The 57,293-nt window shown below is 55.0% G+C and carries 55 protein-coding genes (2 of these 55 only partly in view); 26 read left to right on the forward strand and 29 right to left on the reverse strand.

Annotation, left to right across the window (positions count from 1 at the left end):
- On the reverse strand, window positions 1–308 hold the 5' portion of the coding sequence (locus HV127_RS24610; RefSeq protein ID WP_182239439.1) for a NarK family nitrate/nitrite MFS transporter. 1,081 nt of this gene lie to the left of the window's left edge; the window shows 308 of its 1,389 coding nt (coding positions 1–308); its start codon is at window positions 306–308; the stop codon falls past the left edge of the window.
- A gap of 310 nt (window positions 309–618) precedes the next feature.
- Between HV127_RS24610 and narX the strand changes: the two genes are divergently transcribed.
- Window positions 619–2,397 carry a nitrate/nitrite two-component system sensor histidine kinase NarX gene (gene narX, locus HV127_RS24615; RefSeq protein ID WP_182239441.1) on the forward strand — a complete coding sequence of 593 codons (1,779 nt, stop codon included), beginning with the start codon at window positions 619–621 and terminating at the stop codon, window positions 2,395–2,397.
- Between the two features lie 10 nt (window positions 2,398–2,407).
- Window positions 2,408–3,058, forward strand: coding sequence for a two-component system response regulator NarL (gene narL / locus HV127_RS24620; protein ID WP_110274181.1), 651 nt, complete (start codon window positions 2,408–2,410; stop codon window positions 3,056–3,058).
- On the opposite strand, the gene HV127_RS24625 is transcribed toward narL, so the two are convergent.
- The 7 genes from HV127_RS24625 to nasR form a co-directional block, all read right to left on the reverse strand.
- A complete protein-coding gene (locus HV127_RS24625; RefSeq protein ID WP_182239443.1) occupies window positions 3,055–4,374 on the reverse strand; it encodes a YchO/YchP family invasin in 1,320 nt (439 codons plus the stop codon). The two genes, narL and HV127_RS24625, sit on opposite strands and share 4 nt — an antisense overlap.
- A 161-nt stretch (window positions 4,375–4,535) precedes the next feature.
- The gene (locus HV127_RS24630) at window positions 4,536–7,136 is read right to left on the reverse strand and encodes a nitrate reductase (protein ID WP_182239445.1); all 2,601 of its coding nucleotides are present in this window, start codon (window positions 7,134–7,136) and stop codon (window positions 4,536–4,538) included.
- The gene (gene nirB / locus HV127_RS24635; protein WP_182239447.1) at window positions 7,136–11,206 is read right to left on the reverse strand and encodes a nitrite reductase large subunit NirB; all 4,071 of its coding nucleotides are present in this window, start codon (window positions 11,204–11,206) and stop codon (window positions 7,136–7,138) included. The genes HV127_RS24630 and nirB overlap by 1 nt, the downstream gene beginning before the upstream one ends.
- 10 nt (window positions 11,207–11,216) lie before the next feature.
- Window positions 11,217–12,005, reverse strand: a complete 789-nt coding sequence (locus HV127_RS24640) for an ABC transporter ATP-binding protein (protein WP_182239449.1) — start codon at window positions 12,003–12,005, stop codon at window positions 11,217–11,219.
- Window positions 12,006–12,015: 10 nt separating this feature from the next.
- Window positions 12,016–12,900 (reverse strand): nitrate ABC transporter permease, encoded by an 885-nt coding sequence (gene ntrB / locus HV127_RS24645; RefSeq protein WP_181485866.1) that lies wholly within the window; start codon window positions 12,898–12,900, stop codon window positions 12,016–12,018.
- Window position 12,901: 1 nt separating this feature from the next.
- The gene (locus HV127_RS24650; RefSeq protein ID WP_182239452.1) at window positions 12,902–14,158 is read right to left on the reverse strand and encodes a CmpA/NrtA family ABC transporter substrate-binding protein; all 1,257 of its coding nucleotides are present in this window, start codon (window positions 14,156–14,158) and stop codon (window positions 12,902–12,904) included.
- A gap of 246 nt (window positions 14,159–14,404) precedes the next feature.
- On the reverse strand, window positions 14,405–15,595 hold the full coding sequence (gene nasR, locus HV127_RS24655) for a nitrate regulatory protein NasR (RefSeq protein WP_182239454.1): 1,191 nt from the start codon (window positions 15,593–15,595) through the stop codon (window positions 14,405–14,407).
- 68 nt (window positions 15,596–15,663) lie between these two features.
- On the opposite strand from nasR, the gene HV127_RS24660 reads away from it, so the two are divergent.
- Both HV127_RS24660 and HV127_RS24665 read left to right on the forward strand, forming a co-directional pair.
- Window positions 15,664–16,017, forward strand: a complete 354-nt coding sequence (locus HV127_RS24660) for a DsrE/DsrF/TusD sulfur relay family protein (RefSeq protein WP_110274188.1) — start codon at window positions 15,664–15,666, stop codon at window positions 16,015–16,017.
- A 239-nt stretch (window positions 16,018–16,256) separates the two neighbouring features.
- Window positions 16,257–16,499 carry a DUF1883 domain-containing protein gene (locus HV127_RS24665; protein WP_110274189.1) on the forward strand — a complete coding sequence of 81 codons (243 nt, stop codon included), beginning with the start codon at window positions 16,257–16,259 and terminating at the stop codon, window positions 16,497–16,499.
- Window positions 16,500–16,534: 35 nt separating this feature from the next.
- Here HV127_RS24665 and HV127_RS24670 read toward each other — a convergent pair whose 3' ends face one another.
- Together HV127_RS24670 and chaB are read right to left on the reverse strand one after the other, a co-directional pair.
- Window positions 16,535–17,215: a gamma-glutamylcyclotransferase gene (locus tag HV127_RS24670; protein WP_181485863.1), complete on the reverse strand. Its 681-nt coding sequence runs from the start codon at window positions 17,213–17,215 to the stop codon at window positions 16,535–16,537.
- 150 nt (window positions 17,216–17,365) lie between these two features.
- Window positions 17,366–17,596, reverse strand: coding sequence for a putative cation transport regulator ChaB (chaB, locus tag HV127_RS24675; protein WP_112213375.1), 231 nt, complete (start codon window positions 17,594–17,596; stop codon window positions 17,366–17,368).
- 265 nt (window positions 17,597–17,861) lie between these two features.
- Between chaB and chaA the strand changes: the two genes are divergently transcribed.
- Window positions 17,862–18,962 (forward strand): sodium-potassium/proton antiporter ChaA, encoded by a 1,101-nt coding sequence (chaA, locus tag HV127_RS24680; protein ID WP_110274192.1) that lies wholly within the window; start codon window positions 17,862–17,864, stop codon window positions 18,960–18,962.
- Between the two features lie 86 nt (window positions 18,963–19,048).
- Here chaA and kdsA read toward each other — a convergent pair whose 3' ends face one another.
- The 6 genes from kdsA to hemA are packed head-to-tail and all read right to left on the reverse strand — an operon-like array spanning window position 19,049 to window position 24,370.
- Window positions 19,049–19,903 (reverse strand): 3-deoxy-8-phosphooctulonate synthase, encoded by an 855-nt coding sequence (gene kdsA / locus HV127_RS24685; protein ID WP_110274193.1) that lies wholly within the window; start codon window positions 19,901–19,903, stop codon window positions 19,049–19,051.
- Window positions 19,904–19,942: 39 nt separating this feature from the next.
- On the reverse strand, window positions 19,943–20,755 hold the full coding sequence (gene sirB1, locus HV127_RS24690) for an invasion regulator SirB1 (protein ID WP_112213372.1): 813 nt from the start codon (window positions 20,753–20,755) through the stop codon (window positions 19,943–19,945).
- Window positions 20,756–20,758: 3 nt separating this feature from the next.
- Complete coding sequence (gene sirB2 / locus HV127_RS24695) at window positions 20,759–21,151, reverse strand: invasion regulator SirB2 (protein ID WP_182239456.1); 393 nt, start codon at window positions 21,149–21,151, stop codon at window positions 20,759–20,761.
- A complete protein-coding gene (gene prmC, locus HV127_RS24700; protein WP_182240812.1) occupies window positions 21,138–21,989 on the reverse strand; it encodes a peptide chain release factor N(5)-glutamine methyltransferase in 852 nt (283 codons plus the stop codon). Before prmC ends, sirB2 begins: the two co-directional genes overlap by 14 nt.
- Window positions 21,989–23,071, reverse strand: coding sequence for a peptide chain release factor 1 (prfA, locus tag HV127_RS24705; protein WP_182239458.1), 1,083 nt, complete (start codon window positions 23,069–23,071; stop codon window positions 21,989–21,991). Before prfA ends, prmC begins: the two co-directional genes overlap by 1 nt.
- 42 nt (window positions 23,072–23,113) lie before the next feature.
- Window positions 23,114–24,370 carry a glutamyl-tRNA reductase gene (hemA, locus tag HV127_RS24710; protein ID WP_182239460.1) on the reverse strand — a complete coding sequence of 419 codons (1,257 nt, stop codon included), beginning with the start codon at window positions 24,368–24,370 and terminating at the stop codon, window positions 23,114–23,116.
- 273 nt (window positions 24,371–24,643) lie between these two features.
- Between hemA and lolB the strand changes: the two genes are divergently transcribed.
- The 4 genes from lolB to dauA all read left to right on the forward strand — a co-directional run bounded on the left by lolB (window position 24,644) and on the right by dauA (window position 29,038).
- Complete coding sequence (gene lolB / locus HV127_RS24715) at window positions 24,644–25,255, forward strand: lipoprotein insertase outer membrane protein LolB (protein ID WP_182239462.1); 612 nt, start codon at window positions 24,644–24,646, stop codon at window positions 25,253–25,255.
- Window positions 25,255–26,103 carry a 4-(cytidine 5'-diphospho)-2-C-methyl-D-erythritol kinase gene (gene ispE / locus HV127_RS24720; RefSeq protein ID WP_182240814.1) on the forward strand — a complete coding sequence of 283 codons (849 nt, stop codon included), beginning with the start codon at window positions 25,255–25,257 and terminating at the stop codon, window positions 26,101–26,103. Before lolB ends, ispE begins: the two co-directional genes overlap by 1 nt.
- A 183-nt stretch (window positions 26,104–26,286) precedes the next feature.
- Window positions 26,287–27,234, forward strand: a complete 948-nt coding sequence (gene prs / locus HV127_RS24725; RefSeq protein WP_110274385.1) for a ribose-phosphate diphosphokinase — start codon at window positions 26,287–26,289, stop codon at window positions 27,232–27,234.
- A gap of 124 nt (window positions 27,235–27,358) precedes the next feature.
- The gene (gene dauA, locus HV127_RS24730; RefSeq protein WP_182239464.1) at window positions 27,359–29,038 is read left to right on the forward strand and encodes a C4-dicarboxylic acid transporter DauA; all 1,680 of its coding nucleotides are present in this window, start codon (window positions 27,359–27,361) and stop codon (window positions 29,036–29,038) included.
- Here dauA and HV127_RS24735 read toward each other — a convergent pair whose 3' ends face one another.
- Both HV127_RS24735 and ychH read right to left on the reverse strand, forming a co-directional pair.
- Window positions 29,039–30,085, reverse strand: coding sequence for a MerR family transcriptional regulator (locus HV127_RS24735; protein WP_182239466.1), 1,047 nt, complete (start codon window positions 30,083–30,085; stop codon window positions 29,039–29,041).
- A 204-nt stretch (window positions 30,086–30,289) separates the two neighbouring features.
- A complete protein-coding gene (gene ychH / locus HV127_RS24740; RefSeq protein ID WP_004103160.1) occupies window positions 30,290–30,565 on the reverse strand; it encodes a stress-induced protein YchH in 276 nt (91 codons plus the stop codon).
- Window positions 30,566–30,837: 272 nt separating this feature from the next.
- On the opposite strand from ychH, the gene pth reads away from it, so the two are divergent.
- From pth to HV127_RS24760, 4 genes are all read left to right on the forward strand, one after another.
- The gene (gene pth / locus HV127_RS24745; protein ID WP_182239468.1) at window positions 30,838–31,422 is read left to right on the forward strand and encodes an aminoacyl-tRNA hydrolase; all 585 of its coding nucleotides are present in this window, start codon (window positions 30,838–30,840) and stop codon (window positions 31,420–31,422) included.
- Between the two features lie 117 nt (window positions 31,423–31,539).
- Complete coding sequence (gene ychF, locus HV127_RS24750) at window positions 31,540–32,634, forward strand: redox-regulated ATPase YchF (RefSeq protein WP_110274204.1); 1,095 nt, start codon at window positions 31,540–31,542, stop codon at window positions 32,632–32,634.
- A gap of 858 nt (window positions 32,635–33,492) precedes the next feature.
- Window positions 33,493–34,932: a sugar porter family MFS transporter gene (locus HV127_RS24755; protein WP_182239470.1), complete on the forward strand. Its 1,440-nt coding sequence runs from the start codon at window positions 33,493–33,495 to the stop codon at window positions 34,930–34,932.
- The gene (locus HV127_RS24760; protein ID WP_112213362.1) at window positions 34,929–35,363 is read left to right on the forward strand and encodes a PTS sugar transporter subunit IIA; all 435 of its coding nucleotides are present in this window, start codon (window positions 34,929–34,931) and stop codon (window positions 35,361–35,363) included. Before HV127_RS24755 ends, HV127_RS24760 begins: the two co-directional genes overlap by 4 nt.
- 130 nt (window positions 35,364–35,493) lie before the next feature.
- On the opposite strand, the gene uraH is transcribed toward HV127_RS24760, so the two are convergent.
- Complete coding sequence (gene uraH / locus HV127_RS24765) at window positions 35,494–35,904, reverse strand: hydroxyisourate hydrolase (protein WP_182239472.1); 411 nt, start codon at window positions 35,902–35,904, stop codon at window positions 35,494–35,496.
- Between the two features lie 236 nt (window positions 35,905–36,140).
- Between uraH and HV127_RS24770 the strand changes: the two genes are divergently transcribed.
- Window positions 36,141–36,668, forward strand: a complete 528-nt coding sequence (locus tag HV127_RS24770; protein WP_182239474.1) for a lipocalin family protein — start codon at window positions 36,141–36,143, stop codon at window positions 36,666–36,668.
- Window positions 36,669–36,756: 88 nt separating this feature from the next.
- Here HV127_RS24770 and HV127_RS24775 read toward each other — a convergent pair whose 3' ends face one another.
- From HV127_RS24775 to HV127_RS24785, 3 genes are all read right to left on the reverse strand, one after another.
- Window positions 36,757–38,331 carry a GGDEF domain-containing protein gene (locus HV127_RS24775; RefSeq protein WP_182239476.1) on the reverse strand — a complete coding sequence of 525 codons (1,575 nt, stop codon included), beginning with the start codon at window positions 38,329–38,331 and terminating at the stop codon, window positions 36,757–36,759.
- Window positions 38,332–38,518: 187 nt separating this feature from the next.
- Complete coding sequence (locus HV127_RS24780) at window positions 38,519–39,541, reverse strand: aldo/keto reductase (protein WP_182239479.1); 1,023 nt, start codon at window positions 39,539–39,541, stop codon at window positions 38,519–38,521.
- Between the two features lie 23 nt (window positions 39,542–39,564).
- On the reverse strand, window positions 39,565–40,119 hold the full coding sequence (locus HV127_RS24785; RefSeq protein WP_182239481.1) for an NAD(P)H-dependent oxidoreductase: 555 nt from the start codon (window positions 40,117–40,119) through the stop codon (window positions 39,565–39,567).
- A gap of 128 nt (window positions 40,120–40,247) precedes the next feature.
- Here HV127_RS24785 and HV127_RS24790 point away from each other — a divergent pair, with 128 nt between their 5' ends.
- The gene (locus HV127_RS24790) at window positions 40,248–41,147 is read left to right on the forward strand and encodes a LysR family transcriptional regulator (protein WP_182239483.1); all 900 of its coding nucleotides are present in this window, start codon (window positions 40,248–40,250) and stop codon (window positions 41,145–41,147) included.
- Window positions 41,148–41,302: 155 nt separating this feature from the next.
- Here the strand turns inward: HV127_RS24790 and pckA are convergent, their stop codons facing one another.
- Window positions 41,303–42,943, reverse strand: coding sequence for a phosphoenolpyruvate carboxykinase (ATP) (gene pckA, locus HV127_RS24795; protein ID WP_182239485.1), 1,641 nt, complete (start codon window positions 42,941–42,943; stop codon window positions 41,303–41,305).
- Window positions 42,944–43,253: 310 nt separating this feature from the next.
- Here pckA and HV127_RS24800 point away from each other — a divergent pair, with 310 nt between their 5' ends.
- The gene (locus HV127_RS24800) at window positions 43,254–44,147 is read left to right on the forward strand and encodes a LysR substrate-binding domain-containing protein (RefSeq protein ID WP_182239487.1); all 894 of its coding nucleotides are present in this window, start codon (window positions 43,254–43,256) and stop codon (window positions 44,145–44,147) included.
- A 59-nt stretch (window positions 44,148–44,206) separates the two neighbouring features.
- Window positions 44,207–44,884, forward strand: a complete 678-nt coding sequence (locus tag HV127_RS24805; protein WP_182239489.1) for an RluA family pseudouridine synthase — start codon at window positions 44,207–44,209, stop codon at window positions 44,882–44,884.
- Here HV127_RS24805 and HV127_RS24810 read toward each other — a convergent pair.
- Window positions 44,881–45,657 carry an AraC family transcriptional regulator gene (locus HV127_RS24810; protein WP_182240816.1) on the reverse strand — a complete coding sequence of 259 codons (777 nt, stop codon included), beginning with the start codon at window positions 45,655–45,657 and terminating at the stop codon, window positions 44,881–44,883. The genes HV127_RS24805 and HV127_RS24810 overlap by 4 nt on opposite strands.
- Window positions 45,658–45,835: 178 nt before the next feature.
- Between HV127_RS24810 and HV127_RS24815 the strand changes: the two genes are divergently transcribed.
- The 8 genes from HV127_RS24815 to HV127_RS24850 all read left to right on the forward strand — a co-directional run bounded on the left by HV127_RS24815 (window position 45,836) and on the right by HV127_RS24850 (window position 52,053).
- Window positions 45,836–46,576 (forward strand): AzlC family ABC transporter permease, encoded by a 741-nt coding sequence (locus HV127_RS24815; RefSeq protein WP_182239492.1) that lies wholly within the window; start codon window positions 45,836–45,838, stop codon window positions 46,574–46,576.
- Between the two features lies 1 nt (window position 46,577).
- On the forward strand, window positions 46,578–46,898 hold the full coding sequence (locus HV127_RS24820; protein ID WP_181485848.1) for an AzlD domain-containing protein: 321 nt from the start codon (window positions 46,578–46,580) through the stop codon (window positions 46,896–46,898).
- Window positions 46,899–47,051: 153 nt separating this feature from the next.
- Complete coding sequence (locus tag HV127_RS24825; protein ID WP_182239494.1) at window positions 47,052–48,140, forward strand: ABC transporter ATP-binding protein; 1,089 nt, start codon at window positions 47,052–47,054, stop codon at window positions 48,138–48,140.
- Window positions 48,133–48,762 (forward strand): ABC transporter permease subunit, encoded by a 630-nt coding sequence (locus HV127_RS24830; RefSeq protein WP_181485846.1) that lies wholly within the window; start codon window positions 48,133–48,135, stop codon window positions 48,760–48,762. Before HV127_RS24825 ends, HV127_RS24830 begins: the two co-directional genes overlap by 8 nt.
- Window positions 48,762–49,430, forward strand: a complete 669-nt coding sequence (locus HV127_RS24835) for an ABC transporter permease (protein ID WP_182239496.1) — start codon at window positions 48,762–48,764, stop codon at window positions 49,428–49,430. The genes HV127_RS24830 and HV127_RS24835 overlap by 1 nt, the downstream gene beginning before the upstream one ends.
- 45 nt (window positions 49,431–49,475) lie before the next feature.
- Window positions 49,476–50,372, forward strand: a complete 897-nt coding sequence (locus HV127_RS24840) for an ABC transporter substrate-binding protein (RefSeq protein WP_182239498.1) — start codon at window positions 49,476–49,478, stop codon at window positions 50,370–50,372.
- 61 nt (window positions 50,373–50,433) lie between these two features.
- Window positions 50,434–51,771: an LLM class flavin-dependent oxidoreductase gene (locus HV127_RS24845; RefSeq protein WP_228727536.1), complete on the forward strand. Its 1,338-nt coding sequence runs from the start codon at window positions 50,434–50,436 to the stop codon at window positions 51,769–51,771.
- 111 nt (window positions 51,772–51,882) lie between these two features.
- A complete protein-coding gene (locus HV127_RS24850) occupies window positions 51,883–52,053 on the forward strand; it encodes a hypothetical protein (RefSeq protein WP_182239501.1) in 171 nt (56 codons plus the stop codon).
- A gap of 75 nt (window positions 52,054–52,128) precedes the next feature.
- On the opposite strand, the gene HV127_RS24855 is transcribed toward HV127_RS24850, so the two are convergent.
- The 3 genes from HV127_RS24855 to HV127_RS24865 form a co-directional block, all read right to left on the reverse strand.
- Window positions 52,129–52,929, reverse strand: a complete 801-nt coding sequence (locus tag HV127_RS24855) for a PhnD/SsuA/transferrin family substrate-binding protein (RefSeq protein ID WP_182240818.1) — start codon at window positions 52,927–52,929, stop codon at window positions 52,129–52,131.
- Window positions 52,922–53,905, reverse strand: coding sequence for a fatty acid desaturase (locus HV127_RS24860; protein ID WP_182239503.1), 984 nt, complete (start codon window positions 53,903–53,905; stop codon window positions 52,922–52,924). Before HV127_RS24860 ends, HV127_RS24855 begins: the two co-directional genes overlap by 8 nt.
- A 105-nt stretch (window positions 53,906–54,010) precedes the next feature.
- Entirely contained in the window at window positions 54,011–55,150 is a 1,140-nt protein-coding gene (locus HV127_RS24865) for an MFS transporter (protein WP_182239506.1), read from the reverse strand.
- A 93-nt stretch (window positions 55,151–55,243) separates the two neighbouring features.
- Between HV127_RS24865 and HV127_RS24870 the strand changes: the two genes are divergently transcribed.
- Window positions 55,244–56,011, forward strand: a complete 768-nt coding sequence (locus HV127_RS24870; RefSeq protein ID WP_182239508.1) for a helix-turn-helix transcriptional regulator — start codon at window positions 55,244–55,246, stop codon at window positions 56,009–56,011.
- Here HV127_RS24870 and HV127_RS24875 read toward each other — a convergent pair.
- Window positions 55,996–56,748 carry a proteasome-type protease gene (locus tag HV127_RS24875; RefSeq protein WP_182239510.1) on the reverse strand — a complete coding sequence of 251 codons (753 nt, stop codon included), beginning with the start codon at window positions 56,746–56,748 and terminating at the stop codon, window positions 55,996–55,998. The two genes, HV127_RS24870 and HV127_RS24875, sit on opposite strands and share 16 nt — an antisense overlap.
- Window positions 56,749–56,766: 18 nt before the next feature.
- On the reverse strand, window positions 56,767–57,293 hold the 3' portion of the coding sequence (locus HV127_RS24880; protein ID WP_182239512.1) for a transglutaminase family protein. Its footprint extends 289 nt past the window's final position; only the last 527 of its 816 coding nucleotides appear in the window; the start codon falls outside the window, past its right edge; the stop codon is at window positions 56,767–56,769.

Raw genomic sequence — 57,293 nt, forward strand, 5'->3', positions numbered from 1 at the left:
CGACGCCCGCCAAACAGCGGGACCATAAACGCATAAGGTACGCGCAAAAGCGCGCCGGACAGCGCCGGCAGTGCGGTCAGCATAAATAGCTGGTCGGTGGTGAACTGAAAGCCCACTTTATTCAGGTTGACGGCGACGGCGCTGAATAACATCCAGACGCAGAATGCCAGTAAAAGACATGGAACGGAGATCCACAGATTGCGGCTGGCGACGCGATGACCGCGCTGCTGCCAAAATTCAGGATCTTCAGGACGCCAGTCGGTAATGACTGAGCTGTTAGTCTTCTCCGGGATTGAAGAGTGACTCATAGACACCTCTGATTATTCGTATTAACCCTGGCTACCTTATGGGTTACAGCCTGCGGTAAGTTGATATAAATCAAAGGAAAAGTGGGCGTTAATTTGGCTAAAAAAAAATCATCACCCGAAGTGAGTAGCTATTTCTGCGCAAAAAAGTGTGGTTTTTCACGCGACTGCTGTCTTTACCCCTACCCCTGCCACCAGCTCATCAATGACTGACAATTAAGGGGTAATCCTTTAGGGGTATGGGTATACTCCAGGGGATGTCCGAGAATAAGCGCCACTCCCGGATGATTTGCCGGTCAGGAGCACATACCTCATGTTGAAACGTCTTTTTACGCCGCTAACGCTGGTTAATCAACTCGTGTTAATCGTTCTATTGGCCACAGTGATAGGTGTCGCCGGAATGGCTATCTCCTCTCGCCTGGTGCACGGCGTTCAGGGCAGCGCGCACGCTATTAATAAAGCCGGTTCGCTGCGCATGCAGAGCTATCGACTGCTGGCAGCCATCCCGTTGCGCGAAAGCGATCAAAAGCTGCTGGATGAAATGACCGCCACCGTATTTAGTCCGGAACTCCAGTACGCCGCTCGCCATGACGATCAGCAAGAACAGCTCCAGGCTCTGCAACATTACTGGCAACTGGAGCTCGCACCCGGTATGCGTAAGGCACAAAATCAGGCCACGGTAGCCACGGATGTCGCTGGCTTCGTTGACCGCATCGACCAGCTTGTCACCGCTTTCGATCACACCACCGAGGAGCGGATAAAACACGTCGTCTGGATCCAGCGAATCATGGCGGTCATTATGGCGCTGCTGCTGGTGTTTACCATTATTTGGCTACGCGCACGCTTGTTACGCCCCTGGAAACAGCTGCTGGATATGGCACGCGCGGTGAGCCAACGCGACTTTACCCAGCGTACCCAGATTAACGGACGCGATGAGATGGCGACGCTCGGTATGGCGCTAAACAACATGTCCGAAGAGCTCGCCGAGAGCTATTCGGTGCTCGAACGCCGGGTGCAGGAAAAAACCGCCGGGCTGGAGCAGAAAAATGAGATTCTCGCCTTCCTGTGGCAAGCCAATCGCCGCCTGCACTCCAACGCTCCGCTCTGTGAGCGCATCTCGCCGGTGCTCAACGGTTTGCAAGGGTTAACTCTGCTGCGTGATATTGAAGTTCGGGTTTATGATCTTGAAGATGAAGACAACCACCAGGAGTTTGCCTGCCACTCCGATATTCAGTGCGATGATAAAGGTTGCTACCTGTGTCCGCGCGATCTGCCGCCGCTGCCCGATGCCGGAACCACATTGAAGTGGCGACTGTCTGACGCCCATAATCAGTACGGAATTCTGCTGGCCACTCTGCCCGTTGGTCGGCATCTAAGCCACGATCAACAGCAACTGGTTGATACCCTTGTGGAACAGCTCACCGGCACCCTCGCGCTCGACCATCATCAGGAGCGCCAGCAGCAGCTTATCGTGATGGAAGAGCGAGCCACTATCGCCCGCGAGCTCCACGACTCCATTGCCCAGTCGCTCTCGTGCATGAAAATGCAGGTCAGCTGCCTGCAGATGCAGGGCGAAGACCTGCCGGATGCCAGCCGTCAGCTGCTGGGGCAAATTCGTAATGAACTCAATACCTCATGGGCGCAACTGCGCGAACTGCTAACAACCTTCCGTCTACAGTTAACCGAAACCGGTCTGCGCCCGGCGCTGGAAGCCAGCTGCCAGGAATACAGCGCTCATTTCGGCTTTACGGTACGCCTGGACTACCAGTTGCCGCCGCGTTTTGTTCCCTCGCACCAGGCAATCCACCTGCTGCAAATTGCCCGCGAGGCGCTGAGCAACGCCCTGAAGCATGCCAATGCGACGGACGTCAGCGTTACCGTAACGCTGCGGGATAATCAGGTCCGACTGGTGGTAGCCGATAACGGCCGCGGCGTGCCGGACCACGCGGAGCGCAGTAACCATTACGGCTTAATTATCATGCGCGATCGCGCCCAGAGCTTGCGCGGAGACTGCCAGGTGCGGCGTCGGGAAACCGGCGGCACGGAAGTGGTCGTCACTTTTATCCCTGAAAAATCGTTTTCAATCCAATAAGGAGAACCCTATGAGTCAACAGGAACGGGCAACCATCCTTCTCATTGACGATCACCCGATGTTGCGCACCGGCGTCAAACAGCTCGTCAGCATGGCCCCGGATATCCAGGTTATCGGCGAGGCCAGCAATGGCGAACAAGGTATTGCCCTGGCGGAGTCGCTGGATCCAGATTTGATTCTGCTGGATCTCAATATGCCGGGCATGAACGGCCTTGAAACCCTCGACAAGCTGCGCGAAAAATCGCTCTCTGGTCGGGTGGTGGTGTTTAGCGTGTCGAATCATGAAGAAGATGTGGTTACCGCCCTGAAACGCGGTGCCGATGGCTACCTGCTGAAAGATATGGAACCGGAAGATCTGCTGAAAGCGCTGCAACAGGCGGCGGCGGGCGAAATGGTGCTCAGCGAAGCATTAACCCCGGTGCTGGCAGCCAGCCTGCGTGCCAACCGCGCTACGTCCGATCGCGACATCAGCCAGCTTACCCCGCGCGAGCGCGACATTCTCAAGCTGATTGCCCAGGGCCTGCCGAACAAAATGATCGCCCGCCGTCTGGATATCACCGAAAGCACCGTAAAAGTGCACGTCAAGCATATGCTGAAGAAAATGAAGCTGAAATCACGCGTGGAAGCGGCGGTTTGGGTTCATCAGGAGCGCGTATTCTAGGGCATATGCTGCCAGGATTCGCCCCCGGCCGGTAAGCTCACCAGCGGCTCGGTCAGCGCCAGTGCGATCTCATTGGATGAGACGCGCTGACCCGTTTTATCCTCTACCACCAGCGAAAGATGCCAGCGATTGCTCGCCCCGGCGTCACTGCTCCAACGCGGCATAATGATGCTCCAACCATCCGGACCGTTTGCCTCTAGCGGCGGCGTCAGGCTTAGCGCCTGAGTATCGCCCTGCCAGCTCAGCGACTTTATCCCGTGCAGGCTGCGAATTTGCAGTTTCAACTGCACCGTTTCCCCCGGCTGAAGATCCCACGGCGGCGTCGCCAGATACACTGACAAGGTTTTGCGCTGACGATATTCAACCACCGGCAGATTATCGCGTTCCGGGCTATCGTAACGACTGCCGCGCAGCGAACGGCTTACCGCCACTTCATCGGCCGCCAGTTGCTGTTTTAACGGTACGCCAAAACGATAGTTGAGCTTCAATCCCACATCGTTTTGGCTGACGCCGCTCTCGCCTTGTTTATGTTTAACCGTCACCGTCACCAGCGGAACGGGGGTGTAATTCAGCCCCACCGACACCGCCACTGGATTATGATAACCGGTACCCGAGTGGAACAGGTCAACGTTATCGCCAAAATACTGCTCCACGCTGACGCTGGTATTAATATGCTGATAAAACGGCAGCCGCGCCTGGGCGGTCACATCGTAGCCGCTGGCCATACGCTGCTGCTGGGTCACGCTACTCCTTTGCTGCCAGCCGCTGAGCGGTTGATAGTAGTTCGCCGACAGGCGCATCGATTCCCCCCAGGCCTCAGCTCCAACGCTGCCGCGCGCCAGGCGATCATCCAGGACTTTGTCATAGAACGAGTTATAGCCCAGCAGCCAGGAGCCCATCCGCCAGCGCTGACCAAGGCCAATATTGCCCACCAGCCCGTTATCCCGCTGCGTGACCGAGTACTGGTTCCAGGTGAGATAGTCGCCGTTATCCTGTAACGGGACAAACCAGCTTCCTTTACTACCGGTAAATTGCCCCTCTTTATCGACCAGCAGATCGACATTGGCGTTGCCCCACGGCGAGAGCCAGTTTTCCAGCTGGTGGCTGACCTCATTCCCCAGCTTGCCGATGGCGAATACTCGCGCCTGTTCGCTGGTTGTCAGACCGTTATCGCTCATACTGGCTTCGCCAAATTTTTTCGCCATTTCGGCAAAATGCCTTGCGTCATCATCAACCTGAGGCGCCATACCGAGATCGGGTAACGTATCAGGAGGCCGGGAGAACGCCTGGTTATCCTGCAATGCGCGGGCGGGCATACCTGTCAGCAGCAGGAGAAGGGGCAAATACGGGGTTACGCGGAACGACAAAGAGCTCAAATCGGTTACGTCTACTCAGGAAGGATGGCAGTAAAACGTAAGTTTATCGTTTTTTGCCATCCCTCGCAGCCTTCAGCATGATTCCAGGAATATACTGAATCTCAGGCTTGCGTTAGATTTTCCGCCAGCAGCGCCTTAAGCTCCGGGATACAGGAGCCGCAGTTGGTGCCGCATTTTAGTTGTGCGCCCAGCGCTGCAGGCGTCCGGCAGCCGCTGGCGATGGCTTCATTTATCGCCCGCTCGCCCACGCTAAAGCAGCTACAGATAATACGCCCGCGCGGCACCGTATCGCCGCCCTTCCTGCCGCTCAACAGCGCGTGGCGCTGAGCAGCATCCTGCGGCGGAGTACGAAACGCGGCGTTAATCCACTCGGCGTCAATCACCGGTTCACGGACATCGCTCCACCAGCCAAGCATCAGCTCTCCGTCCTGCCACGCCAGCAGGTTCCAGACCTTGCCGCCCTCGGCGACCTGCATTTGCCATCCCTGCTGCTGACACCAGTCGGTCAGCCACCGGCGAGGGCTGATATCCCCGGCGAGGGAAAGATGGCTTATGCCCTGCGCGGCCCGCCGTCGCCAGTGCAACGAAGCGGGTATTGGAACCGGCTGGCGGGAAAAGAGTTCACCTTTCCAGGCTGGAAGCCAGGCGGCAATTGCTACCGCCACCTGTTTACTCTCCGGCTGCCCGGAGTGGGGGTCGGTGACCGCCATCAGCAGGTTATTCACCCTTCCCTGGCGAGCAAATTGATTATTCCAGTGCATTGGCACGAACAGCGAACCGGGGCGCTGCCCATCGCTGATAATCACTTTTGCTACCATCACCCCATTCGGTGAGCGGACCCGCGCTAATTCACCTTCCAGCAGGTGATAACGCAGCGCATCTTCTGCTGCCACCTCCACCACCGGTTCGGCGATATGCTGCATCAGCCTGGGCACCGAGCCGGTGCGGGTCATGGTGTGCCACTGATCGCGGATCCGCCCGCTGTTGAGGATCAGCGGATAAAACGCATCGGTCGCCGCCCGGGTCGGTTGCGGGGCGACGGGCACCATGCGCAGCTTGCCATCCCGGTGCCAGCCCTTATGCAAACTCCATGCTGCTGGGCTGCGACTCACTGGCCAACGCACAGGTTCCAGCGCATCCCAGGCTTCAAGGCTGAGGTTCGCCAGCCCGCCGATATCAAACGCCCGCTGGCCGTTATTTTCAAAACCCGACAGCGCGGCGTGCTCGTTGAATACGTCATGAGAATGCTGCCAGGCAAAGGCGGAGCCAAAGCCCAGCTCTTGCGCCACGCGAGCAACGATCCACCAGTCGGCTTTCGCCTCCCCAGGCGACGGCAGAAACGCGCGCTGGCGAGAGATCCGCCGCTCGGAGTTGGTCACGGTGCCGTTCTTCTCTCCCCACGCCAGCGCCGGAAAACGAATATGGGCGAAGCGTCCGGTATCGGTATCGGCAACCACATCCGAGACAATCACCAGCGGGCAGGCCGCCAGAGCTTCGCTCACCGCATGACTATCCGGCAGCGACACTACCGGATTGGTGCCCATAATCCACACCGCTTTAACTTCACCTCGACCAATGGCGGCAAACAGATCCACCGCCGTCAGCCCTGGCGTTTGCGCCAGCCGTTCAGTGCCCCAGAATCGCGCCAGGCGCTGTAAATCGTCGGCTTCAAAGTTCATATGCGCCGCCAGCATGGTCGCCAGCCCGCCCACCTCGCGCCCGCCCATCGCGTTGGGTTGACCGGTCAGCGAAAACGGCCCGCAGCCCGGACGCCCATATTTTCCGCTCGCCAGATGAGCGTTAATAATGGCGTTGCATTTATCGCTGCCGCTGGCGGATTGGTTAATGCCCATCGTATAGAGCGTGATGGCGCGCGGTGCGGCAATAAACTGACAATAGAAATCGGCGACCTGCTGCTGCGGCAAACCGCAGAACTGCGCCACTTTTTCGATGCTCCACTCCTGCGCGAGCGTCAGCGCCTGCTGCGCATCGCTGAAATCGTCGGCAATGTCGCCGCTGTCAGCAATCGCGTTAAGCAGGCCGACAAACAGCCCGCCGTCGCTGCCGGGGGCCAGCGCCAGATGTACATCGGCAATATCGCAGGTGGCGGTACGACGTGGGTCAATAACCACCACCCGCATCTGCGGATTATCACGCTTCGCCTGCACCAGCCGCTGATAAAGTACCGGATGCGCCCAGGCGGCGTTCGAGCCGACTAACACCACCAGATCGCTGTTTTCCACATCTTCATAACTGCACGGCACTACGTCCGCCCCCAGCGCACGTTTATAGCCAGTGACCGCCGAAGACATACACAGCCGTGAGTTAGTGTCGATATTCGCGCAGCCGATAAAGCCCTTCATTAGCTTGTTGGCGGCGTAGTAATCCTCGGTCAGCAACTGTCCGGAGGCATAGAACGCCACCGCCTGCGGCCCGTACTGGTCGATGATTTCCCGCAGGCGTGAACCCGCCGCCGCCAGCGCCTGCGGCCACGAGGCGCGTTCGCCATCGACTTCAGGGAACGACATTCTTCCCTGCAGACCGACGGTTTCCCCCAGCGCCGCGCCCTTAACGCACAGACGGCCAAAGTTCGCCGGGTGCCGTTCATCGCCGCGCACGGTCACCTGACCGTTCGTCTCCACGCTGGCGATAACACCGCAGCCGACCCCGCAATAGGGGCACGTGGTTCGGGTTTCGGCCATCAGGAGGCCTCCGCGCGAACAAGCAGTTGCTGGTTGCCAACCCACACCTTGCCGTTCTCAATTTTCACCGGCCAGGCGCGCACCGCCTGTTCACTGCCGTCACAGTGGCGACCGTCGCGCAGGCGGATACGCTGCTTGTACAACGGCGAAATCACAATCGGTTCACCGCCCGCATCGCCAAGCAGCCCGCGCGACAGCACGTTGGCCTCGCTACCCGGCTCCTGGTTATCGAGGGCGTAGACCTGATCGCCAAAGCGGAATAGCGCAATCTGCCGTTCGCCGAGCCGCGCGCCAATGCCCGCCTGCGGCGGAATGGCCTCAAGATCGCAAATGACCTGCCACGGACGGGACGGCAGCGTAGGTTCAGCCAGCGTAGCGAGCGGGGCCAGCTGCGGCTGACCGCGCAAGGTGTGTCGCTGTACCGCTTCGTCCGGCTCATCGCTATTAACGAACGAGCGGAACAGCGCCAGCCGCTGCGGATCGTTAAGGGTGGTTTGCCATTCGCACTGGTAGCTGTCCACCACCCGCGCCATCTCCTGCTCCAGCTCTTCGCCAATCCCGAGACTGTCTTCAAGGACAACTTCTCGCAGATAGTCGACTCCGCCCTCAAGGTTATCCATCCAGGTACTGGTGCGCTGCAGGCGGTCGGCGGTACGGATATAGAACATCAGCAGGCGATCAACGGTGCGAATAAGCGTGTCTTCATCAAGGTCGCTGGCGAACAGGTCGGCATGACGCGGCTTCATGCCGCCGTTGCCGCAAACGTATAGATTCCAGCCCTTTTCGGTGGCGATAACGCCGATATCTTTCCCCTGAGCTTCCGCGCATTCGCGGGTGCAGCCGGAGACCGCCATTTTAATTTTGTGCGGTGCGCGCAACCCTTTGTAGCGGTGTTCGAGGGTGACCGCCAGGCCGGTGGAGTCCTGCACGCCGTAACGGCACCAGGTCGATCCGACGCAGGATTTCACCGTGCGCAAGGATTTGCCGTAGGCGTGGCCGGTTTCAAAGCCCGCCTCCGCCAGCTCGCGCCAGATCGCCGGAAGCTGCTCCAGGCGCGCGCCGAACAGGTCGATACGCTGGCCGCCGGTCACTTTGCTATACAGCTGATAGCGTTTGGCAATCTGGCCGATCGCAATCAGCCCATCCGGCGTCACTTCCCCCGCCGCCATGCGCGGCACCACCGAATAGGTACCGTCTTTCTGGATATTGGCGAAGTAGCGATCGTTAGTGTCCTGAAGCGGCAGATGCGCTGGTTTCAACAGATATTCGTTCCAGCAGGAGGCCAGCACCGACGCCACCAGCGGTTTACAGATTTCGCAACCGTGACCCTGGCCATAGCGGCTAATCAGCTGTTCGAAGGTGCGAATATGGTTGACGCGCACCAGGTGGAAGATCTCCTGACGCGACCACGGAAAGTGCTCACAGATATCTTTTTTGACTTCAACACCCTGCTCGGCAAGCTGGTACTCCATCACCTGTTTCACCAGCGCGCTACAGCCGCCGCAGCCAGTTGCCGCTTTAGTGCAGCTCTTGATCGCCGCCATGTCGCCCGCACCGCCGCTCACCGCCTGGCAGATATCGCCCTTACTGACGTTGTGACAAGAGCAAATCTGTGCGCTGTCCGGCAATGCCGCTACGCCGAGCGCTTTCGGCGCGCTGCCCTCCAGCGCCGGAAGAATCAAACTTTCCGGGCGCGCGGGCAATGCCATGCCGTTGAGCATCATCTGAAGCAGCGTGGAATAATCGCCGGCATCGCCGACCAGTACGCCGCCGAGCAGGGTTTTACCATCCTGACTGACCACGATTTTTTTGTAGATTTGCTCCGGCCCGTGGGCCCACTGGTAGCTCTGGCAGCCCGGCGTGCGTCCCTGAGCGTCACCGAAAGAGGCCACATCGACGCCCAGCAGCTTCAGCTTGGTGCTCATATCGGCCCCAGTGAAGCTGGCCTCTTCGCCCGCCAGGGTCGCCGCGGCGGCGCGCGCCATCTGATAGCCGGGGGCCACCAGACCATAAATTTTGTTCTCCCACAGGGCGCATTCGCCAATTGCCAGCACATCCGGATCGGAGGTGCGGCACTGGTTGTCGATGCAAATCCCGCCGCGTTCGCCAATTTTCAGCTCGCTGCTGTGGGCTAGCGCGTCCTGCGGGCGGATACCGGCGGAGAACACCACCATATCGGTCTTCAACGAGCCGCCATCGGCGAAGTTCAGCATCAGTCCCTGCTCATGCTCGACAATTTCCGTCGTCGCCTTGCTGGTGTGCACCCCAACGCCCAGTTCGCTGATTTTCTCGCGCAGCATCGCCGCGCCGCCGTTATCCAGCTGCACCGCCATCAGATTTGGCGCAAATTCCACAACGTGCGTTTCCAGTCCCAGTTGCTTGAGCGCATTAGCCGCTTCCAGCCCGAGCAGGCCGCCGCCGATCACCACCCCACGGCTGGCGTTAGCGGCACGAGCGGCAATCTGGTCCAGATCGTCAAGCGTACGGTAAACAAAGCAGCCTTCGAGATCATTGCCAGAGACCGGCGGAACAAACGGATAAGAGCCCGTTGCCAGCACCAGCTTATCCCAATGAGTTTCGTGGCCCTGAGCATCGCGCACCACCCGCGCTTCACGGTCAATGCTGGCGACCGATTCACACAAACGCAGCTCAATGCCGTACTGTGCGAAGAAGTTTCCTTCCACCAACGACAGCGATTCGGCGCTGCGTCCGGCGAAATATTCCGACAGATGTACCCGATCGTAGGCGGCATAGCGCTCTTCGCAGAACACCACAATCCGGTATTGCTGATGAAGGTTACGGCTGACGCATTGCTCAAGAAAATGGTGGCCGACCATACCGTGTCCGACCAGCACTAAAGTAGGTTTTGTCATTGTAGTTTGTCCCGCAGCGCACGGCTGCATCGTTGAAGAAGGATCAAAGAGCCAGTCTGCCGGTGCGGGCGCATGCGCCCCCAGCAGGGCGGTGAGCGGCGCGGCGCTGGCGCAATCGCCCAGCAACACGACGCCGCGCAGCTTGCCGTCGCGCAGCAGCAGGCGACGGTAGTGGCGGTCCAGCGGATCCCAGCTGGTACAAATTTCATCCTGTTCATCAGCCCGCAGTTCACCGGCGCTGAATAACTCGATACCGGTAACTTTCAGGCGCGTGCCGCTATCCTGCCAGTGAAAATCTTCTCCGGGATGACCGCACAGACGATCGGCCAGCACCTCGGCCTCGCGCAGGCACGGCGCCACCAGTCCCCAGGTCTGACCGTCAATTTCGCAGCATTCACCAATGGCGCTGACGCCCGGCTGCGCGGTGGCCAGTTGGCGGTCAACAATAATTCCGCGGCCGCACGCCAGCCCGCTGCGCTCGGCCAGCAGTTTGTTGGGCTGCACGCCGGTCGCCAGTACCACTCGCGAGGCGGTAAAGGCGCGGCCATCTTCCAGCAGCACTTCGCGTTCATTAATGGCGGCGATGCGGCTCTCCATCACGCAGCGGATCCCACGCTCGGCGAGCTGTATTTGCAGCTGTTCACCGGCAAAAGCATCGGTCTGTTGCTCCATCAACCAGCGCCCGCGATGCAACAAAGTGACACCGTCACCATAACGTCGTAGCGCGGCGGCCGCTTCGACGCCGAGCACCCCGCCGCCAATCACCACCGCCGGACCGTTGATTGCCAGAATGCCCTCAACGTCCGCCAGAGTGCGAAAAGCAAAAACGTGCGGCAGCTCAATACCCGGTAGCGGCGGCATAAACGGCAACGATCCTGTGGCGAATACCAGCTCATCCCAGCAAAGTTTTCCGTCGGTGGTTTGTAGAGTGCGGGCCTGAATATCTACCGCCGTTACCGACTCACCTGCACGTACCGTAACGTCATGCTGCTGGTACCACTCCTCTGACAGCAGTTGCGTCTCGAGTGCCGTTTTCTCCCCACCAAGCACCGGCGACAGCTGAATACGGTTGTAGGCCTGGCACGGTTCATCACCAATAATCGTGATGCTAAACCGATGCGCATCGCGCTCCACCAGCGCCTGCGCCAGGCGAGTCGCCGCCATGCCGTTGCCGATAATCACCAGTTGCCGCTTCATCGCCGCCTCCCTATGCCGCTTTCGGCTGTTTTTCATAGAGGAAATGCAGGATCTGCTGACGCAGATGGTGATAGCGGCTGTCGTCCGCCAACTGCACGCGGTTACGCGGGCGCGGCAGGTTCACATCAAGGATCTCCCCAACCGTCGCCGCCGGGCCGTTGGTCATCATCAGTACCCGGTCGGAAAGCAGCACCGCTTCATCAACGTCATGGGTAATCATCACGATAGTGGTGTTCAGCGACTGCTGGATCTGCATTACCGCGTCCTGTAAATGCGCCCGGGTCAGGGCATCGAGTGCGCCAAAGGGTTCATCCAGCAGCAGCACTTTCGGCTTCATTGCCAGCGCCCGGGCGATGCCGACGCGCTGCTTCATGCCGCCGGAAATTTCCCCCGGACGCTTATGCAGGGCGTGCCCCATCTGCACGCGCTCGAGGTTGTGCTCAATCCACTCTTTGCGCTCGGCTTTACTCATGCTGCGACGAAAGACCTGATCCACCGCCAGCGCCACGTTGTCAAAGCAGGTCAGCCACGGCAACAGGGAATGGTTCTGGAACACCACCGCGCGTTCCGGCCCCGGCCCGGCGATTTCACGGTTGTCGCACAGCAGGCCGCCTTCCGTCGGCAGGGTGATCCCGGCAATCAGATTGAGCAGGGTTGATTTGCCGCAGCCGGAGTGGCCAATCAGGCTAATGGTCTCCCCTTCATAGATGTCGAAGGAGACATTCTGCAATGCGAGGAATTCGCCGCTGGCGGTGTTAAAGCGCTGGCTGACGGCCTGGACCTGAATTAATGGTTTCATTTGCGGCTCCTTATTTTTCCTGCCAGCTAAAACGACGAGCAAGCAGCATCAGCCCTTGTTCCAGCAGTAACCCGACCACGCCGATGATGACGATGGCGATGATGATGTTTTCTACGTTGAGGTTGTTCCACTCGTTCCAGATCCAGAAACCGATCCCTAAGCCACCGGTGAGCATTTCAGCGGCGACGATCACCAGCCAGGCGATGCCGATGGAGAGACGAACCCCGGTCAGCACCGCGGGTAATACCGCCGGAAAGAGGATCTTGCGCATCACCGTCCATTCGGAAAGCTGCAGCACGCGGGCCACGTTGAGATAGTCTTCTGGGATGCGGCGCACGCCCTCGGCGGTGTTGATCACCATCGGCCAGATAGAGCAGATAAAAATGGTCCAGCTCGAGGCGGGTTCCGCCTTCTGGAACAGCAGCAGGCCAATAGGCAGCCAGGCCAGCGGGCTGACCGGACGCAGCAGCGCAATCAGCGGGTTAAACATGCGGGCGAAGAATACCGAGCGGCCAATCAGGAAGCCCAGCGGAATACCCGCCAGCGCGGCGAGGCCAAACCCCACCGCCACGCGCTGCAATGACGCCAGCACGTTCCAGCCAATACCCATGTCGTTCGGTCCGTCCTGGTAAAACGGATCGGCAAAAATGGTCAACGCCGAATCCAGGGTGCTGAGCGGGGTCGGGAAACCTTTGCTGTTCATCGCCGCCAGCTGCCAGCCCAGCAGTAATAACCCCAGCCCGAGCAGCGGCGGCAGCAGGCGCTGGGTCGTATCACGCAGCCAGCGGCTGACGGGAGGCGTATTTTTGCGCACCTGCACCGGCGGCAAAGTAATCACTTCGCCGGGCGCTTTTTCAGCGCTGGCCTGCGGTTGCGTTTTATATGCGTGCTTCATCTCATGCCCCCTTACGTTGAATCGCGAAACTACGGGCGTAACCTTCCGGGTCGACCCCATTCCAGACTTTGCCGTCCAGCAACGTGCTGCTGCGCATCAGTTGCGTTGGTGTGCTAATACCACCCACCGCCTGTGCGGCCTCTTTCCAGACGTCAATACGATTTATGCGCTGGGCCACCGCCAGGTAATCCGGCGCCGACTTCAGCAATCCCCAACGGCGAAACTGAGTCAAAAACCACATACCGTCCGAGAGCCACGGGAAGCTCACTTCACCCTGCGCGTAGAAGCGCATCGGGTGCGCATCCTGCCAGCGGCGACCGATACCGTTGTCGTATTCGCCGAGCATGCGTCCGGTGAGGTACTGCTCTTTAGTGTTCAGCCATGCGCGCTTAGCGAGGATCCGTGCCGTTTCACGGGTGTTATCCGCCGAGGCTTCAATCCAGCGCTGAGCCTCCATCACCGCCGCCACCAGCGCGCGCGCGGTGTTGGGATTGCGCTCAACCCATTCGCTGCGAGTACCGAGAATTTTTTCCGGATGTTCCGGCCAGATATCCTGCGAGGTAGCAGCGGTAAAGCCGATGCGATCGTTAATGGCGCGCGCGTTCCACGGCTCGCCGACGCAGAAACCGCTCATATTGCCGATGCGCATATTCATCACCATTTGCGGCGGCGGCACTACCACGGTGCGCACATCCTCAAAGGGATTAATTCCGCCGCTTGCCAGCCAGTAGTAGAGCCACATCGCGTGGGTGCCGGTGGGGAAGGTATGCGCGAAGGTGTAGCTGCCCGGCGCGCTATGGCCGATCAGTTTTTTTAGCCCGCTAAGGTCGGTGACGCCCTTCTCCTGTAGCTCGCTGGAGAGGGTAATGGCCTGGCCGTTGCGGTTAAGAGTCATCAGGTTAGCCATCGCCTGCGGTTTACTGGCGATACCCAGCTCGAGGCCGTAGAGCATGCCGTACAGAATGTGCGCCGCATCCAGCTCTCCGGCGACCAGCTTGTCGCGCACCGCCGCCCAACTGGCCTCTTTGCTCGGCACGAGGGTAATGCCGTGCTTTTTATCAAACCCCTTCAGGGAGGCAATGGCTAAGGGCGCGCAGTCGGTCAGCGGAATAAAACCCACCCGCACGGTGGTCTGTTCCGGCTTATCCGAACCTGCCGCCCACGCCGCCTGCATCATGCCGGGCAGCAGCATCGCGCCGCCCAGCGCGGCCCCTGCCTGTAATAAACGCCGCCGTGAAATCGAAAACTTATCGCCCATAACCGCTCCAGAAACGCGCAAAAAAAAGCGCCCGGCAGTGCTTACGCACTGCAGGACGCCTTTATCCATGGACACACGCACCACCATTGGCCCGTTGCCCAAAACTTTTATTCACTCGTTTTATTTAATGCAAAGCCGATGCCAGATTTGCACAGGGCCATTTTCCGCCCTTTTCACCACGTCAGCCGTTCGGCTCGCAGCAATATTGCACCGTCGGCTAGCAGTAAATGCCCACTGATTGTGCATCTACTCCTTTGGGGTTACTTGCCATAACGACTTCACCGTCAGCAGCGCTCGGGCTATCTCCACCATGCGCTGATTCTTGTCCATCGCCATTTTGCGCAGCGCCTGCCAGGCCTGCTCCTCCTGCATTCCCTGGTGTGCCATCAGCACGCTTTTGGCTTTTTCAATCAGCTTGCGCTCTTCCAGCGCATCCTTTAACGACGCCAGTTGCCCGGAGAGCTGTTGCAGCTCGTGGGCCTGCTGACGAACCAGCGGCAGCAGCTGCTTATCCAGCCGATGGGAGACGCTATCGCTGACATTCGCATCCTGCCAGTCAGTTGGCGGGGCCTGTTCTTCTCCCAGCAGGGCGTCGGTCGCGTTAAGCAGGTCAACAATCAGCAGCTCTTCCACTCCGCGCAACTGCTCCAGTCGCTGAGTCTGGGCGCAAAACCAGCGCAATGCCGTTTCGCCATCATCCGCAGGAGGTTGGCGAGTACAGGCAATACGCCGCAGCTGTTCGATTTCCAGGCTGGCCTGACACTGTTCAGCAAACAGGGTCGTTTGCGGGGGATGAGCCAGGGCCAGGAAGCTGTCAAAGCAGGGCTGCTGACCGTCAATACGGTCCACCAGCTGCTGGCGCAGTTCACCGCTAAACTGCCCGCGAGCAAAGCCCAGCGCGCCCAGCGCACGCTCCTGCCCGGCCAGCTCTTTCCCCTGCATAAAGCTGTAGAGCGCCACCATGCGCCCGGCGATTTGCGGATCGTCGATGCTGTCATTGAGCTGCGGGACAATATTCAACAGATGGCGGATGATAAGGCTAAATTGCCCCGTCGCCTCCTCGGCGGCAATTTTCTGACCGCGCACGCGCTCGCGTAGGACCGTGAGCTGCGTCAAGTACCAGACCGCGCTGGCGATACGCCAGCACAGCGCGCTGCTGGCTGAGCTGCGGGCTGGGTCGAGCGCCGCATAGAATAGCGTTAATTGTTCATCCACCAGCGCCGCACCCGCCCGGCACTCCGCGGCATAAAGTCGGCCTCCCGAGCACAACCAGATGTTTGACGCACCTCGCTCACACTGAAGCATATGCACCAGAGCACTGATTTGACTTGCCAGTTCCCCCTGCTGCGCCAGCTGATGCAACTGCTGTCTCTGCAATCGACGCGCACGTGCAAACCAGTCGCCCACCTCGGGCGCATTGCCAGCCATATTATTCATACCCTTCTCCCGGGTTAACGCTTTATACTTCAGCCAAGCAATAACCGTGCCTTATAGAAGGAGTCCTTATGCAACGTGTTGTGATTATCGCTAACGGTGCCGCCTACGGCAGCGAATCCCTGTTCAACAGCCTGCGTCTGGCTATCGCTCTGCGTGAGCAGCAATCCGACCTCGAACTCAAGCTATTTTTAATGTCTGATGCGGTCACCGCCGGTCTGCGCGGCCAGAAACCGGCGGAAGGCTACAACATTCAGCAGATGCTGGAGATCCTCACCGCGCAAAACGTGCCGGTGAAGCTGTGTAAGACCTGCGCCGATGGCCGGGGAATCAGCACGTTGCCGCTGATTGACGGCGTGGAGATTGGTACGCTTGTTGAACTGGCGCAGTGGACGCTGGCGGCGGATAAAGTCCTGACCTTCTGAAGAATCTCTTTTAAACGGGATTAAATATCAGGCTGGCGGCGTTTATTGATGGAAAAACAATGCCAGCTGAATGCTTTCAGGAACAACGTCATTTTTGTTTAATCTTTACTCCTTTTGTTGATCAAAATCAGCATCTGCATCCCTCCCCTTTGGTGTTATGCATAGACCAAAGTGTGAACCATATCACGCGTGGAAATGGGCAGGCAGGACGCTGTAGACAGAAACGGGGTTGAGATTAAATGGCAATGGTAAAAGCAAGTTTAACGTTGTTTGGTGGTGATACGTTGGTGGTGCGTTGTTCCGAACGCTGCCACATTCACCTGATGAGCGCCAAAGTTCCTGGCGATAGTCATGCGGATATTCTGAGTGTGCAGGACAGAGATAGCGCGTATCTGACCGTACCTTACAATGGTACCTGGAACGTTCTCATCGATAGCCACAGCCAGTCGCTGGAGCACTCAATCAGCTACGTTCCCGCCTGATAGCAAACGCCCGGTTTTCCCCGGGCGCTTCATTCTTAAGCCAGCCCCGGCTGGCTATTATCCCCAAGCAGATTACGCACCTTGCTGACCAGGTCATCAAGGCAGTCATCGTGCATGCCGAGCTTGCACAGCTCCTGCTCAAGGGAGAACAGATACTGGGCATTGGTGCCAAGCGGCCCGCTGGCGCGAGCTATCAGCGGCGCAATCACCTGGGCGCTGGTGTCCGCCTCAAACAGCGGATGGCGCGGGTCCATAATAAACACCAGCGCGTTCACGGTGCGCCCATCATCCAACTCCAGTTTGCACCAGGTTGGCAGATAGCAGCCGGTGATCATTTCCCGCTTCCACAGGAGCGTCAGCTCTTCTTCCAGGGTTTCATCAGGCAGGCGGTAGGCTACGCCAGTCGTGCGTCCACCCTCTTTCAGGGCCAACATACGACCCGGCTGATTTGCGCTACCGCGCCCGGCGGTGAGCCGCAGGCAAAACGCACGGTGCCAGCCAGGCAGCGTGCCGGTACAGGATTCACTGTATTCAAGCGCCGGGTTCCACATCAGGGAACCATAGCCAAAGATCCATACCGAGCCATCGTCCGGACGACAGGCCAGGGTCGCAGCCAAAGAGGCTGCCCGTTGCTCTGCCGACCAGAGAAGCGATTCCTCAATAGCGCCAAACGCTGTTTTACAATCCGCATTCAGTAAGAAATCACGAGTTAACACTTTCTACTACCTCCACCACTGCCCGCTTCCCGGCGATTATCTGATGCCATCCATGAAATATTGCCGAATTATTATCCAGCTTTATTTGACAATAAGCAATGAACGCCCGGTGGGCAAGGGCTCAGGCAGCAGATGACGCAGTAAAAGTGATTATTTCTTCTTATGCCACTTATCATCGTCGCCTTTTTCATAATCATTTTTTACCGCCGCCCAGGCGACTTTATGCGCCGTTTCTTCACGGCTGGCGTCATCTCGTCGGTCTTCTTTGTGTTTGTACTGATCCCAAGCGCTATTAAACGCTTCTTTATAGATCTCCTGGGCATGTGCGGGCAGGACGTGCTGAACGCTCTCGGGTAATTCACTTTTGCTGCGATAAGGCATCATAACCTCCAGATTGCGTATGAACATTAAGTCTGGAAGGTAATTTTCTGGTTGGCAAGGCGATAGATAAATGGGAAATATGTTTTAGTAATTATCTGAATAATAAATACAAAAAAACAGTAACCGCAGTTTATGGCAATCTATCAGTTTTATAAGGAAAGAGTGGTAAATTTAAGTAAAAAAACAAATTAATTTCATCAATGTCTGTTATTTTATTAACTTACGCTATCTATAATTATAACACCTGCACACCTGGAGATAATTCATGACCGAAGCACATGAGGCGGTAAAAACCCGCCACAAGGAGACCACCCTCGCCTTTCCGGTTCTGGCGCTGGCGGTGCTGTTTTTTCTGGGAAGCAGCCAGTCACTGCCAGTGGTCATTGCAATAAATATTCTGGCGCTGGTCGGGATTCTGAGCAGCGCATTTAGCGTAGTACGCCACGCCGACGTTCTGGCGCATCGCCTCGGCGAACCCTATGGCTCGTTAATTTTGAGCCTCTCGGTGGTTATTCTCGAAGTTAGCCTGATTTCCGCATTAATGGCCACCGGCGACGCCGCGCCAACCCTGATGCGCGACACGCTTTATTCGATCATTATGATCGTCACCGGCGGTCTGGTGGGCTTTTCACTACTTCTCGGTGGGCGTAAATTTGCCACCCAATATATGAATCTGTTCGGCATCAAACAGTACTTAATCGCCCTGTTCCCACTGGCAATTATCGTGCTGGTTTTCCCGATGGCGCTACCGGGGGCCAACTTCACCACTGGACAGGCGCTGCTGGTCGCGCTGATATCTGCTGGGATGTATGGTGTATTTCTGCTGATTCAGACCAAAACCCACCAGAGCCTGTTTATTTACGAGCACGAAGATGACAGCGACGACGACGACCCGCATCATGGCAAGCCGTCTGCGCATAGCAGCAAGTGGCATACCGCCTGGCTGCTGGTACATCTGGTTGCGGTTATCGCCGTCACCAAGATGAACGCCAATCCACTGGAGACTCTGCTGACCAGCATGAACGCGCCTGTGGCCTTTACCGGCTTCCTGGTCGCCCTGCTGATCCTCTCCCCGGAAGGCCTTGGCGCGCTAAAAGCGGTACTGAACAACCAGGTTCAGCGGGCGATGAACCTGTTCTTCGGTTCGGTGCTGGCAACGATTTCCCTGACGGTTCCGGTGGTGACGTTAATCGCTATACTCACCGGTAACGATCTACTCTTTGGCCTTGGCGCGCCGGAGATGGTGGTGATGGTCGCCTCGTTGGTGCTATGCCATATTTCCTTCTCTACCGGGCGCACCAATGTACTCAACGGCGCGGCGCACCTGGCGCTATTTGCCGCCTACCTGATGACTATTTTTGCCTGACTCTCCCCCGGCTGCGTAAGCTTGCTGGGGACATAAAAAAGCCTGCCGGTTTTGCAACGGGCAGGCTTTTGTCATATCAGGGGCAATTACTTGCTGGTATCCAGCTCATCAAAGCCTTTGACCAGATCGTCAATTGCTTTCATTTGCTTGAGGAACGGCTCCAGTTTATCCAGCGGCAGCGCGGACGGACCATCGCATTTCGCGTGTTCCGGATCCGGATGCGCTTCAATAAACAGGCCCGCAATACCAACCGCCATACCCGCACGCGCCAGTTCGGCAACCTGCGCGCGACGACCGCCGGAAGCTGCGCCAAACGGGTCACGACACTGTAGCGCGTGGGTCACATCGAAGATAACCGGTGAGTTGTTGGACGATTTTTTCATCACGCCAAAGCCCAGCATATCGACAACCAGGTTGTCGTAGCCGAAGTTAGCACCGCGATCGCACAGAATAATCTGGTCGTTACCGCCTTCGATAAATTTATCGACGATGTTACCCATCTGGCCCGGGCTCACGAACTGCGGTTTCTTAACGTTAATGACCGCACCGGTTTTCGCCATCGCTTCGACCAGGTCAGTCTGGCGCGCCAGGAACGCTGGCAGCTGGATAACGTCAACCACATCAGCAACCGGCTGCGCCTGGCTGGCTTCGTGAACATCGGTGATGATTTTCACACCAAAAGTCTGTTTCAGCTCCTGGAAAATCTTCATCCCTTCTTCCAGACCCGGCCCACGATAGGAGTGGATGGAAGAACGGTTAGCTTTATCAAAAGAGGCTTTGAACACATAGGGAATGCCCAGCTTCTGCGTGACGGTCACATAGTGTTCGCAGATACGCATCGCAAGATCGCGGGACTCCAGCACGTTCATCCCACCAAACAGAACGAATGGCAGGTCGTTTGCTACGTTGATATCACCAATGCTAACCACTTTTTGTTTCATAAGTTCGCCTTATCAGGGTGTAACCGGATTGGTTTCAGACTAATGCAATGTAATTTGTTTATGCGAAATGGTGTTGATCTGCGCGCGGATCATTTCGCTGATCGGGTCTTCCGGGCACTGCTCCACGAAGTAGTTGAGATCCTGCAATGCCACATGATCGCACTCAAGCTGGGCGTAAATCAGTCCACGATCGCGAATTTCATACGGGTCTTCTGGATTGAACTGCAAAAGCGCCTCGCTGGTGCCTAACGCCAGTTCCATCTGCCGCTCTTCCATCAGGGCTGATTTCAGAGTATCAAGCAGTTTGTGGATCACTTCCGCGTTATCAGCCTCATCGAGATCCTCATTAAACAGCTCGGCAAGCGGACTAATATTGCCCTTCAGCCAGACCTCCAGAGTGTGCTCGTTCAGGGTTTCGCCATTGAACGGGTTGATAAGCCACATCTCTTCGCTCTCTTCGGGATCGGCGCGAAGCAGCATCTGCGTTGGGAAAATCACCGGTACAACCGGCAGCGACAGACGCTGAGCTATCCACAACAGGACAGCACCTAACGACACCGCGCTGCCCTGTCGGTTGTTCAGAACCTTATCAATCCACAGAGCGTCGGACAGGCGGTAGACGCCGTGGGATGCGCTGAATCCCCAGTCCTTGTAAAAAAGTTCCAGCAAACGCTCGATCTGGCGTTCCTGATCCCAGGAAGAAGCAATCTCCTCCTGCGCCAGACCTAGCAACCGCTCCAGTTCATCCTGCACATAGTGCGTCGGAAAATCGTCGCGGATTAATTCGGAAATGAGGACCATGCCATCACATAATGGCGCTTTATTAAATTCGAAATCAGCTAACGACCTCATGACTTACCCCAGTAACGGTATTCTTGTGATGGCGAGTTGAATGATGATGAACAACACCACCAGGGCCAACAGAAAGGCGATAAACCGACTCTGCTGGCTGCGCGGGCGACGACGGCCCAACGCGATAAAACCCAATGCGATATAAATGATAACGCCAAACAGCTTTTCAGTCAGCCATGTACCGTCCTCGGTAAACGGCAGATAGTGCGTTATTGCCATTAATCCTGCGCCGCTGAGAAACAGCACGGTATCGCTACAGTGCGGCGCAATGCGTACCCAGCGCTGATTGAGCAGACGATTACCGCTCCAGCTCCACCAGTAGCGCAACACGAACAGGCTGACCGAGACCACCACGCTGGCAATATGCAGATACAGCACGGCGCTAAACAGATTCATGCGGCCCTCCCGGTATCAGCCCCAACGTCAGACGTTCGTTATCTCCGTAATCGCGGCAGGTGGAGACATCGAGGTACCCGGCCTCGCGAAATAACTCGCGCACCACTTCACCCTGCGTCCAGCCATGCTCCAGCAGCATAACGCCGCCAGGGACGAGGAAACGACGGCCTTCACGGATAATATGCGCCAAATCAGCCAGTCCACTGTCGGCAGCAACCAGCGCCGTTTTTGGCTCAAAGCGCACATCGCCCTGTTCAAGATGCGGGTCGGTTTCGTCGATATAGGGGGGATTGCTGACTATCATGTCGAATTGCTGCCCGGCGAGCGCGCTGAACCAGTTGCTTTGCCGCACGGTGACGTTATCGATAGCGAGATGAGCGACGTTGCGCTCGGCCAGCGCAACCGCATCAGGCATAAAGTCGACGGCTGTCAGCAGACAGTCCGGGCGTTCGCTGGCTAACGCCAGAGCGATAGCGCCAGTGCCGGTGCCGAGATCGAGGATCCGGCACGGTGCCCCAGGCAATCGCTCCAGGGCCTGCTCAACCAGACATTCGGTGTCCGGGCGCGGAATAAGCGTCGCCGGGGAGACAAACAGCGGCAGCGACCAGAACTCACGCTGACCGACCAGGTGAGCCACCGGCTCACCCTGCGTGCGACGGCTGAGTAGCGTTTCCAGCTCAGCTAACTGTTGCTCCGTCAGAGTCGTTTCGTCAAACGCGAGAATATAAGTCCGCGCTTTGCCGGTCACGTGGCCGAGCAAGATTTCGGCATCCCGGCGCGGACTTTCGCTTTGGCTCAGGCGGGTTATGGCCCGGGTCAACCACTGCTGAAATGTCATCATTCCTGCTCGGAAAGCGCTGCCAGCTGATCGGCTTGATATTCCTGCACGATCGGCTCAATGAGCATATCAAGTTTTCCTTCCATCACCTCATCCAGACGGTAAAGCGTCAGGTTGATGCGGTGGTCGGTGACGCGCCCCTGCGGATAGTTATAGGTGCGATTACGATCGCTGCGATCGCCGCTGCCCAACAGGTTACGGCGTTCAGAGGCTTCCGCCTGATGGCGTTTAGCCACTTCCGCAGCGCGAATACGCGCGCCCAGCACCGACAAGGCTTTGGCTTTGTTTTTGTGCTGTGAACGTTCGTCCTGGCACTCGACGACAATACCGGTCGGCAAGTGGGTAATACGAATAGCCGAATCGGTGGTGTTAACGTGCTGACCGCCAGCACCCGAAGAGCGGAAGGTATCAATACGCAGATCGCCCGCGTTAATTTCAGGCATTTCGGCTTCCGGCAGCTCCGGCATCACCGCCACGGTACAGGCAGAAGTATGGATACGCCCCTGAGACTCGGTTGCCGGTACGCGTTGAACGCGATGACCGCCAGATTCGAACTTCAGGCGACCATAGACGCCATCGCCGCTGATCTTGGCAATCACTTCTTTAAAACCACCATGTTCGCCTTCGTTAGCGCTCATGATTTCAACACGCCAGCGGCGGGCTTCGGCATAACGGCTGTACATACGGAACAGATCGCCTGCGAACAACGCTGCTTCATCACCGCCGGTACCGGCGCGCACTTCGACAAAAGCGTTACGTTCGTCATCCGGATCTTTTGGCAGCAGCAGAACCTGCAGCTGCTGTTCCATCTGCTCGCCTTTTTCTTTCGCTTCACGCAGCTCTTCCTGCGCCATTTCGCGCATTTCCGGGTCGTCGAGCATCATCTGCGCAGTTTCAATATCACCCTGCAGCTGACGCCAGTCGGTATAGCAACGAGCCACGTCGCTCAGCTGTGCGTACTCTCGCGATAATGCGCGAAATTTATCTTGATCGGCGATGGTCGCAGCGTCGCCGAGTAGCGCCTGAACTTCCTCGTGGCGCTCGTAAAGAGCTTCCAGTTTGGCAACAATAGAAGGCTTCATAGGCGTGAAATCACCCTGTCCTAAAAAAGAGAGAAAGGTGCGCTATTCCAGCCCGAGGCTGTTGCGCAGAATATGCAGGCGTTCATCATCCCCGTCACGGGCAGCCTGCTGAAGAGATTTGGTTGGCGAGTGGATCAGGCGGTTAGTCAACTTACGTGCCAGGTCCTGCATGATTTCCTGCGCATCGCCGCCCTGGCTCAGCGCAGCAAGCGCCTTCGCCGTCAGCTCGTCGCGGACCAGCTCAGCCTGGGAACGATATTCGCGGATAGTCTCGCTGGCGCTCTGGGCACGCAGCCAGGCCATAAATTCGCTGGTTTCCTGCTCGACAATGGTTTCAGCCTGCACCGCCGCGGCTTTTCGCTGCGCCAGATTATTCTGAATGATGTTTTGTAGATCGTCCACGCTGTAGAGATAAGCGTTCGCCAGCTTACCAACTTCGGGTTCAACATCACGCGGTACCGCGATATCTACCAGCAGCATCGGCTGATTACGGCGCGCCTTCAACGCGCGCTCCACCATCCCTTTGCCGATAATAGGCAGCGGGCTGGCGGTAGAGCTAATAATAATGTCGGCTTCTTTCAAACGTTCGTCGATATCACTCAGGGAGATGACCTCTGCGCCGACTTCTTCGGCCAGCGCCTGAGCACGCTCACGGGTACGGTTGGCAATCACCATCTTGCGCACCTTGTGCTCACGCAAATGGCGGGCCACCAGTTCGATGGTTTCCCCGGCGCCGACCAGCAGCACCGTGACGCTTGACAGTGATTCAAAGATTTGACGCGCCAGAGTACAGGCAGCAAACGCGACGGAGACCGCGCTGGCACCGATATCAGTTTCGGTACGCACGCGTTTGGCCACCGAGAACGACTTCTGGAACATGCGCTCCAGTTCGCTGACGTTCAGATGCCCGCGGCTGGAATCGGCAAAGGCTTTTTTCACTTGTCCGAGGATCTGTGGTTCGCCAAGCACCAGCGAGTCCAGTCCGCTGGCAACGCGCATCAAATGGCTGACCGCATCGTTATCCTGGTGCCAATAGAGGCTTTTACGCAGTTCGTCTTCATTCAGGCCATGATAGTCGCACAGCCAGCGAATCAGGACTTCCTGGAGGTTATCCTGCTCTTCAACGCTGAGGTAAAGTTCCGTACGGTTGCAGGTCGACAGCACCACCCCGCCCTGCACCATTGGCTGAGCCAGCAAGCTCTCCAGCGCCTGGTCGAGCGTATCCGGCGAAAACGTTACGCGTTCTCGCAGCGCTACCGGGGCTGTTTTGTGATTAATGCCAAGAGCTAAAAGGGTCATTGTGAGGGAGTAGTACCAGCGTTGCTAAGGTTAGTCTGGGGGCATCATACAGGATGCGCGTAATCAATAAAAGAGAGCCTCCCCTTTTGGAGTAATAGCTAATCAGTAATAGCCATTAACGGTAATTTTTTGATTTCAGACAACTTGAACGTAGACGCTACCGCCCGGCGACGCTAGCATTAAAGGTTATTATTGTAACCCGCTACACAAATCGGCCGCGACTTTATCCCATTCGCCGTATTTCACTGTAGACATCAAGGATTTGTCATCATTATGAATCGACTGTTCCGCCTGTTGCCGCTGGCAAGCCTCGTTCTGACCGCCTGTACGATTAACGCTCCGCAAGGACCAGGTAAAAGCCCTGACGCTCCGCAGTGGCGTCAGCATCAGCAAGATGTCCGCAATCTCAATCAGTTCCAGACACGCGGCGCTTTTGCTTACCTCTCAGATGAACAAAAAGTGTATGCCCGCTTCTTCTGGCAGCAGACTGGCCAGGACCGCTATCGTCTGCTGCTGACTAACCCGCTCGGCAGCACAGAACTGTCGTTGACCGCGCAGCCGGGCAGCGTGCAGATGATCGACAATAAAGGACAGACCTACACTGCGACCGATGCAGAAGAGATGATTGGCCGCCTGACCGGGATGCCGATTCCGCTCAACAGCCTGCGCCAGTGGATTATCGGCCTGCCGGGTGAGGCGACCGATTACGCTCTTGATGACCAGTATCGTCTACGCGAGCTGAACTACACGCAAAATGGCAAGACCTGGCATGTCACCTATAGCGGCTACACCACTGATACGAAACCCTCACTTCCTGCCAATATGGAACTCAACAACGGCAGTCAGCGCATCAAGCTGAAAATGGATAACTGGATTGTGAAATGATGACCCGCTGGCCCTCTCCTGCGAAGCTGAATCTGTTTTTGTACATTACCGGACAGCGCGCCGATGGTTATCACACGCTGCAGACGCTGTTTCAGTTCCTTGATTATGGCGACACGTTGACCATCGAAACGCGTGATGATGGTCAACTGCGCCTGCTGACGCCGGTGGACGGCGTGCCGGATGATGAGAACCTGATTATCCGCGCGGCAAGGTTATTAATGCAGGCAGCCTCTGAGCGCGGGACCCTGCCCGCAGGCAGCGGCGCCGACATCAGCATCGATAAGATTCTCCCCATGGGCGGCGGTCTCGGCGGCGGCTCGTCCAATGCCGCCACCGTGCTGGTGGCGCTTAATCATCTATGGGGCTGCCATCTTTCAGAGGATGAACTGGCCGCTTTAGGTTTGCAGCTAGGTGCTGACGTGCCGGTGTTCGTTCGCGGTCATGCGGCTTTTGCCGAAGGCGTGGGTGAAATCCTGACGCCGGTAGAGCCAGAAGAAAAGTGGTATCTGGTCGCCCATCCTGGGGTCAGTATTCCAACACCGATCATTTTTCGCGATCCGGAACTTCCTCGTGATACCCCAAGCAGGTCAATTAATACGTTATTAAAATGTAAATTCGGCAATGATTGCGAGGTTATCGCAAGAAAACGTTTTCGCGAGGTTGATGCGGCGCTTTCCTGGCTGCTAGAATATGCGCCGTCGCGCCTGACTGGTACCGGTGCATGTGTGTTTGCTGAATTTGACACTGAATCCGCCGCTCGTCAGGTGCTTAAAAAAGCCCCGGCATGGCTGCATGGCTTTGTAGCGCGAGGTGTTAACATCTCTCCGCTCAAGCAATCGCTGCTCTAAGTCCTGCTGAATTTAGCAAAAAACGGCGAGTACGCCGGGGATACTGAGTTACGGTGACAACGTCACCCTGTTCCAGACGTTGCATCGAGCTCTTTAAATACACCGCCTGGATGGAATCGTGCCGACCCGCACAGTTCTTGGCCCGTTTCATCCACCACTGGACGCATGCCTGAGGTTCTTCTCGTGCCTGATATGAAGCTTTTTGCTGGTAACGCTACCCCGGAACTAGCACAACGTATTGCCAACCGCCTGTACACTTCTCTTGGCGACGCCGCTGTAGGTCGTTTTAGCGACGGCGAAGTCAGCGTACAAATCAATGAAAACGTACGCGGTGGTGATATTTTCATCATCCAGTCCACTTGTGCTCCCACCAATGACAACCTGATGGAATTGGTTGTTATGGTTGATGCTCTGCGTCGTGCTTCGGCAGGTCGTATCACCGCTGTTATCCCTTACTTCGGTTATGCTCGCCAGGACCGTCGTGTTCGTTCTGCTCGCGTACCTATCACCGCAAAAGTGGTTGCCGACTTCCTGTCCAGCGTTGGCGTCGACCGTGTCCTGACCGTTGATCTGCATGCAGAACAAATTCAGGGCTTCTTTGATGTTCCGGTTGATAACGTATTCGGCAGCCCAATCCTGCTGGAAGACATGTTGCAGCTGAATCTGGATAACCCGATTGTGGTTTCTCCGGACATCGGCGGCGTCGTTCGTGCTCGTGCTATTGCCAAGCTGCTGCACGATACCGACATGGCTATTATCGACAAACGTCGCCCGCGCGCTAACGTCTCTCAGGTGATGCACATCATCGGTGACGTCGCTGGTCGTGACTGCGTGATGGTTGACGATATGATTGATACCGGCGGTACCCTGTGTAAAGCAGCAGAAGCACTGAAAGAACGTGGCGCTAAACGCGTATTCGCTTACGCAACGCACCCGATCTTCTCAGGTAATGCTATCCAGAATATCCAAAACTCTGTGATTGACGAATTCGTCGTCTGCGATACCATTCCACTGGCACCAGAAATCAAAGCGCTGGCAAAAGTTCGTACTCTGACGCTGTCTGGCATGCTGGCCGAAGCGATTCGTCGTATCAGCAACGAAGAATCCATCTCTGCCATGTTCGAACACTAATCGAGCCCGGCATAAAAACCCGCTGCGGCGGGTTTTTTTGTCTCTAAACCTAATTTGTATGATTAATGCCTCCTTCACCTGCCATTCAGTTGACAGATGATGCGCTCATGGATGAAACATTATTGTGAATAGATTATTTTCCTCACATGTGATGCCTTTCCGCGCCCTCATCGACGCTTGCTGGAAAGAAAAATATACCGCATCGCGATTTACCCGCGATGTCATTGCCGGGATTACCGTCGGGATCATCGCTATTCCGCTGGCGATGGCGCTGGCAATAGGCAGCGGCGTAGCGCCACAGTACGGACTTTATACCTCCGCTGTCGCCGGGATCGTCATCGCACTATCCGGTGGGTCGCGCTTCAGCGTCTCAGGACCAACCGCTGCCTTCGTGGTCATTTTGTACCCGGTTTCGCAGCAGTTTGGCCTTGCGGGGCTGCTGGTGGCGACGTTAATGTCGGGGGTGTTTTTAATTCTTTTCGGCCTGGCACGCTTTGGTCGCCTGATTGAGTACATCCCGCTGTCGGTCACGCTCGGTTTTACCTCCGGGATTGGTATCACCATTGGTACCATGCAGATTAAAGATTTCCTCGGCCTGCAGATGGCCCACGTGCCTGAACATTATTTGCAGAAAGTCGGCGCACTGTTTATGGCCCTGCCGACGATTAACCTCGGTGATGCGGCTATTGGCGTGGTCACGCTAGGGATCTTAATTTTCTGGCCACGCCTGGGGATCCGTCTTCCAGGACACCTTCCAGCTCTACTGGCAGGCTGTGCGGTGATGGGCGTAGTCAACCTGGTTGGCGGCCACGTCGCCACTATCGGCTCTCAATTCCACTATATTCTCGCCGACGGCAGCCAGGGCAACGGTATTCCGCAACTGCTGCCGCAGTTGGTTCTGCCGTGGGATATGCCCGGTTCGGACTTTACGCTCAGTTGGGCCTCGCTGCAGGCACTGCTCCCGGCGGCGTTTTCGATGGCTATGCTGGGGGCGATTGAATCGCTGCTCTGCGCCGTGGTACTGGATGGCATGACCGGCACCAAGCATAAAGCCAATAGTGAACTGATTGGCCAGGGCCTTGGCAACATCGTTGCACCGTTCTTCGGCGGTATTACCGCCACTGCCGCCATTGCCCGTTCAGCAGCAAACGTCCGTGCTGGCGCAACCTCACCGGTTTCCGCCGTGATCCACGCCCTGCTGGTGATCATGGCGCTACTGGTCCTCGCGCCGCTGCTTTCCTGGCTGCCGCTTTCCGCGATGGCGGCGCTGCTGCTGATGGTGGCATGGAATATGAGCGAGGCGCATAAGGTTGTGAACTTACTGCGTCACGGCCCGAAAGACGACATTATCGTGCTGCTGATGTGTATGTCGCTGACCGTGCTATTTGATATGGTTATCGCCATCAGCGTGGGCATCGTGCTGGCCTCACTGCTGTTTATGCGCCGGATTGCGCGCATGACTCGCCTCGCGCCGGTCAACGTTGAAGTGCCTGAAGATGTGTTGGTGCTACGCGTGATAGGGCCACTGTTCTTCGCTGCCGCTGAGGGGCTGTTTACCGATCTGGAAACGCGGGTTGAAGGTAAACGTATCGTTGTGCTGAAGTGGGATGCGGTGCCGGTGCTGGATGCCGGTGGACTTGATGCCTTCCAGCGCTTTGTCAGTAAGCTGCCGGAAGGCTGTGAGCTGCGCGTCTCTAACCTCGAGTTTCAACCGCTGCGCACTTTGGCGCGCGCGGGCGTTAAACCGATTGCGGGCCGCCTGAGCTTTTACCCGGATCGTAACGCCGCGCTGGCGGACATTTAATTACCTGGCGGCAGGCCCCTGCGCCTGCCGCATCATCACCCCTATAGCCTGCTGAAGCCAGGCAAGCACCTCCGGGGTCATCCACGTTCCCTTCATCAAATGCGGCTCCTGCTCCATCGCGTAGCGAAACTTCTGCTGAGTTTGCGGGTTATCCCCGGCGTAAGATTGAAACAACGCCAGCCAGCGTTGTGCAAGCTGCTGTCCTTGCGATGAAGCCGGTGTCAGCTGTTCGCGACACGCATAATGCAGTTCCGCCACTAACGCCGGCCATTCCAGCAGCCGATCGAAATAGTGCTGCCGGGTGAACGCCAACTCCTCGGCGTTCAGATAGCGCGCCCAGATTTCCAGTTTACTTTCCGCAAAAGCGTGAGTGATAAAGTCAATGATCTGCGGGGTAACGCCGGTTTGTTCGCACATCTGTGGTTCGGCGGCATGCATTTCATTCAGCCGGGTCAAAAATTCAGGCCGTCCAGCGGTATCCTGCTCTAACTGTTCCATCCAGCGGGTCGCCAGACTCATCGCCTGAGGGGCATCTGACGGGCATTGCTTGCGCATTAATCCCTGAACTTCATTAACCAGCGCCCGCCAGGCTTGATTACGTTGCTCATCCTGTTCCGCGAACGGCAGCACCTGTAGTTCCTGTTGACTAAACCAGCGATCGTACATTTTCATTAGCTCCAGCATCTGTAGCCAGGATTCCAGATCGGGGTCGCTTCCCCTGTCTAACTCATCGCGCAGCAGCGCCAGCCGTTCGCGTAGCGTTGAGATGGTTTGTAGCTGCCGATCAAGAGTGGTTATCTGCTTGACCAGCAGGTCAGACAGCGAGAAAGCATCCCTGGCGAGATAGTCCTTAATAGTGGCGAGTTCCAGCCCGGCCTGAGCCAACACCTTGATCGTATGCAGCCGCTGAACGGCCGCCAGATTGTATAGCCGGTAACCCGCCGCGCTTCTGGCTGAAGGGGTCAGCAATCCTGTTTGTTCATAGTGATGTAGCGTGCGAACGGTTATTCCGGCACGCTTCGCCAGTTCTCCCACCTGAATTAACATGACTGCTCCTTTCGTTTACCAGTGACGCCACACTGCTGTCTGACGTTACGTCAGGGTCAAGTGCTAAGTATACGAATTTGGATCACGCCGTAATATTCAAAAAGGGTAACGAAAGGGAAATTTAGACGACAATAGAGGGATAGCCTGCCCAGGCTATGATAGAACGCACCAGCCGTACTGAACGGCTGGTGGAATGGAATTCACTCAGCTGTGGCGATGCTGATCGCGGCGGCAGCGTTTGTCGTAATGACGAACCCACCAGTATCTGTCGCTGACCTGTTCATGGCCGCCGATACGCGCACCTGCCAGCCACAGAACCGCGCCGACAAAAATGCTTAAGATTGCGCCATGCGCAAAAAACTGCGGCAGGTCAAGCTGCGGAAGCTGGTTTAGAATAGAGTAACCAACGCCGACAACCATGACGACCAACCCCAACCCCATCAGCACATTACCGAGTAACGAAGCGTTTCTGCGTTTCATATGTCACCTCCGGAACCTTGGGTTGCATGGGAATATCCCCAAATCTTGTAGGTATAGTATAGACAATGACCAATAAAGCGATTGCGTGGACGATCACATAAGCGAACATCAAACCAACAAAAGTTTACAAATAACCTACTGAACTACATCAAATTCTAATTGTTCAAACCCGAAACCATCATGACATGCAGCGTTTCGCTGGCAGAATTTTGTCAACCGCGCGCGCAGACAGTACACTACGCGCCAGAGAACGACCCACTCAGGATAGAAAAGTGACCATAAAATTGATTGTCGGCCTGGCCAATCCCGGCGCTGAATACGCCGCGACCCGACATAACGCCGGTGCCTGGTATGTAGATTTATTAGCTGAGCGCAACCGCGCACCGCTGCGCGAAGAGAGCAAATTCTTCGGCTACACCTCACGGATTAACCTTGCTGGCGAAGATGTTCGTCTGCTGGTTCCCACCACCTTTATGAATCTTAGCGGTAAAGCCGTATCGGCAATGGCAACCTTCTTTCGCATCAATCCAGATGAAATTCTGGTGGCCCATGATGAGCTCGACCTGCCGCCCGGCGTAGCTAAATTCAAACTTGGCGGCGGCCATGGCGGCCATAATGGCCTGAAAGACATCATCAGCAAACTGGGTAATAACCCGAACTTTCACCGCTTACGTGTGGGAATCGGTCATCCGGGCGATAAAAATAAAGTTGTCGGTTTTGTTTTGGGGAAACCGCCCGTTAGCGAACAGAAGCTCATTGATGAAGCTGTTGACCAAGCGGTGCGTTGTACCGAAGTTTGGCTGAAAGAGGGTCTCACTAAAGCAACCAATCGATTGCACGCTTTTAAAGCGCAATAACCAGTCGACGTGCGGAATTTTTGCCGCGCACGGTGTATAATAGGCAAAGCTATTTACTTTTCTACAATCTGCTCACTGTAACAGGTTGATTATCCAAAGATTAAGGTGATTTAAATCATGGGATTCAAATGCGGTATCGTCGGTTTGCCCAACGTCGGCAAATCCACCCTGTTCAATGCGCTCACCAAAGCGGGTATTGAAGCGGCCAACTTCCCCTTCTGTACCATCGAGCCGAACACCGGTGTCGTTCCGATGCCCGATCCGCGTCTGGACAAACTGGCTGAAATCGTCAAACCGCAGCGTATTCTGCCAACCACCATGGAATTCGTCGATATCGCAGGTCTGGTAAAAGGCGCGTCTAAAGGCGAAGGTCTGGGTAACCAGTTTCTGACCAACATTCGTGAAACCGAAGCTATCGGTCACGTGGTGCGCTGCTTTGAAAACGACAACATTATTCACGTTAACAATAAAGTGGATCCGGCTGACGATATCGAAGTTATCAACACCGAACTGGCGCTGTCCGATCTGGACACCTGTGAGCGCGCCCTGCACCGCGTACAGAAAAAGGCCAAAGGCGGCGATAAAGACGCTAAAGCTGAACAGGCGGCTCTGGAAAAATGCCTGCCGCAGCTGGAAAACGCCGGTATGCTGCGTGCGCTGAAAAACCTGACCGAAGAAGACAAAGCAGCGATTAAATACCTGAGCTTCCTGACCCTGAAGCCAACCATGTATATCGCTAACGTCAACGAAGACGGTTTTGAGAATAACCCGTACCTCGATAAAGTGCGCGAAATCGCGGCTGCGGAAGGTTCTGTGGTGGTTGCCGTTTGCGCCGCTGTTGAATCCGATATCGCTGAACTCGACGATGCCGATCGCGAGGAGTTCATGGCAGAACTGGGAATTGAAGAACCGGGTCTGAACCGCGTTATCCGCGCTGGTTACGAACTGTTGAACCTGCAAACCTACTTCACCGCTGGCGTGAAAGAAGTTCGTGCGTGGACGATCCCAGTAGGCGCAACCGCACCGCAGGCGGCAGGTAAAATCCACACCGACTTCGAAAAAGGCTTTATCCGCGCCCAAACCATCGCCTTTGAAGACTTTATTACCTATAAAGGTGAGCAAGGTGCTAAAGAAGCCGGGAAAATGCGTGCTGAAGGTAAAGATTATATTGTGAAAGATGGCGATATCATGAACTTCCTGTTCAACGTCTAATCTCTTTTTATCACTAAAAAATCCACGCAGATGCGTGGATTTTTTATGCCCCGACTCATACAAGATACATTTGAATTAGCGGTCACAAGTCAAACAGTAAAGATCCGTGCCCCTACCCTTTACCACTTCTCTTGCCAACCCAGACTTACCATCCAGGTGCTGCCGGGAGTGGCTTTCAGCCCATCAAATTTCGAATAAAATATAAAATAAATACAAAAATAGAATTTTAATTTCATTAATGAGCTTTAATAACAAATGTGATACATATCATAAATTTAACATTAGATCCTAAAAAACCATAATCCACAATCTTTTAAATGTTAAAAAATAACATTTAATATCAATATGTTATAAAAAACACATTGTATCTGACGCCATGAGTACTCATTCGGACCTATCACAATCGAAATGAAATTTCCAAAATGTGATCTATTTGCATTTTCATTTCAAAATTAAATGCCATAATCTCACCTCACTAAACGCACTTTGATTACGCTAAGGTGCAGCAGAAATCCTAACCCCCCGGAGGATTCCATGAGAGAAGTGAGATCAGAATTTATTGGTACCGTCTATGTTTGCGGTTGCCATACCACCACCAGTTCACACGAAAATGCTACCGGGGACATTCTGTACGCCAACGATCCCGGAGGAAAAAACCCTACATATACTAATGATTCATCATTAATCAAAAGAAGCCTCTTTGACCGGATTTATTTAGCGAATAACCAAAAGAGCTAAGTAGCACAAAGAACAAAAATCATTTCATGCCCGTCATATGCCAGCGAACTAAAAGATCGGCCATGGCTGGGGGTGATTTATTTTTATCTTGTGCCGTTAATCAAAACAAAAGGTATAAAAATGTCTCTTATAATGAATCTGAACCTACAACAGAGAAAACGACTACACCAAATAACTTTAGTAGCAACATTTGGCGGCCTGCTATTCGGTTACGACACCGGAGTTATTAATGGTGCATTTTCCTCACTGAAACAATATATGGCTCTGACACCAACCACAGAAGGTCTGGTGATGAGCGTGTTGCTGATCGGTGCCGCCTTAGGTAGCGTTTTCGGAGGGAAGTTCGCCGATTTCTTTGGCAGAAGAAAGTACCTGCTCTTTTTATCATTTGTTTTTTTCATCGGCGCACTAATGTCCGCACTTGCTCCAGATATCACGGTTCTTCTTATTTCTCGTTTTATTCTGGGTTATGCTGTCGGTGGTGCCTCAGTAACCGCGCCAACATTTATTTCTGAAGTCGCACCAACGGAAATGCGCGGTAAACTGACTGGCTTAAACGAAGTGGCGATTGTTATCGGACAGTTGGCCGCATTTGCCATCAACGCTATTATAGGCATTGTCTGGGGCCACCTCCCCGAAGTCTGGCGATATATGCTAATGGTACAAACCATACCCGCCATCTGCCTGTTTATCGGTATGTTGCGCTCGCCTGAAAGCCCTCGCTGGCTGATCAGTAAAAACCGCCATGAAGAAGCCCTCGAAATATTAAAACAAATCCGCCCGCTCGAACGTGCGATGAAAGAATTCAATGACATCACAACGTTAATTAAAATCGAAGCAGATAAAAAACTGGCTAATAAAAACTCTTTTGTAACGATTCTTCAGACACCGTGGATTCTCAAATTACTCATCGTTGGCATCGTTTGGGCCGCCTTGCAGCAAACCACCGGCGTCAACGTCATTATGTACTACGGCACGGAAATCCTGAGTACTGCGGGGTTCTCGGAAAGAACTTCATTGATATGCAACGTGCTCAATGGCGTATTTTCAGTAGGTGGCATGATATTCGGCGTGATGTACCTCGTTGACCGTTTTAAACGCAAGACCATCATCATCTACGGCTTTGCTCTCATGGCGACCCTTCACCTGATTATCGCTGGCGTAGACTACACCCTCGTCGGTGATATTAAAGCCACAGCAATCTGGCTGCTGGGTGCGATGTTCGTTGGGGTCATGCAGGGGACAATGGGCTTTATTACATGGGTGGTTTTAGCCGAACTCTTCCCTCTGAAATTCCGCGGATTATCGATGGGTATCTCGGTATTTTTCATGTGGGTAATGAATGCGATAGTCAGCTATCTGTTCCCTTTATTACAGGCCAAGCTCGGGTTAGGCCCGGTGTTCCTTATCTTCGCTGCCATTAACTATTTAGCTATCATCTTTGTCATAACAGCGTTGCCAGAAACATCGAACAAATCGCTGGAACAGTTAGAAGAAGAACTTTCATCGAATAAATATGATGCACGACTCAACACAGCGACAAAGGAAAGCGGATTATGATTGATAATATTACGCTGGATAATTTGCACTTATCATGCCAGGCCAAAAATAAGGCCGAAGTTCTTTCCATGATTGGTGCTGACTTCAGAAAAAAGGGATATGTCAGCGAGGATTGCGTTGTTTTCCTCAACGAGAGAGAACGTCAGGTCTCTACTTTTTTAGGTAACGGCATTACGCTGCCGCATCTTCCTAAGTCAGCAACCAATATCATTGTTAAAAGCGGAGTGGAAATCTTTCAGTTTCCTGATGGCGTAATCTGGGATAGAAGCAATGTCATGTTCATTGCTATCGGCGTTATTGCTAAAGAGAGCGAGCATATCGATGTCCTGAGAGAGATCGCCTCTATTTTTAGCGATGAAATTATTGCCAGAGCGTTGTCACTCATCTCCAACAAACAAGATTTCCTGAAAATACTGCAGCAGCATCAATAGTCCTCGAATGACCAGGCCTGCTTACTCGCAGGTCTGGTCCTGGTCCTCATCACCTGCTGAGCATCCCTTCTTTTCAGCTATAGTAGCTCTCATCATACCTTCCATGATGCGGGACGATGAGCAAGAGTGCTTAACTCCCTTTGTAGGTAGAATAGCCGTACTGACTCAACAACAGAGGAATATGCAGTTTTTCATTAGTACGGGTAACGGTGAACAGTACCGGAATCTCCGGGAAGAATGACTCCAGCTTTTGGTTGCGGAATTGTTCGCCCGTTTTAAACGTCACTTTATAAATTCCCGGCTGCATATCCTCCTCTAAGGGATAAAGCGATTTAATGCGGCCATCGCTATCAGTTTTGCCATTTGCTAGCTGAGTCCAGTTATTCTGCTGCTGTTTTTCAAGCGTAACCGTAACCCCCGATGAAGGAAGACCGGTTTGCTGGTTAAGAATGTGCACACTCAGAGTTCCTGCAGGAGCACTAAGCGCAGCTGGAACAATTGACATGGTAGATAGCAGAATCAAGCTGGAGAGTTTTTTCACGATGTTTTCCTGTGGTTTAAATAACATGGAAACGTTAGCACCGTTACCCCGGAAATATATTCAACATTCTGTGATAACCAATTTACAAGCATCCGGCGAGTTCACAGCTGAAGTCAGGCAGCGTGCATCGGGGGAAATAGATTTTTCCTAATATACAGCGATTATTACCACAGCGAATGAAACGCCGAAAGCCTGGACTACACTTAATTTTCACCGAGTTGATAAAAGGACTTCCGATGAAAATATGGCCCGTTCTGACCGGCGTCGCTATTGCACTGACATTGGTTGCTTGTAAATCCCCAACCCCTCCGAAGGGGGTCCAGCCCATCACAGGGTTTGACGCTGGTCGCTACCTTGGCAAATGGTACGAAGTCGCGCGCCTGGAGAATCGTTTTGAACGCGGTCTTGAACGAGTAACCGCAACTTACGGTAAACGCGATGATGGCGGGATCAGCGTTCTCAACCGGGGTTTTGATCCGCAGAAACAAAAATGGAATGAGAGCCAAGGCAAAGCCTTTTTTACCGGCGCACCGACCACTGCAGCGCTTAAAGTTTCATTCTTTGGGCCGTTTTATGGTGGCTACAATGTGATCGCGCTGGATGATAAATATCAATACGCGTTAGTCAGCGGCCCAAATCGTGATTACCTGTGGATCCTGGCGCGCACGCCGACGATCCCCGATGCCATCAAGCAAGAGTATCTCGTCATTGCTCGCGAACTGGGTTTCCCGGTAGAAAAATTACTCTGGGTTAAGCACGGATAAAAAGCCGCCAGCAGGCTAACAACATTGATGCGATAATTTTTTGAGGATCCGAGCCTTCAGCAAGACAGGTGATACGGCTCCCGCCTGCTCAATTTTTGTAAAGTGCAAATCCTTGCTTATCACTAACCCACACCTGATTCCTCCCGGCTCCTTTGGCTTGATACATTGCCAGATCCGCCTGCCTCAGGAGTTGGCTGATATCATCACAATCAGCGAGTGCTGCCACCCCGGCCGAAAGAGTCACTTTGGCGCCGTTTGGAAACTGCGTCTCGGATACCGCAACCCTTATGCGTTCCACGGCAGAAGCCGCTGTCTCAAGAGTGCAATCCGGTAGGAAGAGGATAAATTCTTCCCCACCAAACCGGCAGACAATATCATTTTGCCGCGCCAGCGATCGAAGCAGTTTGCCAAAGCTAACCAGAACCGCATCCCCCCCATCATGACCCAGGCGATCGTTGATGTCCTTGAAGTGGTCAATATCAATAGCAATGACGCAGTGTTCACCGACCAAAAAACGATCTTCAACCAAAGAGCTGAACCCTTTACGGTTATAAAGACCCGTTAGCGGATCCGTCATTGCCTCATCGCTTAGTAAATTAACCTGTCGCGACATCGTTTCCAGATGATGGCTGACGGCTTCCCTCAGACGCTCCGCCTCCTGATAGCCAGGATTGAGCTGAGCCAGTTGCTTAAGCGCTTTATCGCTATCTTCAGTGCGGGTAAATTTGGCCAGTTTTTCCAGAGGCATAGAGATACGCCCGGCAAAAAATATCACTATAGCGATAGTCAGAATAATAATGCCCAGAGTGAACCAGAAAGCATTAATGATGGTTTTCATCAAAATACGAGAGACGTTTTCAGAGGTGCCTGAAATGAAAATCTTCCAGTCGGCCTGCTGCAGGCTTGCATAGCCGATAAGGTTGGCACCACTTTTTTGTTTATCCACGAAGTGACCGCTGCCCGCGTGCGCCAGTCTGGCTTTGATGGCCGAATCAGTACTTACGTCGGTACCAATCAACACAGGATCGTCGCTAAAAAGAATCCGCCCTTCTGCTGTGACAATACTGACATCTGCCTGGTTTGCATAAAAATGCTGACCCAGAATTTCACTCAGCATGCTGTGTTTTTTTAGATAGATAGTACCGCCAATAAAGCCAATGTAGTGGCCTTCGGGTGAGAATAACGGTTGCGAAATAAAGACAACATAGTTACCCGTCGCGGAGGTGAATGGCGGTGATATATAAGCTTTTTGGCTGCGGATGGCATGCTTGCTGGCTTCAGAGTGTAACGTTAATCCAACCAGATTGAGGCTCTCTGGGGAGGTTGCAGCAATCACCGCATCAGCCGTCACTATCACCACTGAATTGAAAAAACCGGACTGCATCCGCAGCCTGTCAGCCTCTTCTCTCAACTGCTTACGATCGTGAAGCCCGATGATCAGGCGGGCGCTGTATGCCAGTTCTTGCTGTGCAACGCCCAGATAGCGATCGGTGGTATCAGCAAGCTTGCGTGCGTAGGCAATATTGCCTTGCAGCAGGCTATTCTCAATATTTCCTTTCTGAAACACCGTCAATGCGCTCAGCAGAAGCACAGAGGTCAACACTATCCCGCCAACTGACAGAAATAGCATAAGGGTTCGTAACCGGTAACGTTTTTTGTTCATGAATAAAATAGGGCAGCAAATGCGTGAGGCTAGTGTAGCGAGTCTGCTCAATTTTGCGCACAACTATCAACACGACATAATCTTTTTTAACAGATGCACTGAACGGACGTGGTCAGGTATTTCCCTGCCATAAGCACGCCAACCGGTAAATCGCGACCCCAACGATTGCGGCGGCGACCATATTCGATCAACGCGTCCAGACCTGCTTTTGGTCTTTAGTTTGCGCCGTATTTTGCGCCATGATCCCCGAAAGAGCATGCGGTTGATAACACGCTTCCAGATAACGAATCTCATCGTCGCTAAGCTGTAAATTGACCGCATTTACCGCACCGTCAATATGATGTTTTTTCGTTGCGCCAACCACTGGCGCTGTGGTTTTGGTTAACAGCCAGGCAAGGGAGATTTCCGTCATCGAAACCTGATGGCGCGCCGCAAGCTCAGCCACCCGTTCAATGATAACCCGGTCCTGCTGCGCCGTTTTATCGTACTTCCCTTTGGCATAAGTATCTTCGCTGGCGCGTCGGGTTTGATTATCACCCAGGCGAGCAAGCCGACCGCTGGCCAGCGCACTATAAGGGGTCATCGCGATATTATCCTCGGCGCACAGCCCGGCCAACTCGCGTTCGTCCTCGCGCATAATCAGATTGTAGTGGCTTTGCACGCAAACAAAGGGCGTCAGGCCTTCACGTTCGGCCAGCGCATTGGCTTTGGCCAGTTGCCACGCATAGCAATTTGAAATACCAATGGCGCGTACTTTCCCCACTTTAACCGCGTGATGCAGCGCCTCAAGAACGTCAAGAATCGGCGTGTTGTAGTCCCAGATATGGTAGATGTAGAGATCGACGTAATCCATTCCCAGATTGCGCAGACTCTGGTCGAGAGATTGTGCGATAGCCTGCTGGCCGCTTACGCCATCTGCGATCTGCTGCGCCGTTCGCGGCAGAAATTTCGTCGCGACCACTACGTCATCGCGCTTTGCCATGTCGCGCAGCGCCCGTCCGACATAGCGTTCGCTGGAACCATTTTGGTAGGCAATCGCGGTGTCATAAAAATTAATCCCCTGCTCCAGCCCATAGCGGATAACTTCGCGGCTGGATGATTCATCAAGCGTCCAGCTGTGCTGGCCTGCGGTGGCGTCGCCAAATCCCATACATCCCATGCAAATACGCGATACCGTTAACTCACTGTTGCCCAACTGTCTGTATTGCATTTGGTCACCCCCGGTTTATCTGCTCAGGATAACGCGTTTAAGGCGGCAATCAGGCGACCAGCATGATCCTGAGCCATCGCTTCCTGCTGCGCTATTTTGGCCTCATCACGCTCGGCATAGCTGATCCCGCAGGTATAAATCGGCGCTTGCCACTCCAGATTGCACAACGCGGCGGTGGTCGCAAACTGAGACAGGTAATCCTCAACGGCATGACCGAAAAAACCATCAGCGGCATAAAGTGCTGAAGGAGCACCGGTGGTAAACGAGAGGAGAAGTTTTTTACCGCCGAGCTTAGCCTTTGAGCCGTGGGCAAAACCATGAACAAAGACCTGGTCGAGCCATAATTTCATCAACCCCGGCAGCGAATACCAGGAGAACGGAAATTGCCATACGATAACATCAGCTTTCAGCAGCGCTTCCTGCTCGGCTAAGACATCAATATTGAAATCAGGATAGAGCCTATCCAGACGACGGATTTCAACATCAGGCAGCGCTCGCGCCACCTCGTTAAGAATAGCGGCATTGCCGACGGACTCACTCAGATTGGGATGCCCTGAAACGATCAGTATATTTTGCATTTTTCTTTCTATTACAAGGTATTGTTGAACATGCAAACAGTATAAACAGCCGCTATTCTTTTTTTTAGAGTATTAATAGTTCAAAGACTTTTAGATAATGGCTAACAATACGCACCCAGGATGAAGTGATGAATAACGTGATTTACAATCAAATCCGAATCTTTCAAAGCATTGCCCGGGAGGGAAGCATCTCGGCGGCGGCACGCAAACTGGAAATCACCCCGCCTTCAGTCAGTAAAGCGCTAAAACTCCTTGAGCAGCACCTTGGTCATCCGCTGTTTATCCGCACCACCCGGCGCATTGAGCTCACCGATGCCGGGCAACAGCTTTTGCAGCAAACCTCTGCGGCGGTCGATTCGCTGGAAAAAGCCCTCGACAGTATTAAGGAGAGTAGCCAGCAGCCTTCCGGCCTGATTCGAATTACCCTCTCCCGCTTTGCTTACCTGCTGATACTTAAACCTTTTATGTCCGAGTTCTGCCAGCGTTACCCTGGCGTGCAACTGGAGATTTCGGTTTATGATGGAACCATCAATATCATTGAGGAGAGATTCGACCTGGGTATCCGCTTTGGCGATATTCTTGAGGGTGGCGTTGTCGCCCGTCAGTTGCTGAAGCCTTTTCGCGAAGGGCTTTACGCTTCGGCGGCCTATCTTGAAGAATTTGGCACCCCGGTTACGCCGGTTGACCTTCATCAGCACAGGCTGATCGGCTACCGGTTTATCACCAACAACCGTATCCTGCCCCTGATGCTGGAAGATAAAGGAGAACAGCTCACCGTAGAAATGCCGGGACAGCTCATCAGCAACGACATTGACGTTATGGCCGACGGGATCCGCAGCGGATTGGGCATTGGCCGATTGTTTGAGCCCATCCACTGGCTACAGCCGGATCGGGAAAGGTTTATTCCGGTCATGGAGCCTTACTGGAAAACCTATCCGCCGGTTTATCTTTACTATCCGAAAAGCGCCGGGAAAACGAAGCGGGTGAAAGCCTTAATCGATTTTTTGCTGACCAAAACGGCACAATAAAAAACCCGAGCGGGTGCCCGGGTTCACATTGCTGTCAAAAAGCCACTCAGGGAATTGCCAGGTGACGGATTTGGTTTTCGCAGGCCGGGTAAGGCGCTAGCCGCCACCCGGCAGAAATACGAGCACAATGTCTAATCCAGCTTTAGCTATCGGAATTAAGCCGTAACCGCTGATTTATCCAACGTCGGACCGGCTAAGGCTAAACGGGCTCCCGCCTCGGTATCGCTATACTGTTTAAAGTTATCCATAAACAGCTGCGCCAGGCTTTCCGCTTTCTCCTGCCACTTATCGGCAGATGACCAGCCGCTGCGCGGGTCGAGCAGCGCGCTCTCTACGCCAGGAACGCTTTCAGGGATCGACAGACCAAAGATCGGAACCGCCTCTTCACGCAGCTCGCCGATGGTGCCGTTTAAAATGGCGTTGATGATATTACGCGTATCGCGCAGCGACAGGCGTTTGCCTTCCCCGTTCCAGCCAGTATTCACCAGCCAGGCTTCGGCCCCCGATTCCGCCATTTTTGCCGCCAGAACGCTGGCGTACTGCGTCGGGTGCAGCAGCAGGAACGCCGCGCCGTAGCAGGCTGAGAAGGTTGGCGTGGGCTGAGTAATGCCGCGCTCGGTACCGGCCAGCTTCGAGGTAAAGCCGGACAGGAAGTGATATTGCATCTGTTCGGTCGTTAAACGAGAAACCGGCGGCAGTACGCCAAAAGCATCGGCGGCAAGGAAAATCACCTTCGACGGATGGCCCGCACGGGATACCGGCTTAACGATATTTTCGATATGCGCTAAAGGATACGAGACCCGGGTGTTTTCGGTCTTACTGCCATCGGCGTAATTGACGCTACCGTCAGCTCTGACCACCACGTTCTCCAGTAACGCATTGCGGCGAATCGCACGATAAATTTCCGGTTCAGCCTGCGGATCAAGATTGATAGTCTTGGCGTAACAACCGCCTTCAAAGTTGAACACGCCGTCGTCATCCCAGCCGTGCTCATCATCGCCGATGAGCTGGCGCAACGGGTCGGTGGAAAGCGTCGTTTTACCGGTACCAGAAAGGCCGAAGAACAGCGCGACGTCGCCCGCTTCCCCGCGGTTGGCCGAGCAGTGCATTGAGGCAATCCCCTGCTGAGGCAGCAGATAGTTCATTACCGAGAAGAGTCCTTTCTTCATCTCGCCGCCGTACCAGGTACCGCCGATCAGCTGAATGTTCTCGCTAAGATTAAAGGCGACAAAGTTCTCAGAGTTAAGCCCTTGTTCCTGCCACTTTTCGTTGGTGCATCCCGCACCGTTGAGCACCACGAAGTCCGGTGTAAATTCAGCCAGCTCTTCGGCGCTGGGAGCAATAAACATGTTTTTGACGAAATGCGCCTGCCACGCCACCTCGGTGACAAAGCGTACACCCAGGCGTGTCGCCGGACTGGCACCGCACCAGGCATCAACGACATACAATTTTTTGCCACTAAGCTGTCCGGCCACCAGCGCCTTCAGGTCAGCCCAGATTTCCGTTGTTAACGGTTTATTATCGTTACGACCGAGACCGGAGTCGGCCCACCAGACGGTATCGCGCGTTAGGGAATCTCTGACAATATATTTGTCGCGCGGAGAACGTCCGGTAAAAATGCCGGTATCCACGGCAACCGCGCCGGACTCGGTCATGACGCCACGCTCCGCGCCGGTTAATTCCGCGCTGGTTTCATGCGCAATCAGCAGATCGTAATCGGGGTTGTAAAACAGCTCGCTGCTTTCCTGAATACCAAGCTCAAGAAGAGCGTCTTTTACTGATTCAATACGTGACATGGAACTCCTGACAAACTATTGGCTGGATAAGATGCATCGGTTATTTCAGCCTGTTTAATCTGGCGGATTATTTTTAGCAGATAAATCCTGGCAGAAAATAAATAAACAGGATGAGCAGACCAGAGCTGCGATTTAAAATCGTGCTCGTGTAGGGTGTCGCCTGTACTTTTGAAAATGCTGCTTTTACTGCTAAGTAATAAGCTGAACTCCAGAAAATGTTAACACCTGTGATTGATTGTGTTAATTGCATAGTTTCTATGCGTTATGCTAAAATTGCATAGCTATTAATGCAGTGTTGAGGATCGGGTCTGTGCTGGCGAATCTTGAAGTAAAATGGCTTTACGATGTGATTGCTCTGGAAGAGTCCAGAAGCTTCACGCTCGCGGCCAAAAGTAGAAATATTTCACAGTCTTCCTTTAGCCGCCGCATCCAGGCACTCGAGGCCTCGCTGGGTTTCAGCATCTTTGACCGCGCGGCAAACCCGCTACAGTTGACCAACCGTGGAAAAATTTTCATCGGCTACGCGCGAAATATGCTCGACGATATGGAATTTCAAATCAGTCGAATAAAAGGGCTGAATAACACCACCCAGAAAATAAGAATTGACGCCGCGCCTTCGCTTTCCGTTTTATTACTCCCCGAAATTATCGCCGGTTATACCGACCGCAAGAATAAGACTTTCCATGTTGAATCGATTAACGTCAACGACGCGGTATTCAATCTTAAAGAGGGAAAAAGCGATTTCATTCTGTCGTTTTATAATGAAGAGCTGATGAACTATCCGTTTATCAATCACAAAATTTTCGACTCGGCGCTGCATCTCGTCTCACCTTGCGATAAACACGGTAGACCGCTTTTTAATTTACATCGCGGCGTGCTGCCGCTGATGAAATACGCCAACGATAGCTATATGGGTCGCCAGGTGAATCAGGTTATCGACCGCAAACCGGAGATTACCTTTTCGCTGACCTTTGTTTCATCGATGAGCGAACTGCTCAAACGCATGATCCTCAACGGCGACGGCGTGGGCTGGCTGCCGCAGTACTCTATCAAGCGCGAGCTTGAGGAAGGCCGGCTGGCGATAATGGATGAGAGCCTGTCGTTGCCGATCGGCGCTTATATCTACCGCTCCGGTGCGCGGCTCAATCAATCCGCCGAGCGTTTCTGGCAGCACATTAAGGCCAGCAACACTGTTAGCGCGTAATTCGCCTGGCGGCAGAAAATTCGCTATTATCCGCATCCACCCTCTACCCGTGCAGCCTGATGTCTACGATTATCGATACCTTTGTCGCTCCGCCGTGCCACGCCGAAATCGACATCCTCTATCAGGATGAGCATCTGCTGCTGATCGATAAACCCTCGGGGCTGCTCAGCCTGTCCGGGAAAAACCCGCTTAATCTCGACTCGGTGCATCATCGCCTGGTGCAACAATTTCCCGGCTGCACGCTGGTCCATCGCCTTGATTTCGGTACATCGGGTCTGATGGTGATTGCCCGCAATAAGGCTATCAATGCGGCCCTTTGCCAGCAGTTTAGCCAGCGCGCGGTAACCAAGGTGTACAGCGCGCTGCTGTGCGGTCATCTGGCCAATGACGATGGGATAATTGACGCGCCCATTGCCAAAGATCCGGCGCTGTTTCCCCTGATGACGATTTGCGCGCTCAGTGGTAAACCTGCCCGCTCACGCTATCGGGTTATTGAGCGCTTCTACTCTGAAAGTGAATTACCGCTGACCCGGGTACAGCTGACTCCGGAAACCGGGCGCACCCATCAACTGCGCATCCACTGCCAGCAGTTGGGTCACCCCATTTTAGGCTGCGATCTTTACGGCGGTCTGGGCAGCGAAGGAGCAACGCGCCTGATGCTGCACGCCAGCGAACTGCATTTTGCGCATCCCATCAGCGGTGAGAGGATCGACGCACGTCATCCCAGCCCTTTTTAAAGTGAGGCCGCCGCGAAGAGACCCGGCGTGGTGCCAAAGTGCATGCGGAAAGATTTAATCAGATGGCTTTGATCGTAGAACCCGACCTCTGTCGCCACCTGCGCCGCCTCAGCGCCTTTTGCCAGTAGTCCTTTTGCCCTGACAAGCCTTAGCTGGGTGAGATACTGGTGAACAGATAAACCGGTCTGCGCCTGAAAAGTACGCATAAAATAGAACTCGCTCAGCCCGGCTACCGCCGCAATATCCTTAACCGACAGCGGCTGCTGATAGGCGCAGTGCAGAAACTCTATTGCCCGGCGAATATCGGCCCTGATGACTGGCCGTCGACCTCCGCGAACGCTGCGCTCGGCATAACGCCCCACCAGCAGATTAAGCACCTGATACATCAGACACTCTTTTTCCAGCGGATCGTGACTGGCGCCCAGCACGGCGGAAGCCTGGAGCATGCTTCGCGCTATCATGGGGTCATGGCGCATCCCCTCTCCACCGAAATTCACCTCACCTTTGCCGCCGAGCAGCGTTTCCGCCACTTCGTTAATCAGGCCAGCAGAAGGATAAAAAGCACAGTAATCCCAGCCTTCATCACGCTGCACCGCTTCGCCGGTATGCACCTCACCGGGCATGATCACCATCACTGTGCCTGCCGCTGCCACGCCCCGCTCGCGGCAAATACGCGTGCGCTGGGCACCACGGGCAAAAGCGGCTATCACATATTCGTCATGAAAATGCGGCGGATAGCTATGCTCGTAGCAGGATGCACGCAGGATCTCCATTCCACCGTGTAATTCACTATCCCGCCAGAGCTTGATGTCGTCGCGAACCTCTTTTCCCACTTTGATGCCCTTTAATCCCCGAAGCGGAATGTTTGCGTAAATGCGCAGGATTTTACTATAACGTTTCCAGCAATTTTTTAAGATTACCATTCAGCAACGCACTCTATGGGACTATTTGATGTTGATAAATAACAAGACCTCATCAAGAGATGAGGCTATGGCGGAATTTCGCGCCGGGGTCATCGCCTGTTTGCCCACTATTCCCGGCTACTGGAGCATTGGTTTCGCCGCCGGTGCTATCGGAACCTTATCCGGGTTTACCACGCTGCAAACGGCGCTACTGGCAGGCGCGCTGTACGCAGGCTCGGCGCAGTTTTTGTTTTATTCTCTGTGGGCAACCGGCGCGGAAATGGCCTCGGTGGTGCTCAGCGTGCTGCTGGTTAACCTGCGCTATCTGTTGATGAGTTCGGCCATGAGCGTGTTCTTTCGCCAATATAGTCCATTGCAAAAGATTGTTAGCGGGCTGCTGCTGACGGACGAAACTTTTGGCGTGGCGGTACAGCGCGGCAGCGTGCACAACGGTGTTCCTTACTCGTGGATGCTCGGGCTAAACCTTGCCGCCTGGCTGAATTGGATCCTCGCCTGTATCGTGGGCGCAGGGCTGGCCTCCGCGCTTCCGCCATCGCTGATGGAGGGGTTAAGTTTTAGCCTGGTATCGATGTTTATCGGGTTGGTTCTGGCGCTGTGGTTTGCCAGCCAGCGTAAGATGCTGGAAACCTTCAGCATTGCCGTGGCGGTGCTGATTACGCTGTTCACCGCCGGGCACACTGATATGAGCATCGTGGTCATCGTCGCGGCCTCAGTTGCGGCGACGCTGGCAACAACAGGATTACGTCTATTCTGCAAGGAGGCTAAATAAGATGGAACGCAATATCATTCTGGCCATTCTTGCCTCAGCGCTGGTCACTGCACTGATGCGCACGGTACCGATTTTACTGCTTTCGCGATTTCGCCTGGCTCCGGCCCTGCAGCAATGGCTCAGTTTTATTCCTTCCGCCATTATGGCGGCCATTATTGCCGCGGAGCTGTTGGGTAAACCGGCATTGACCAGCTCGGGTATCAGTATTTCTCTACTGGCCGCTCTTGCCGCCACCATTGCCGGCGTTGTGACGCGCAGTCTGTTCGCCACGGTGATTGTCGGCATGATCGCATTTTCCGCCCTTAACTATTTCCTGATATAACTCTCACGATAAAGGCCGTACACGAGTGCGGCCTTTAATTCAAATCACGGCATTGCAAATGCAAATATCATATTTGCTCGTTAATCACCGCCTCTGTAGCTTGTGCTCTATTCATGTTTTCCATGAAAAGAACATTCAGGGCGCGACGGCGATATGATTAAACTCGACAATATTCACAAGACCTACCCCGGAAGCGCGCATGCGGCCATTCGCGGCCTTAATCTGGTGATTAATAATGGCGAACTGTGCACTTTCGTTGGCCCCAGCGGCTGCGGAAAAACAACTATCCTACGGATGATTAATCAGCTGGATATTCCGGACTCCGGCGATGTCTATGTTCAGGGAGTTAAAATTGCCGCCGCCGATATTATTCAGGTACGGCGCAAAATTGGCTTTGTGATGCAAAGCGCCGCGCTATTCCCGCATCGTACGGTGGCGCAAAATATCGCCACGGTTCCGCGCCTTCTCGGCTGGAGCAAAAAGCACATTCAGGCGCGAATCGACGAATTAGTCGATTTAATGTCACTCGACCGCAACGTGCTGTCCCGCTACCCGCATCAGCTCTCCGGCGGCCAGCAGGGTCGTGTAGCGATAGCCAGAGCGCTGGCCGCTGACCCGCCAATTTTGCTGATGGACGAACCTTTTGCCGCCATCGACCCGGTAGTACGCGAGCGTCTTCAGGATGAGCTACTGCTGCTGCAACAGCGCTTGCATAAAACCATCGTGCTGGTGACCCACGACATTAATGAGGCCATCCGCCTCGGCGATAGAATCGCTATCTTCCAGGAGGGCGGGGTACTGGCGCAGTTCGATACGCCGGACCATATTTTGTCGCACCCAGCCAGCGACTTTGTGCGCCGTTTTATCGGCCCAGAGCCTAATCTGCAACGGCTGGGGAGGATTCAGGTCAGACAGCTCCCGCGCCATGACGTACCGCTCATTGATGAAAATCTTTCCCCCATCGCCAGTCAGCATCCGCCGGTCGCCAGCCCGCTGCGCCTGATGCTGGATAGAAAACGGCGGCCGCTGAACTGGTTCGATCCCATTAAACACCGCACGCTGCCGCTCGATGCGCCGCTGGCGGCAATCAACACGCTACGCTTTGCCTACAGCGCGCTGCTGGATGCGCCCGGCGGCGTCGTGGTTCATGTTGATGCCGATGGGGCGTATCAGGGCAGTATCTCCCACGCCCTGTTGCAGAATGTGCTGGAAGGCCACGTGGATCTTCACCGCTATGATTGATTGGTCGTGGGTCTTCGACAATAAAAACATGATTGCCGAGCTGCTGTGGCAGCACGTGCAGCTGGTCGCCATTTCGCTGTTTTTCGGTACCGTATTGACTGGCGTATTGATTAGCCTGACGCTGCGCTGGCCCCTGGTCGCCCAACCGCTGATCTACCTTTGCGGAATACTGTTTACCATCCCATCGCTGGCATTGTTTATTTTATTGCTGCCGTTTACCGGGCTGTCGCTGACGACGTCTATTATCGGGCTGACGCTCTACTCGCTGCTCATCCTGCTGCGTAACGTCATCGCCGGAATTGAGAAACTCCCCGCAGCCGTGCTGGAGTCGGCGCGCGCGCTGGGTTATACCCGCTGGTTTCGGTTTGTGGATGTTGAGTTGCATCTGTTGGTGCCATCGCTATTCGCCGGTTTACGCATCGCATCGGTGACGCTGGTCGGGCTGGTGACGGTTACCGCTTTAATTGGTCAGGGCGGCCTCGGGCAGCTCCTGCTCGCCGGGTTTAACCAGGATTTTGTGACTCCGATTGTGGTCAGCCTGGCACTCAGCCTTATGCTATCCCTGCTGTTTGATTCGCTTATTGCCCACGTCGGCTATTGGCTTACTCCCTGGACTCGTTAATGGATATTATACTGGCAACCTTGCACTGGTTTTTACAACCGCAGCACTGGACCGGCGATGCGGGAATATTACTCCGCCTGCGCGAGCATCTTTATTATGTACTGATCAGCATGATTATTGCTTCAGCCATTGCGTTACCGTTAGGCATTATTCTTGGATACTGGCGCAAAGGCGCATTTTTAATTATTAACCTGTTTAATATTGGCCGCGCCATTCCATCTTTAGGCTTAATTCTCTTATGCATTATTATCTTTGGCTTTAATGATATTCCGGTCTTTGCCGCCCTGGTAGCGATGTCGATTCCACCGATCCTGACTAACGCCTGGGTGGGAATTTATCATGCCGACCGCCAGCTGTGCGATGCGGCGAAAGCGCTGGGCATGACGCCGCTTCAAAGCCTGTGGCAGCTGCGAATACCGCTCGCCGCGCCGCTGATACTCGCCGGAATGCGGACCGCGCTGGTACAACTGATCGCCACCGCCGTCGTCGCCGCCTACGCAGGACTTGGCGGCCTCGGACGCTTTCTGATTGACGGGCTCGGACAGCGCGACATTCCCCAGGTCATTGCCGGCTCTCTGGTGGTATCGCTGCTGGCTATCGGCTGCGAACTGCTTTTTTCATTAATGACCCGGCACGTCACCCACGCCCCAATCGCGCAAATAAATTAATTCTTTTCCCAACAACAATAAACCACCTGCAGGTAAAGAGGCATTATGAAGCAGCTATTTGGCATTCCCGCACGTCGTCACTTCCGTCTTTCGGTTTTCGCCGCAGGATTATTAAGCTTAAGTTTTAGCTCTCTGGCTCAGAGCATCACAATTGGCGGCGCGAATTTTACCGAAAGTTCAATTCTCGCCAATATTTACGCCAGCGCCCTAAAGAAAAATGATATTGAAGTAAAAACCCGTCTTAACCTTGGCAATCGCGAGATTATTATTCCGGCTTTGCAGAGCGGCGAAATTGATATCGTTCCGGAATATCTCGGCGCCCTGCTGAACTATTACGACGGCAAAACGCTGGCCACCAGCCAGAGCGACGTTAGCGCGGAGTTAGCCAAAGCGCTGCCTGCTGATTTTACGCTACTGGATCCTTCCCCGGCGTCATCCATTACCGCCTGGGCCGTGCGGGCAGAAACGGCGAAAAAATATCATCTCAGCAAGCTTTCCGACCTTCAGCCTATCGCGCCGCAACTGGTCATCGGCGGACCACCGGAATTCCCGGTGCGCGCCCTTGGCCTGCCGGGCCTGAAGCGCGTCTATGGGCTTGAGTTTAAAGCGGTGAAATCTCTGGATATGGGCGGTCCGCTGACCCGCCTGGCACTGAACTCCGGCAAAATCGATGTCGCCACGGTAGTTTCAACCCAGGGTAACCTCGCCAAAGAAGATTGGGTGGTGCTGGAGGATGATAAACATGAACAGCCGAGCCAGAACGTGGTACCGCTGGTACGCAAAGCCAGCCTGACGCCCAAAATCAGCGAAGTGCTTAACAAGGTCTCCGGCAAGCTCAACAACGCCGCGCTGATCGAGCTTAACCAGCAGGTCGATTTACAGCATAAAGACCCGGCGGCGGTAGCCGAACAGTGGGTCAAAACGAACCTCAACGGTAACTGATTGCCGCCGAGCCAGGGAAGGCATTACCTCCAACTGAGCAGAGAAAATGCCAAATAATCATATGATCCTGAACCTTTTCTTCTTCAATCCGCAGGGTGACTACCGCTTTTCCTGGCGTCACCCGCAGGCGCCGGAGAAAGAAATCTTCAGCCTCAAGTACTATGCCGGTCTGGCCCGCAAAGCCGAGGCCGCCACCCTCGACGCTATTTTTGTCGCCGACCATATCTCCATCTGGGATACCGTGCCCAGCGGCTTAACCCACTACGCCAACGCCCGGCTCGAACCTATTACTCTGCTTTCCGCCCTCGCGGCGGTGACGGAACATATTGGTTTGATGGCAACGGCCTCCACCTCTTATAACGAGCCCTATAATCTCGCTCGCTATTTTGCCTCTCTCGACTTTCTCAGCAACGGACGGGCCAGCTGGAATATTGTCACCTCGTGGCTGGAGGAGGAAGCGGCCAATTTCGGCCTTGACCAGCTCCCGCAACACGGCAATCGCTACCAGCGCGCGGGTGAATTTATTGATGTTGTCACGCGATTATGGGATTCGTGGGAGGACGGCGCGGTGCTCTACGACAAAGCCAGTGGGCTGTTTGCCGATTCACGCAAGGTGCATCATCTCGACTTTAAGGGCGAGTTCTTCCGCGTTCGTGGGCCGCTAAACGTGCCGCGTCCGCCGCAGGGGCATCCGGTGCTGGTGCAGGCCGGGTCATCAGAGGCAGGTAAAAACCTCGCTGCCGCCTGGTCCGATATGCATTTTGTGTTTATCAAATCTATCGAAGAGGGGTTGGCCTACCGCGAAGAGATGAACCAGCGGTTGCGCAGCCACGGGCGTGATCCGGCACATTTCAAAATCATCGCCGGGGTTTTACCGGTGGTGGTCAATTCAAATGCGGAAAAAGAGGAGCGCCGGCGGCTTAACGAGCAGTTGATGAGCGACCAGATGGCCATCGACCTGCTCTCTTCCTATCTGCGCATGGATTTATCCGCTTATCCCGTTGACCAACCGCTGCCGCCGCTGCCAGATGAGGCGTCGTTTGATGGGATCCGCACCGCGCTCAAGCTTATTCGCGATTACGATCCGCAGTTGACAGTCCTGGAGTTAGGCAAGCAGCTGTTACAAAGTTCCGATAGCTGGCTGCTGATCGGCAGCGCTGAGGAGGTCGCCAGCGCATTGACGGAAACCTGGCGCGCTGGCGCGGCTGACGGTTTCAACCTGATGTTCCCGCTGCTGCCGGGAGATTTTGACCGCTTTATTGAGCAGGTAGTGTCTATTCTGCAACGCAGCGGCGCGATGCGGGAATGCTACCCGTCCGGAACCCTGCGCGAAAAGCTTGGTCTGCCAGTCGTCGAAAACAGTTTCGCCCGCAGGGATGGCAAACCGCAGGCGTCATAGCACAGCTATTCCCCGGTAGCGGCTAGCGCCTTACCGGGGCTACGGGTTCCCCGCCGTCTGCGGGACGGTAGCCCGGACAGATGCGCAAGCATCGCCTCCGGGGAAGTTGCTGTGACTGAAACCTCGGTGCGGTTTCTTCCCAGTGGCGCTGCGCTGACCGGGCTACAGGTTCACAGCCCTCTGCAAGACGGTAGCCCGGACAAGGCGCGTCAAGCGCCGCCTCCGGGGAATATGCTGTGTCTGAAACTTCGGTGCGGTTTCTTCCCGGTAGCGCTGCGTTGACCAGGCTACGGGTTCACAGCCCTCTGCGGGACGGTAGCCCGGACAGATGCGCAAGCATCGCCTCCGGGGAAGCGCTTACAACCGTGCGACGCCCCTTGCCGCAGCGTCTTCGCGCCACGCCAGCAGCGGCAGGTAGCTCTCACGCCGTATATCGCTATAGCCGCTGATAAACAGTGCTTCGCAAAGCGACCGGTAGCGCTCATCGCTAACCAGCTGCTGCAGCGCCTCTCTGAGCACACCCAACGTCGCCGCCGGGGTCTTTGCCGAAGTAATCAGCGGCAATCCCGGCGCCAGCGGGCTATGCGCAATAACCGCCAGCCCCGCCAGCGCATCGGGCTGATGACGCTGTAACAGCGCCCAGGTCACGCAATCAATGGCGGCGATATCCGCCGTTCTCTGTTGAAGCTCGCGCAGCGATTGCCGGTGGCTGCCGCTGAACACCACCGTTGAAAAGAAACGCCCATCGCGCGATAGCGGCGCGACCATTTTTAACAGCACGTTATAACCGGACTGCGAATCCGGCGAATTACACGCCACCCGACGCCCGCGAAAATCAGCCAGCGTCTGCCGGCTCTGCGCTTCACGCACCACCAGCAGACTACGGTAGTTTCGCCCTTCGCAGCCCGGCACCGAATAGTGAAAACAGCCCACCGTTTGTACATCCGCTAGCCGCGTCACCAGCGGATAGCCGCAGGTCTGACTCAGCAGCAGCTCCGGGTTTCGCCAATGTCCCAGCAGATCTTCGGGAACCGAATATGATAGCATCTCTTCAGCCGCCACGCCGCGCGCCGCCAGCAGTTCCCGGACCGCCTGCCATAGCCCCAGGGTATCCTGCTCATTTACCGCATACATCGGAAACGCCAGCCGTTCACTCATGATGTTCATCCACCTTACCCTGCTGGTTAAAACCGGGATGGGCATTCACCTCCACCGATTTCGCCAAAAAACGCCGCAGCCATTCACCGTATCCACGTACCACAAACCCACCGTTACGCTGCTGGTAATCCGCCTGATGATGCAGATAGATCTTTCGCAGCCCGTACCACGGCACGCCCGGTAAATCATGATGCACTGAATGGTAATTGAGATTCAAAAACAGCACTCGCCAGACCAGCCCGGCTTCATTAATCACCGAACGGGCCAACGGATCGTCCGCTGCACGATGTTCAAGGAAGGAGCGAACTTTGGTCAACGCCAGCGCCGGATAGCTGACAGCCAGCACAAAATAGAGCGGCGAAAAACCCTGCTGCGCCATCCACGAAAACAGTGCCACCAGCAGCAGGCCGTGAACCAGCCACATCGCCATTGTTTTAAGCTGTCGGCGACGAAACGCCGCGAGCGCGCTCGCGAGGGTTTGGACAATATCCAGCAGCGGTGCCACCAGCAACCTGCCAATAAATGTATTACGCAGATGAATAAGCTTGCGCTGCCAGGGGGCAAAACGTTGCCAGCTCTGCCGGGTAAAATAGTAGGATTCCGGGTCATCAACGGGCTGAGTCAGCAGATGGTTATGATGATGCGCCAGATGCGAGTCGCGATACAGGCCATAGGGATACCAGACCGCCAGCGGCAGCGTCCCCAGCAGTTGATTAAACCACGGGCGCGAGGTGGGATGACCGTGGATAAGCTCATGCTGCAAGGACATGTACCAGGCGGTAAACCAGATAAGCAGCAACGTGGCAGGAAAAAGCCCCAGCGCCCGCCACCAGATCAGCGAGGAAAACCAGCCGCCGTAAACCGCAAAAATCAGTAGCCAGGTCGGCAGTTCACTTCGCCACAGCCAGCTACGGGAAAGATGATGAATCCGCTCTCGCTGCTGCGGGTGCAAATAGACCGACCTGTTTTTTGCCATTCCTGCCACTACCTTTTCGCGTTATCGTTTTGCTCTCCCGAAGATGTGAGATAACGCGTTAAATAACAAAGAATTTAAATCACTTAGCTTTGCCAGAAATCGGCCTTACTCCTTGTGGAGAGGAGTGATATATCGCCATCCCGCAATAACGCTCAGTCCGGCACAAGTCAGTAACGCAGCCCCCAGCGATTGCCCCCATCCGGCAGCCAGCAGACCGGCGCCAATCAGCACATAATAAAACAGGCCGAAAAAGGCACCGGCTGTGCCCCGGCAGTCGCCGTAGGCGCTCAGCGCCGACCCCAGCACCAGCGGGATCGCCATCGCATAAGCGAGAGTGACCAACGATACCGGCAGAACAAACCATATTGATTCCCGCAGCGCGTACACCGCGATGCCGCCGACCAGATGAAAAAAGCACGCTATCGTCAGTATCCGCCCCAGCGAAACATTCTGGCGCAGCAGCCGGCGGTTCAGCAGCGCGCCGAGCAGCGAACCGGCAGCCAGCGCCATCCCGCTATAGCCAAACGTCAGAGCATCCAGCCCCAGACTGGCAAAAATGAAGGGAGCCAGGCTGTAATAGCTAAACAGGCTGACGTTAAATGCCGCGATCAGTATTGCCGCCAGCGCAATTTTTTTATCAACAACCATCCGCTGCAACACGGCAAGAAACGCCCCTCCCCCGACATTTTTTGGCCGCGTTTCCGGCATCAACCACAGGCTACACAGCAAAAGCGCTGCTGCCAGAAGCGCCAGAGCGCTAAACACGCCGCGCATGCCCCAGATGGCAGTGAGCCCGCCGCCGATATACACCCCGATAGCCGGGCTCACCGCCAGCGCCAGGCCGATAAACGAAAAAATGCCCGCCAGCTGTCGCCCGCTAAAACAGTCCCGCAGAACCGTCTGCGTCACCACTGAACCAGTCGCCGCGCCGAAGGCCGTGACTATCCGCGCCATTAACAACAGCGAAAAATCCGCCACCCACAGGGCCATCAGACACCCCATCGCGTAAACGCCTAACCCGGCCAGTAGCGCCGGACGCCGACCGTAGCGATCGCTAAATCCGCCCCAGAACAGAACGCCTGCGGCAAAACCGATAAAGTAGACGGAAAGCGTTTGCGCCGCCTGCGGCGCACTCACGGAAAAATGGGTGCTGATATCGGTCAGCGCCGGGCTATAAATCGTTTCCGCAATTTGCGGGAACATCAGCAGTGCGGTGACCAGCACCATCGCAGAACGCCCCAACATATCCACCTCCTGATAATAAGAGGCGCTATTGTAGGTAAGCGATTTATCGAACATTATAAACATAATGACTTTAAATATCGGAAATCGGACATTATGGCCTGGCTTGACGCGAAGGCGGCATTCAATCCGGATGCATTAACAAACAGCCTGATTGGCGTGCAATCAGCATTAGGGGATCACGATTCTGGTACTCACCAGCATGGAATGGCGCAGATTCTATTTACCCGTCAGGGATGCGTGCGATTGACGCTCAACGATGGCGCTCTGCTGTGTCTGCTTCCGCCAGGGCGCGCGGCGTGGATCCCGGCGGGGATTCCCCATCGCGCGGAGATGAAAAACATTGTCGACTACCGTTCTGTCTGGTTTCAGCCGCAGCGCTACCCCGCACTGCCGCCCCAGTCGGCGATATTGAACGTTGTGCCGCTGCTGCGCGAGCTATTAGAACGCATCAGCGCCAGCCCCTGGGATACCGACTGGGAAACCGAGCCGGCACGGTATCTTGCCGCCTTGTGTCAGGCCGAAATTAACGCGGCAGCCCGGGAACCGATGATGCTCGCGCTACCGCAGGATAAACGGCTGGCGATGCTTTCAGGCATCGCATTACCGCCAACGCTTAGGGATTTGGCTGCCCGCTGCGGTGCCAGCGAAAAAACCATTAGTCGGCTGTTTCGCCGCGATACCGGCATAACCTACCAGCAATGGCGTCAACAGTGGCGATTAATGAAAGCCGTCGAGATGCTGGCAACCGGAAAGCGCATTACCGATACAGCCCAGGCGCTTGACTTCGCCAGCGATAGCGCCTTTATCTACTTTTTTCGCACCATGACCGGCATGACGCCGGGACGCTACTTTTCCACCTGACCCTGGCCGCCTGGCGTGAACGGCGGCAGCGTCAAAAAAGTGCTTTGCAACCCTTCGGACCACGCTTTACGAATGCTGTTGAAGTAAGGATCGCTTTCGGTAATGCGATGTTGCCCGGCGCTGCTCAGGCTACCGCTGCGATAAAGCAGCGTATCCAGCGGCAGGCCCACCGACAGATTGCTGCGCAGCGTTGAATCAATGGAAATCAGCGCACAACACATCGCCTGCTCCAGCGGCGTCTCCACCGTCAGCACTCGATCAATAATCGGTTTGCCGTATTTACTCTCGCCAATCTGGAAATAAGGCGTATCGCGGGTGGCTTCGATAAAGTTACCTTCCGGATAGATGTGAAACAGGCGGTGCGTTTCCCCGGCAATCTGCCCGCCAAGCAGTAGATTGCAGTTGAAGTTGGTGTTACCACAGTTTTGTTGATTGCTGCTGTCGCGCTGAATCACCTCCTGCAGGGTTTTGCCGATCAACATCGCTGCATCGTAAAGCGAAGTCACCTGCATCAGATTCGGCTCCTGCTGGGTGCGAATGCGCCCGCTGAGCAGGCTGATCACGCTCTGGGTTGTGGCCAGGTTACCTGCGGATTGCAGCACCATGACCCGTTCGCCGTCCTGATGGAAAACGTGCAGTTTTTTAAAGGTTGCAATATGGTCCACTCCCGCATTGGTGCGGGAGTCTGAGGCAAATACCAGTCCATCCGACAAGCACATGGCCACACAGTAGGTCATCGTTTTTCGTTCCTGCCGTTATTGCTGCTGCGCCTGTTGCGAATGTTCGCGCACTTCAGCGTTGGTTAACATAATTTCGCCACCACCGCCGAGGCGGGTGCCGCGCACCGGGCAGGCATCAAGGTAGTCCAGCCCGGTCGCCAGTCGCAGATGCTGGTTCAGCCTGCGGGTATTATTGGTGATATCAAACGACTGCCAGCGCCCGTTTAGCCATACTTCAGCCCACGCGTGCATGGCGACATGCTGAGCGTTATCGCTGTAAACATAGCCACTGACGTAGCGCGCCGGGATCTCCAGCGCCCGGCAGCAGGCGAGGAACACGTGAGTATGATCCTGGCAAACGCCTTTCGCCCGCGCAAACGCATCGGCGGCGGAATCCTGCACCTGCGTCGCTCCCGGCGAGTATGGCATTCTAATCAGCAGTTCCGCCATTAACCGGTTCAGGCTCTCTTCCTGGGCGCCAGCCTGATACCAGCGCTGAGCAAATTCGCGAATCGGACCATCGGCGCGGGTCAGCGGCGTACTGCGTAAAAAGACCAGCGGTG

This window comes from Klebsiella sp. RHBSTW-00215 (assembly GCF_014103785.1).
Classification (GTDB): domain Bacteria; phylum Pseudomonadota; class Gammaproteobacteria; order Enterobacterales; family Enterobacteriaceae; genus Klebsiella.

What these genes read in the sequence shown, in the direction of transcription:
- HV127_RS24760 (WP_112213362.1), top strand. Translation starts at nt 34,929, where the DNA reads ATGATTGATAATATTACGCTGGATAATTTGCACTTATCATGCCAGGCC.
- HV127_RS24665 (WP_110274189.1), top strand. Translation starts at nt 16,257, where the DNA reads ATGGCAATGGTAAAAGCAAGTTTAACGTTGTTTGGTGGTGATACGTTG.
- HV127_RS24830 (WP_181485846.1), top strand. Translation starts at nt 48,133, where the DNA reads ATGATTGATTGGTCGTGGGTCTTCGACAATAAAAACATGATTGCCGAG.
- HV127_RS24815 (WP_182239492.1), top strand. Translation starts at nt 45,836, where the DNA reads ATGTTGATAAATAACAAGACCTCATCAAGAGATGAGGCTATGGCGGAA.
- prfA (WP_182239458.1), bottom strand. Translation starts at nt 23,071, where the DNA reads ATGAAGCCTTCTATTGTTGCCAAACTGGAAGCTCTTTACGAGCGCCAC.
- HV127_RS24735 (WP_182239466.1), bottom strand. Translation starts at nt 30,085, where the DNA reads ATGTTAATTCAGGTGGGAGAACTGGCGAAGCGTGCCGGAATAACCGTT.
- HV127_RS24825 (WP_182239494.1), top strand. Translation starts at nt 47,052, where the DNA reads ATGATTAAACTCGACAATATTCACAAGACCTACCCCGGAAGCGCGCAT.
- sirB1 (WP_112213372.1), bottom strand. Translation starts at nt 20,755, where the DNA reads ATGAGGTCGTTAGCTGATTTCGAATTTAATAAAGCGCCATTATGTGAT.
- HV127_RS24755 (WP_182239470.1), top strand. Translation starts at nt 33,493, where the DNA reads ATGTCTCTTATAATGAATCTGAACCTACAACAGAGAAAACGACTACAC.
- HV127_RS24790 (WP_182239483.1), top strand. Translation starts at nt 40,248, where the DNA reads ATGAATAACGTGATTTACAATCAAATCCGAATCTTTCAAAGCATTGCC.
- HV127_RS24630 (WP_182239445.1), bottom strand. Translation starts at nt 7,136, where the DNA reads ATGGCCGAAACCCGAACCACGTGCCCCTATTGCGGGGTCGGCTGCGGT.
- HV127_RS24835 (WP_182239496.1), top strand. Translation starts at nt 48,762, where the DNA reads ATGGATATTATACTGGCAACCTTGCACTGGTTTTTACAACCGCAGCAC.
- HV127_RS24660 (WP_110274188.1), top strand. Translation starts at nt 15,664, where the DNA reads ATGCAACGTGTTGTGATTATCGCTAACGGTGCCGCCTACGGCAGCGAA.
- HV127_RS24785 (WP_182239481.1), bottom strand. Translation starts at nt 40,119, where the DNA reads ATGCAAAATATACTGATCGTTTCAGGGCATCCCAATCTGAGTGAGTCC.
- chaA (WP_110274192.1), top strand. Translation starts at nt 17,862, where the DNA reads ATGACCGAAGCACATGAGGCGGTAAAAACCCGCCACAAGGAGACCACC.
- HV127_RS24820 (WP_181485848.1), top strand. Translation starts at nt 46,578, where the DNA reads ATGGAACGCAATATCATTCTGGCCATTCTTGCCTCAGCGCTGGTCACT.
- narX (WP_182239441.1), top strand. Translation starts at nt 619, where the DNA reads ATGTTGAAACGTCTTTTTACGCCGCTAACGCTGGTTAATCAACTCGTG.
- HV127_RS24780 (WP_182239479.1), bottom strand. Translation starts at nt 39,541, where the DNA reads ATGCAATACAGACAGTTGGGCAACAGTGAGTTAACGGTATCGCGTATT.
- HV127_RS24845 (WP_228727536.1), top strand. Translation starts at nt 50,434, where the DNA reads ATGATCCTGAACCTTTTCTTCTTCAATCCGCAGGGTGACTACCGCTTT.
- ntrB (WP_181485866.1), bottom strand. Translation starts at nt 12,900, where the DNA reads ATGAAGCACGCATATAAAACGCAACCGCAGGCCAGCGCTGAAAAAGCG.
- HV127_RS24650 (WP_182239452.1), bottom strand. Translation starts at nt 14,158, where the DNA reads ATGGGCGATAAGTTTTCGATTTCACGGCGGCGTTTATTACAGGCAGGG.
- sirB2 (WP_182239456.1), bottom strand. Translation starts at nt 21,151, where the DNA reads ATGAATCTGTTTAGCGCCGTGCTGTATCTGCATATTGCCAGCGTGGTG.
- pckA (WP_182239485.1), bottom strand. Translation starts at nt 42,943, where the DNA reads ATGTCACGTATTGAATCAGTAAAAGACGCTCTTCTTGAGCTTGGTATT.
- kdsA (WP_110274193.1), bottom strand. Translation starts at nt 19,903, where the DNA reads ATGAAACAAAAAGTGGTTAGCATTGGTGATATCAACGTAGCAAACGAC.
- hemA (WP_182239460.1), bottom strand. Translation starts at nt 24,370, where the DNA reads ATGACCCTTTTAGCTCTTGGCATTAATCACAAAACAGCCCCGGTAGCG.
- HV127_RS24640 (WP_182239449.1), bottom strand. Translation starts at nt 12,005, where the DNA reads ATGAAACCATTAATTCAGGTCCAGGCCGTCAGCCAGCGCTTTAACACC.
- HV127_RS24870 (WP_182239508.1), top strand. Translation starts at nt 55,244, where the DNA reads ATGGCCTGGCTTGACGCGAAGGCGGCATTCAATCCGGATGCATTAACA.
- nirB (WP_182239447.1), bottom strand. Translation starts at nt 11,206, where the DNA reads ATGAAGCGGCAACTGGTGATTATCGGCAACGGCATGGCGGCGACTCGC.
- HV127_RS24625 (WP_182239443.1), bottom strand. Translation starts at nt 4,374, where the DNA reads ATGCCCGCCCGCGCATTGCAGGATAACCAGGCGTTCTCCCGGCCTCCT.
- HV127_RS24875 (WP_182239510.1), bottom strand. Translation starts at nt 56,748, where the DNA reads ATGACCTACTGTGTGGCCATGTGCTTGTCGGATGGACTGGTATTTGCC.
- prmC (WP_182240812.1), bottom strand. Translation starts at nt 21,989, where the DNA reads ATGACATTTCAGCAGTGGTTGACCCGGGCCATAACCCGCCTGAGCCAA.
- HV127_RS24810 (WP_182240816.1), bottom strand. Translation starts at nt 45,657, where the DNA reads ATGGAGATCCTGCGTGCATCCTGCTACGAGCATAGCTATCCGCCGCAT.
- HV127_RS24770 (WP_182239474.1), top strand. Translation starts at nt 36,141, where the DNA reads ATGAAAATATGGCCCGTTCTGACCGGCGTCGCTATTGCACTGACATTG.
- chaB (WP_112213375.1), bottom strand. Translation starts at nt 17,596, where the DNA reads ATGCCTTATCGCAGCAAAAGTGAATTACCCGAGAGCGTTCAGCACGTC.
- ispE (WP_182240814.1), top strand. Translation starts at nt 25,255, where the DNA reads ATGACCCGCTGGCCCTCTCCTGCGAAGCTGAATCTGTTTTTGTACATT.
- HV127_RS24860 (WP_182239503.1), bottom strand. Translation starts at nt 53,905, where the DNA reads ATGGCAAAAAACAGGTCGGTCTATTTGCACCCGCAGCAGCGAGAGCGG.
- HV127_RS24775 (WP_182239476.1), bottom strand. Translation starts at nt 38,331, where the DNA reads ATGAACAAAAAACGTTACCGGTTACGAACCCTTATGCTATTTCTGTCA.
- ychH (WP_004103160.1), bottom strand. Translation starts at nt 30,565, where the DNA reads ATGAAACGCAGAAACGCTTCGTTACTCGGTAATGTGCTGATGGGGTTG.
- nasR (WP_182239454.1), bottom strand. Translation starts at nt 15,595, where the DNA reads ATGAATAATATGGCTGGCAATGCGCCCGAGGTGGGCGACTGGTTTGCA.
- narL (WP_110274181.1), top strand. Translation starts at nt 2,408, where the DNA reads ATGAGTCAACAGGAACGGGCAACCATCCTTCTCATTGACGATCACCCG.
- ychF (WP_110274204.1), top strand. Translation starts at nt 31,540, where the DNA reads ATGGGATTCAAATGCGGTATCGTCGGTTTGCCCAACGTCGGCAAATCC.
- HV127_RS24805 (WP_182239489.1), top strand. Translation starts at nt 44,207, where the DNA reads ATGTCTACGATTATCGATACCTTTGTCGCTCCGCCGTGCCACGCCGAA.
- HV127_RS24855 (WP_182240818.1), bottom strand. Translation starts at nt 52,929, where the DNA reads ATGAGTGAACGGCTGGCGTTTCCGATGTATGCGGTAAATGAGCAGGAT.
- lolB (WP_182239462.1), top strand. Translation starts at nt 24,644, where the DNA reads ATGAATCGACTGTTCCGCCTGTTGCCGCTGGCAAGCCTCGTTCTGACC.
- HV127_RS24865 (WP_182239506.1), bottom strand. Translation starts at nt 55,150, where the DNA reads ATGTTGGGGCGTTCTGCGATGGTGCTGGTCACCGCACTGCTGATGTTC.
- HV127_RS24840 (WP_182239498.1), top strand. Translation starts at nt 49,476, where the DNA reads ATGAAGCAGCTATTTGGCATTCCCGCACGTCGTCACTTCCGTCTTTCG.